47 protein-coding genes (1 of these 47 running past the window's edge) are annotated in these 56,194 nt (G+C 72.9%); 15 read left to right on the top strand and 32 right to left on the bottom strand.

Annotated elements, in window-relative coordinates; all coding sequences use genetic code 11:
- Positions 1 to 88: 88 nt before the first annotated feature.
- The 3 genes from ACLIBK_RS03160 (at position 89) to ACLIBK_RS03150 (ending at position 4,628) form a co-directional block, all read left to right on the top strand.
- Positions 89 to 865 carry a HugZ family protein gene (locus tag ACLIBK_RS03160; RefSeq protein WP_415385767.1) on the top strand — a complete coding sequence of 259 codons (777 nt, stop codon included), beginning with the start codon at positions 89 to 91 and terminating at the stop codon, positions 863 to 865.
- A 135-nt stretch (positions 866 to 1,000) separates the two neighbouring features.
- Entirely contained in the window at positions 1,001 to 2,611 is a 1,611-nt protein-coding gene (gene pckA, locus ACLIBK_RS03155) for a phosphoenolpyruvate carboxykinase (ATP) (protein WP_415385766.1), read from the top strand.
- Positions 2,612 to 2,843: 232 nt separating this feature from the next.
- Positions 2,844 to 4,628, top strand: a complete 1,785-nt coding sequence (locus tag ACLIBK_RS03150) for a S9 family peptidase (protein ID WP_415385765.1) — start codon at positions 2,844 to 2,846, stop codon at positions 4,626 to 4,628.
- A 111-nt stretch (positions 4,629 to 4,739) separates the two neighbouring features.
- On the opposite strand, the gene ACLIBK_RS03145 is transcribed toward ACLIBK_RS03150, so the two are convergent.
- The 6 genes from ACLIBK_RS03145 to ACLIBK_RS03120 all read right to left on the bottom strand — a co-directional run bounded on the left by ACLIBK_RS03145 (position 4,740) and on the right by ACLIBK_RS03120 (position 11,381).
- On the bottom strand, positions 4,740 to 5,603 hold the full coding sequence (locus ACLIBK_RS03145; protein ID WP_415385764.1) for a shikimate dehydrogenase: 864 nt from the start codon (positions 5,601 to 5,603) through the stop codon (positions 4,740 to 4,742).
- A gap of 393 nt (positions 5,604 to 5,996) precedes the next feature.
- Entirely contained in the window at positions 5,997 to 6,986 is a 990-nt protein-coding gene (lpxK, locus tag ACLIBK_RS03140; protein ID WP_415385763.1) for a tetraacyldisaccharide 4'-kinase, read from the bottom strand.
- A gap of 55 nt (positions 6,987 to 7,041) precedes the next feature.
- Positions 7,042 to 8,340, bottom strand: a complete 1,299-nt coding sequence (locus tag ACLIBK_RS03135; protein WP_415385762.1) for a 3-deoxy-D-manno-octulosonic acid transferase — start codon at positions 8,338 to 8,340, stop codon at positions 7,042 to 7,044.
- Positions 8,337 to 9,053 carry a lysophospholipid acyltransferase family protein gene (locus tag ACLIBK_RS03130; protein WP_415385761.1) on the bottom strand — a complete coding sequence of 239 codons (717 nt, stop codon included), beginning with the start codon at positions 9,051 to 9,053 and terminating at the stop codon, positions 8,337 to 8,339. The genes ACLIBK_RS03135 and ACLIBK_RS03130 overlap by 4 nt, the downstream gene beginning before the upstream one ends.
- A gap of 173 nt (positions 9,054 to 9,226) precedes the next feature.
- Positions 9,227 to 10,225 (bottom strand): Tim44 domain-containing protein, encoded by a 999-nt coding sequence (locus tag ACLIBK_RS03125; RefSeq protein ID WP_415385760.1) that lies wholly within the window; start codon positions 10,223 to 10,225, stop codon positions 9,227 to 9,229.
- 241 nt (positions 10,226 to 10,466) lie between these two features.
- Positions 10,467 to 11,381 (bottom strand): bestrophin family protein, encoded by a 915-nt coding sequence (locus ACLIBK_RS03120; RefSeq protein ID WP_415385759.1) that lies wholly within the window; start codon positions 11,379 to 11,381, stop codon positions 10,467 to 10,469.
- Positions 11,382 to 11,596: 215 nt separating this feature from the next.
- On the opposite strand from ACLIBK_RS03120, the gene ACLIBK_RS03115 reads away from it, so the two are divergent.
- From ACLIBK_RS03115 to ACLIBK_RS03105, 3 genes are all read left to right on the top strand, one after another.
- On the top strand, positions 11,597 to 12,787 hold the full coding sequence (locus ACLIBK_RS03115; RefSeq protein WP_415385758.1) for an L-lactate dehydrogenase: 1,191 nt from the start codon (positions 11,597 to 11,599) through the stop codon (positions 12,785 to 12,787).
- A 208-nt stretch (positions 12,788 to 12,995) separates the two neighbouring features.
- Entirely contained in the window at positions 12,996 to 13,817 is an 822-nt protein-coding gene (locus ACLIBK_RS03110) for an MBL fold metallo-hydrolase (protein WP_415385757.1), read from the top strand.
- A complete protein-coding gene (locus tag ACLIBK_RS03105; protein WP_415385756.1) occupies positions 13,817 to 14,734 on the top strand; it encodes a pirin family protein in 918 nt (305 codons plus the stop codon). Before ACLIBK_RS03110 ends, ACLIBK_RS03105 begins: the two co-directional genes overlap by 1 nt.
- Positions 14,735 to 14,746: 12 nt before the next feature.
- On the opposite strand, the gene ACLIBK_RS03100 is transcribed toward ACLIBK_RS03105, so the two are convergent.
- From ACLIBK_RS03100 to ACLIBK_RS03090, 3 genes are all read right to left on the bottom strand, one after another.
- Positions 14,747 to 16,084, bottom strand: coding sequence for a TldD/PmbA family protein (locus tag ACLIBK_RS03100; protein WP_415385755.1), 1,338 nt, complete (start codon positions 16,082 to 16,084; stop codon positions 14,747 to 14,749).
- On the bottom strand, positions 16,081 to 17,346 hold the full coding sequence (locus ACLIBK_RS03095) for a M16 family metallopeptidase (protein WP_415385754.1): 1,266 nt from the start codon (positions 17,344 to 17,346) through the stop codon (positions 16,081 to 16,083). The genes ACLIBK_RS03100 and ACLIBK_RS03095 overlap by 4 nt, the downstream gene beginning before the upstream one ends.
- A gap of 660 nt (positions 17,347 to 18,006) precedes the next feature.
- Entirely contained in the window at positions 18,007 to 19,146 is a 1,140-nt protein-coding gene (locus ACLIBK_RS03090; protein ID WP_415385753.1) for an OmpA family protein, read from the bottom strand.
- Between the two features lie 339 nt (positions 19,147 to 19,485).
- Between ACLIBK_RS03090 and ACLIBK_RS03085 the strand changes: the two genes are divergently transcribed.
- The 4 genes from ACLIBK_RS03085 (at position 19,486) to ACLIBK_RS03070 (ending at position 23,479) form a co-directional block, all read left to right on the top strand.
- Positions 19,486 to 19,734 carry a DUF3297 family protein gene (locus tag ACLIBK_RS03085; RefSeq protein WP_415385752.1) on the top strand — a complete coding sequence of 83 codons (249 nt, stop codon included), beginning with the start codon at positions 19,486 to 19,488 and terminating at the stop codon, positions 19,732 to 19,734.
- 153 nt (positions 19,735 to 19,887) lie between these two features.
- On the top strand, positions 19,888 to 20,493 hold the full coding sequence (locus ACLIBK_RS03080; RefSeq protein ID WP_415385751.1) for a nuclear transport factor 2 family protein: 606 nt from the start codon (positions 19,888 to 19,890) through the stop codon (positions 20,491 to 20,493).
- 146 nt (positions 20,494 to 20,639) lie between these two features.
- Entirely contained in the window at positions 20,640 to 22,448 is a 1,809-nt protein-coding gene (gene ade / locus ACLIBK_RS03075) for an adenine deaminase (RefSeq protein WP_415385750.1), read from the top strand.
- A 95-nt stretch (positions 22,449 to 22,543) separates the two neighbouring features.
- On the top strand, positions 22,544 to 23,479 hold the full coding sequence (locus tag ACLIBK_RS03070) for an alpha/beta hydrolase (RefSeq protein WP_415385749.1): 936 nt from the start codon (positions 22,544 to 22,546) through the stop codon (positions 23,477 to 23,479).
- A 43-nt stretch (positions 23,480 to 23,522) separates the two neighbouring features.
- Here the strand turns inward: ACLIBK_RS03070 and ACLIBK_RS03065 are convergent, their stop codons facing one another.
- Positions 23,523 to 24,854, bottom strand: a complete 1,332-nt coding sequence (locus ACLIBK_RS03065) for an LLM class flavin-dependent oxidoreductase (RefSeq protein ID WP_415385748.1) — start codon at positions 24,852 to 24,854, stop codon at positions 23,523 to 23,525.
- Between the two features lie 174 nt (positions 24,855 to 25,028).
- A complete protein-coding gene (gene bdcA / locus ACLIBK_RS03060) occupies positions 25,029 to 25,742 on the bottom strand; it encodes an SDR family oxidoreductase (RefSeq protein ID WP_415385747.1) in 714 nt (237 codons plus the stop codon).
- Positions 25,743 to 25,817: 75 nt separating this feature from the next.
- Between bdcA and ACLIBK_RS03055 the strand changes: the two genes are divergently transcribed.
- On the top strand, positions 25,818 to 26,408 hold the full coding sequence (locus ACLIBK_RS03055) for a TetR/AcrR family transcriptional regulator (protein WP_415385746.1): 591 nt from the start codon (positions 25,818 to 25,820) through the stop codon (positions 26,406 to 26,408).
- Positions 26,409 to 26,451: 43 nt separating this feature from the next.
- Here ACLIBK_RS03055 and ACLIBK_RS03050 read toward each other — a convergent pair whose 3' ends face one another.
- Positions 26,452 to 27,843 (bottom strand): MFS transporter, encoded by a 1,392-nt coding sequence (locus ACLIBK_RS03050; RefSeq protein ID WP_415385745.1) that lies wholly within the window; start codon positions 27,841 to 27,843, stop codon positions 26,452 to 26,454.
- 151 nt (positions 27,844 to 27,994) lie between these two features.
- Positions 27,995 to 28,489, bottom strand: coding sequence for a YbaK/EbsC family protein (locus ACLIBK_RS03045; protein ID WP_415385744.1), 495 nt, complete (start codon positions 28,487 to 28,489; stop codon positions 27,995 to 27,997).
- Between the two features lie 146 nt (positions 28,490 to 28,635).
- Between ACLIBK_RS03045 and hemW the strand changes: the two genes are divergently transcribed.
- Positions 28,636 to 29,793, top strand: coding sequence for a radical SAM family heme chaperone HemW (gene hemW, locus ACLIBK_RS03040; RefSeq protein WP_415385743.1), 1,158 nt, complete (start codon positions 28,636 to 28,638; stop codon positions 29,791 to 29,793).
- Positions 29,794 to 29,866: 73 nt separating this feature from the next.
- Here the strand turns inward: hemW and ACLIBK_RS03035 are convergent, their stop codons facing one another.
- The 7 genes from ACLIBK_RS03035 to ACLIBK_RS03005 form a co-directional block, all read right to left on the bottom strand.
- The gene (locus ACLIBK_RS03035) at positions 29,867 to 30,496 is read right to left on the bottom strand and encodes a hypothetical protein (RefSeq protein ID WP_415385742.1); all 630 of its coding nucleotides are present in this window, start codon (positions 30,494 to 30,496) and stop codon (positions 29,867 to 29,869) included.
- Positions 30,493 to 33,636 carry a type VI secretion system Vgr family protein gene (locus tag ACLIBK_RS03030; protein ID WP_415385741.1) on the bottom strand — a complete coding sequence of 1,048 codons (3,144 nt, stop codon included), beginning with the start codon at positions 33,634 to 33,636 and terminating at the stop codon, positions 30,493 to 30,495. Before ACLIBK_RS03030 ends, ACLIBK_RS03035 begins: the two co-directional genes overlap by 4 nt.
- Positions 33,637 to 33,775: 139 nt before the next feature.
- Complete coding sequence (locus ACLIBK_RS03025; protein ID WP_415385740.1) at positions 33,776 to 34,165, bottom strand: DUF4280 domain-containing protein; 390 nt, start codon at positions 34,163 to 34,165, stop codon at positions 33,776 to 33,778.
- Between the two features lie 239 nt (positions 34,166 to 34,404).
- A complete protein-coding gene (locus ACLIBK_RS03020; protein WP_415385739.1) occupies positions 34,405 to 35,346 on the bottom strand; it encodes an MYG1 family protein in 942 nt (313 codons plus the stop codon).
- Between the two features lie 120 nt (positions 35,347 to 35,466).
- Positions 35,467 to 36,693, bottom strand: a complete 1,227-nt coding sequence (locus ACLIBK_RS03015; RefSeq protein WP_415385738.1) for an oxalate decarboxylase family bicupin — start codon at positions 36,691 to 36,693, stop codon at positions 35,467 to 35,469.
- 387 nt (positions 36,694 to 37,080) lie between these two features.
- Positions 37,081 to 38,289 (bottom strand): LLM class flavin-dependent oxidoreductase, encoded by a 1,209-nt coding sequence (locus ACLIBK_RS03010; RefSeq protein ID WP_415385737.1) that lies wholly within the window; start codon positions 38,287 to 38,289, stop codon positions 37,081 to 37,083.
- A gap of 121 nt (positions 38,290 to 38,410) precedes the next feature.
- Positions 38,411 to 39,409 (bottom strand): Bug family tripartite tricarboxylate transporter substrate binding protein, encoded by a 999-nt coding sequence (locus ACLIBK_RS03005; RefSeq protein WP_415385736.1) that lies wholly within the window; start codon positions 39,407 to 39,409, stop codon positions 38,411 to 38,413.
- Positions 39,410 to 39,907: 498 nt separating this feature from the next.
- Here ACLIBK_RS03005 and ACLIBK_RS03000 point away from each other — a divergent pair, with 498 nt between their 5' ends.
- On the top strand, positions 39,908 to 40,861 hold the full coding sequence (locus ACLIBK_RS03000) for an acetamidase/formamidase family protein (protein WP_415385735.1): 954 nt from the start codon (positions 39,908 to 39,910) through the stop codon (positions 40,859 to 40,861).
- Positions 40,862 to 40,911: 50 nt separating this feature from the next.
- Positions 40,912 to 42,453, top strand: coding sequence for an ABC transporter substrate-binding protein (locus tag ACLIBK_RS02995; RefSeq protein WP_415385734.1), 1,542 nt, complete (start codon positions 40,912 to 40,914; stop codon positions 42,451 to 42,453).
- A gap of 198 nt (positions 42,454 to 42,651) precedes the next feature.
- Here ACLIBK_RS02995 and ACLIBK_RS02990 read toward each other — a convergent pair whose 3' ends face one another.
- The 10 genes from ACLIBK_RS02990 to ACLIBK_RS02945 all read right to left on the bottom strand — a co-directional run bounded on the left by ACLIBK_RS02990 (position 42,652) and on the right by ACLIBK_RS02945 (position 53,190).
- Positions 42,652 to 43,656, bottom strand: coding sequence for a Bug family tripartite tricarboxylate transporter substrate binding protein (locus ACLIBK_RS02990; RefSeq protein WP_415385733.1), 1,005 nt, complete (start codon positions 43,654 to 43,656; stop codon positions 42,652 to 42,654).
- A gap of 110 nt (positions 43,657 to 43,766) precedes the next feature.
- Positions 43,767 to 44,639: an alpha/beta hydrolase gene (locus tag ACLIBK_RS02985; RefSeq protein ID WP_415385732.1), complete on the bottom strand. Its 873-nt coding sequence runs from the start codon at positions 44,637 to 44,639 to the stop codon at positions 43,767 to 43,769.
- Between the two features lie 46 nt (positions 44,640 to 44,685).
- Positions 44,686 to 45,258: an alpha/beta fold hydrolase gene (locus tag ACLIBK_RS02980; protein ID WP_415385731.1), complete on the bottom strand. Its 573-nt coding sequence runs from the start codon at positions 45,256 to 45,258 to the stop codon at positions 44,686 to 44,688.
- Entirely contained in the window at positions 45,258 to 46,394 is a 1,137-nt protein-coding gene (locus ACLIBK_RS02975; RefSeq protein WP_415385730.1) for an LLM class flavin-dependent oxidoreductase, read from the bottom strand. Before ACLIBK_RS02975 ends, ACLIBK_RS02980 begins: the two co-directional genes overlap by 1 nt.
- A gap of 255 nt (positions 46,395 to 46,649) precedes the next feature.
- Positions 46,650 to 47,639, bottom strand: a complete 990-nt coding sequence (locus tag ACLIBK_RS02970; protein WP_415385729.1) for an ABC transporter substrate-binding protein — start codon at positions 47,637 to 47,639, stop codon at positions 46,650 to 46,652.
- Complete coding sequence (locus ACLIBK_RS02965) at positions 47,636 to 49,753, bottom strand: molybdopterin cofactor-binding domain-containing protein (protein ID WP_415385728.1); 2,118 nt, start codon at positions 49,751 to 49,753, stop codon at positions 47,636 to 47,638. Before ACLIBK_RS02965 ends, ACLIBK_RS02970 begins: the two co-directional genes overlap by 4 nt.
- Positions 49,750 to 50,211, bottom strand: a complete 462-nt coding sequence (locus ACLIBK_RS02960) for a (2Fe-2S)-binding protein (RefSeq protein WP_415385727.1) — start codon at positions 50,209 to 50,211, stop codon at positions 49,750 to 49,752. The genes ACLIBK_RS02965 and ACLIBK_RS02960 overlap by 4 nt, the downstream gene beginning before the upstream one ends.
- Before the next feature lie 11 nt (positions 50,212 to 50,222).
- The gene (locus tag ACLIBK_RS02955; RefSeq protein WP_415385726.1) at positions 50,223 to 51,203 is read right to left on the bottom strand and encodes a tripartite tricarboxylate transporter substrate binding protein; all 981 of its coding nucleotides are present in this window, start codon (positions 51,201 to 51,203) and stop codon (positions 50,223 to 50,225) included.
- A gap of 83 nt (positions 51,204 to 51,286) precedes the next feature.
- On the bottom strand, positions 51,287 to 52,270 hold the full coding sequence (locus ACLIBK_RS02950) for a tripartite tricarboxylate transporter substrate binding protein (RefSeq protein ID WP_415385725.1): 984 nt from the start codon (positions 52,268 to 52,270) through the stop codon (positions 51,287 to 51,289).
- Positions 52,271 to 52,287: 17 nt separating this feature from the next.
- Complete coding sequence (locus ACLIBK_RS02945) at positions 52,288 to 53,190, bottom strand: fumarylacetoacetate hydrolase family protein (RefSeq protein ID WP_415385724.1); 903 nt, start codon at positions 53,188 to 53,190, stop codon at positions 52,288 to 52,290.
- A gap of 113 nt (positions 53,191 to 53,303) precedes the next feature.
- On the opposite strand from ACLIBK_RS02945, the gene ACLIBK_RS02940 reads away from it, so the two are divergent.
- On the top strand, positions 53,304 to 53,996 hold the full coding sequence (locus tag ACLIBK_RS02940) for a FadR/GntR family transcriptional regulator (RefSeq protein WP_415385723.1): 693 nt from the start codon (positions 53,304 to 53,306) through the stop codon (positions 53,994 to 53,996).
- Positions 53,997 to 54,006: 10 nt separating this feature from the next.
- On the opposite strand, the gene asnB is transcribed toward ACLIBK_RS02940, so the two are convergent.
- Complete coding sequence (asnB, locus tag ACLIBK_RS02935) at positions 54,007 to 55,902, bottom strand: asparagine synthase (glutamine-hydrolyzing) (RefSeq protein ID WP_415385722.1); 1,896 nt, start codon at positions 55,900 to 55,902, stop codon at positions 54,007 to 54,009.
- A 10-nt stretch (positions 55,903 to 55,912) separates the two neighbouring features.
- A protein-coding gene (locus ACLIBK_RS02930) for a sensor domain-containing protein (protein ID WP_415385721.1) crosses the window boundary here: on the bottom strand, positions 55,913 to 56,194 show its final stretch. Its footprint extends 882 nt past the window's final position; the window shows 282 of its 1,164 coding nt (coding positions 883-1,164); its start codon lies beyond the right edge, outside the window; it ends in the stop codon at positions 55,913 to 55,915.

Here is a 56,194-nt window from a genome sequence, read left to right as displayed (position 1 = left end):
TTTTGAGGCACTACAAGTCGTAGCGCCCGATTGTGGCACAAGCGGGGTCGTCCGAATTGCCGCGGCCGCTTTGCCAGGAGCCGAACCCATGCCCCCTGAGCCCGCTCCCGAACCACCGCCCGCCCTTCAGGCCCGCCACCTGATGCGGGCGGCCCCCTGGGCCACCCTGGCCACGGCGGCCGCGGGGCAGCCCTTCGCCAGCCTGGTCACCCCTGCCCTGGCGCCGGACGGTTCGGTGCTGCTGTGGCTTTCCGTCCTGTCCGAGCACACCCGCCAACTCGCCGCCGAGCCGCGCTGCTCGCTGCTGTTTGCCGGCCTGACGGAGCAGGCCAACCCCCAGACCATCCCTCGCGTCACCGTGACAGGCTTGGCAGAGCCGGTGGGGGAGGGGGAGGCCGCGCCCCTCAAGGCTCGCTGGCTGGCCCGCCACCCCTATGCCGCGCTCTACGCCGCCTTCGGCGACTTCGCCCTGTGGCGGGTGCGGCCCGGCGGTGCGCTGATCGTGGGCGGCTTCGCCCGGGCCCAGCGCCTGCGCCAGGCCGAGCTGCTGCCCGACCCCGCCGCCGTGACGGCCCTCGCGGCCGCCGAGCCGGACATCCTGGCCCATGTCAACGCCGAGCACGCCGACGCCCTGGCCGCCATCGCCCGCGGCCTGCTGGGGGCGGACCCGGGCGAGGGGCCCTGGACCCTGACGGGGGTGGACCCGGACGGCTGCGACCTCGCCGCCCGCGAAGACCCCGCGGGCGAGGCGCCGGGCCGCTACCTGCGCCTTGAATTTGCCGCACCGGTCGCCGACGCAAGGGGGGTGCGGACCGCTCTGGTTGCCGCCGCGCGGGATGGGCGTTCGCGACTTACGCCGACTTAACCACGCGGAGACGTTGACCGCCGGGCGCACCTGCCCGAAGGAGCGCTATACAGGCGGTTCCGCCGCCGTACGTCATCAGCCCGCAGGGGGAAAGCTCCCCTCCGGCGTTCTTCCTCGGGAGGTTCACGAGCACCCATGTCCGCCACCGCTAACACCACCGCCCAGGCGCTGAGCGGCACCGGCGTCTCCGCCAGCACGGTGCACGCCAACCTCACCGCCTCCGGCCTCGTCGCCCACGCCATGCGCCGCGGCGAAGGCACGCTGTCCGCCGACGGTGCCTTCATCGGCATCACCGGCCAGCACACCGGCCGTTCCGTGCAGGACAAGTTCGTCGCCGACGACCCGGAGGTCACGAACGAGATCTGGTGGGGCAAGGTCAACCAGAAGCTCGAGCCCGCGAAGTTCGACCGCTTCACCGACCGCGTCCGCAGCTATCTCGGCAGCCAGCCCGAGCTGTTCACCGAGGACCTCTACGCCGGCGCCGATCCGACCCACCGCATCAAGGTGCGGCTGGTCACCACCAATGCCTGGCATGCGCTCTTCGCTCGCAACATGTTCATCCGTCCGCCGGCGGAGGAGCTGGCGGGCTTCCAGCCCGACTACGTGATCCTCCATGCCCCGGAGATGGAGGCCGATCCCGCCACCGATGGCGGCCGCCCGAACTCCACCACGCTGATCGCGCTGAGCTTCGCCAAGAAGGTGATCTGCATCGCCGGCACCTCCTACGCCGGTGAGATCAAGAAGAGCATCTTCACGGTGATGAACTGGATCCTGCCGGCCAAGGGCGTGCTGCCGATGCACTGCTCGGCCAATGTGGGCAAGGCGGGCGACACGGCGCTGTTCTTCGGCCTGTCCGGCACCGGCAAGACCACCCTGTCCTCCGACCCCGAGCGCGCGCTGATCGGCGATGACGAGCACGGCTGGTCCGACAAGGGCGTCTTCAACTTCGAGGGCGGCTGCTACGCCAAGGTCATCAAGCTGAGCCGCGAGGCCGAGCCGCAGATCTGGGACGCCTCCCACCGCTTCGGCACGGTGCTGGAGAACGTGGTCTCCGACGCGCGCGGCCAGCTCGACCTGGAAGACAACCGCTACACCGAGAACACGCGGTCCTGCTATCCGATCGAGTTCATCCCCAACACCGTGCCCTCCGGCATGGCGGATGTGCCGAAGAACGTGGTGATGCTGACGGCGGACGCCTTCGGCGTGCTGCCGCCGATCGCCCGCCTTTCGGCGGCGCAGGCGATGTACCACTTCCTCAGCGGCTACACCGCGCGGGTCGCCGGCACGGAAAAGGGCCTGGGCAAGGAGCCGCAGGCGACCTTCTCCACCTGCTTCGGCGCCCCCTTCCTGCCGCGCCACCCCGAGGTCTACGGCAAGATGCTGGCCGAGCTGATCGACCGGCACGGCGCCCAGGTCTGGCTGGTGAACACCGGCTGGACCGGTGGTGCCTACGGCACCGGCCACCGCATGAGCATCAAGCACACCCGTGCCCTGCTCCGCGCGGCGCTGGACGGCACGCTGGCCGGGGGCGAGTTCGAGACGGAGCCCTTCTTCGGGCTGCAGATCCCCAAGAGCGTCCCGGGCGTGCCCAGCGAGGTGCTGAACCCCCGCAACGCCTGGGCGGACGGCGCCGCCTATGACCGCACGGCGCGCGACCTGCAGGGCCGCTTCGAGAAGAACTTCGAGACCTTCGCGGGCGCGGTGGACGAGAGCGTCAAGGCGGCGGCGATCAAGGCCGCGGCCTGACCAAGGCGGGAAGGGGTTTCGCACCCCTTCCCATCCTGTTCTTCGGCCGGGTTCCGGGGGGGGGGCTCCCTCGGGGCCCGGCCGAAGTGCTTCCGGTCCCATCAACTCCGGGTGAGAAGGGCAGCTGTTCCGGGGCGGCTTGCCCGGTTCCGAACCATCATCCCGCCCCAGGCGCCGGGCCAGGTGAGCCCCGCGGCTTGATCTTCCCGCCCGTCGGGCGTGGCATGCCGGCATGCCCGATATCGCTTCCCTGCTCGACCGGTTCCTGGCCTTCCCGGCCGCCACCGCCCCGTCCTTCGCGGCGGATGGCCGCCTCCTGTTCCTCAACGACGTCGCCGGCTCGGCGCAGGTCTGGGAACTGCCCGCCGATGGTGGCCCAGCCCGGGCGCGCAGCAGCCACCGCGACACGGTCGCCTTTGTTGCGGGCAACCCCGCCGATGGCAGCGCGGTGTTCGGCCGCGACCAGGCCGGCGACGAGCGCGTGCAGCTCTACCTGCTCCCACCGGAGGGCGAGGCCCGCGCCCTGACTGCACAGCCCCGCACCATCCATGGCTGGGGCGCCATCTCGCCGGATGGCCAGCGACTCGCCTGCACGGCCAATACCCGCGACCCCGCCCATACCGATCCCTGCACGATCGACCTCGGCACCGGCGAAATCCGCCGCGTCAGCGAGGTGGAAGGGCCGCACGAACTGCCGGCTTGGCATCCCGATGGCCGTTCCGTGGTGCTGGCGACGGCGCCCCGGACCTTCGAGAGCGACCTGCTGCGCCTGGAACTGGACAGCGGCCGCACCACCGCCCTGACCCCGCATGCGGGCGACTGGCGGCACATGAACCCGCGCTGGCGCCGGGACGGGGGCGGCTTCTGGCTGCTCACCGATCGGGGCCGGGACTACCTGGGCGTGGCTTTCGCGGAGCCCGGCGGCGAGCCGCGCTTCCTCCACGCCCCCGAGGCCGATGTGGAGAAGCTGGAAGTTTCGCCCGATGGCCGCATCCTGGCAGCCGTGGTGAACGAGGGCGGCTGGTCGCGCCTGCGCCTCCTCGACGGCGAGAGCGGCGCGATGCTGGAGGAGCCCCCCCACCCCCAGGGCGTGATCACCAAGATCACCTGGCGGCCGGACGGAGCGGCGGTGGCTTTCGACCTCGCGCGCCCGACCCGTCCCTCAACCCTGTGGCTGTTCGAGCGCGGTGCTGCGGCCGCGGTTCCCCTTTTCGCCGCGGGGGATGCGCCCGCCGGAACCCGCGATTGGGACACGGTCAGCTTTCCCAGCCATGACGGCCGCCAGCTGCCCGCCTTTCTGGCCCTGCCGGAAGGGGCCCCGCCGGCGACCGGCTGGCCGGTGCTGGTCTGGGTGCATGGCGGCCCGGCGGCGCAGGCCCTGCCGAACTGGCGGCCGGACCTGCAGATGGTGCTGGCGCTCGGCATCGCCGTGCTGGTGCCCAATGTGCGAGGTTCCACCGGCTACGGCCGCGCCTATGCCGCTCTGGATGACCGCGAGAAGCGGCCGGACAGCGTGCGCGACCTCGCCTCCGCCCATGCCTGGCTGGCCGGGCAGGACCGCTTCGACGCGTCGCGCATCGCGGTGATGGGACAGAGCTATGGCGGCTGGATGGTTCTCGCCGCGGTGACGCGCTTCCCCGAGCTCTGGGCGGCTGGCGTCGATTTCTACGGCATCGCCCGCTGGAAGACATTCTTCGAGCGCACCGGTCCCTGGCGCATCGCCCACCGCGCCGCCGAGTACGGCGACCCCCTGGCCGACGCTGCCCTGCTGGAGGAGCTGTCACCGCTGAACGAGGTGGAGCGCATCCGCTGCCCGATGTTCGTGGCCCAGGGCATGACCGACCCGCGCGTCCCGCCCTTCGAGAGCGAGCAGATGGCCGAAGCCATCCGCCGCCGCGGCGTGCCGGTGGAATACCTGAGCTTCCCCGACGAGGGGCACGGCTTCCTGAAGCGCGACAACCGGCGCAGCGCCTATCGCGCCGTGGGCGCCTTCCTGCAAAGGCACCTGCTGGGCTGAGTGTCCGGGCCGGCCCGCGGCGACTTCCAGGAACCATTGAAGCCGCCGAGCGCGGTTCCACTCGGCCGGGTTCCCTGGCCGGAACTCCCGGCCGTCAGGACTTCCGGTGCTTCAACCGGCGCCCATGGAGGCGAAGTGGCGCCGCATCCGCTCGGCATCAGGCGTGATGCCGGTGAACAGGCGGAACGCTTCCACGGCCTGGAACACCGCCATGCCGCCGCCATCCAGCGTGCGGCAGCCGAGTGCCCGGGCCTGCCGCAGCAGCTCGGTTTCCAGCGGAAAGTAAACGATCTCCGACACCCAGAGCCGGGAGTGCAGCAGCGCCGCCGGCAAGGGCAGGCCGGGCAGCTTGGCCATGCCGGTGGGGGTGCAGTGGATCAGCCCGTCTGCCGCCGCCATCGCGGCGGGCAGGTCGCTGCCGGCCACCGCACGATTCTCGCCGAACTGCGTCGAGAGCTGCGCGGCCAGCGCCGCGGCCCGCGCCGGGTCCATGTCGAACAGGGTCAGCTGCCCGATCCCCAGCGTCAGCGCCGCATGCGCCACCGCCGCACCCGCGCCGCCCGCACCGAGCTGCACCGCTCGCCCGAGCGCGGCATCCGGCAGGCCGCGGCGGAACCCCTCGGCCCAGCCCCACCAGTCCGTGTTGTGGCCCACGGCGCGGCCGTCCCGCAGCACCACGGTGTTCACCGCGCCCAGGGCTGCCGCGTCAGGCGACAGCTCGTCCAGCAGGGGGATGATGGCCTGCTTGCAGGGATAGGTGATGTTCAGCCCCGCGAAGCCCATCCGCCGCGCTGCCAGCAACAGCTCGGGCAAGGCGTCCGGACCCAGCCCGAGCCGGTCCAGGTCGATCTTCTGGTACAGGACGCGGAGGCCCTGCTCATCACCTTCCCGCTCATGCATGGCGGGGGTGCGGGAGCCCTGGATGCCGGCCCCAATTAGCCCGGCCAGAACGGACTGTCCCTCGCGCGCGGTCACGGCGTGGCTGCCCGAAGGCTCGTGGCCGGCCGATGCGCGGCGGGTGCGCCGGCGAGGAGCGATGTCGTCCTGCCTTGCGGCGGCTGTGACGCTGAACGCAACGTGCTGTTCCTCCCTGGCAGGCTCGGAGCCCCGCTTATGAACCAAATGGTACATTAAGGGCAAGCGGATCGTGACCTGCAGCGGAGTCAGTCCGATGCATGCCGGGCGCGGCTGGTGCACGCGCAGTGGCTCCCACGATCCGGAAGCACGCCCCTTCGGGACAGCACGGCCGAGACAGCATGACCTCTGCGGCTCGAACGGCGCTGTACATGTCCGCCTGGGCCGGAGCCGCTGACCTGTGCGGCGGAACGGGCATTCGTCAAACCGGCCGAGCCGCTCCGGGGAACTGCGTCAGGCCGGGACGGAAACCCGGAGTGCCAGCGGGTCCAGCAGGCTCTCGATCTCCGCAGGCTCGTCCCAGGCCAGTCCCACCGAGAGCACGGTGACCCGCGCGCGAAAGGCCTGCGGCAGGCGAACGAAATCCTTGCGGGTGGTGACGGGAAGCGCCCGCAGCGCTTCCGCCTGGGCCAGCAGATCCCGCAGATCTCCGGCATCGTAGGGGTAGTGGTCGGCAAAGGCCGATCGGCCGGCGATCACCGCGCCGGCTTCCTGCAGGCTGCTGAAGAACTTGCGCGGGTTGCCGATGCCACAGAATGCGAAAACCGGCTGCCCTGCCAGCAGCGCCGCTTCCGGCCCCGGCACCAGCCGCGCCCGCAGCACGGGCAGGCCCGGCGGCAACCGCGCCAGGGCGCCGGTGGCGTCTTCGCCGATCAGCACGGCCGCTCGCGCACGGCGGGCCGCGTTCTCCACCGGCTCGCGCAGCGGACCGGAAGGGATGACCCAGCCATTGCCGAAGCCGTAGGACCCGTCGATCGCCAGCAGCGCGAGGTCCTTCTGCAAGGTGGGGTTCTGCAGCCCGTCATCCAGCACGATGGCCTGCGCCCCGGCCTCGATGGCGGCGCGCGCCCCGGCGGCGCGGTCGGCGGAAATCCAGGCCGGGCGCTCCGCCGCCAGCAGCAGCGCCTCGTCGCCCACCGCGCGGCTGTCGTGCTGCGCCGGGTCCACCCGCAGGGGCCCCTTCAGCTTGCCGCCATAGCCGCGCGACAGGAAATGCACCTCCACGCCGCGGCTGGCCAAGCGACGCCCGAGATCCAGCGCCAGGGTGGTCTTGCCCGCCCCGCCGGCAGTGACGTTGCCGCAGCAGATCACGGGAACCGGGGACTGCCAGCCCGGCCGGGCAACCCGCCGGGCGGTGGCGGAGGCGTAGAGGGCCGCGACGGGGGACAGGAGAAAGGGCAGCAGGCCCCCGCCGTCCCCGCTCCAGAAGTCGGGGGCACGCATGACGCTTCGTCCTCACTCCCCAGATGGGCACCGGCGAAGTTTCCGGCGAAACGCCTCAGCGGTCCGGCAGCAATGCCATGACCGCCTCCGCGACCGCCTCCGCCACGCCGGACGCCGCGGCCGCCACCTGGCCCGCCGCCCGGCGCAGCCCGGCCGCGCGTTCCGGCTCCGTTAGCACGGCGCCCACGGCATCCGCCAGCGCGGCCGCCCCGGGCCCCACCCGCAGCGCGCCGCCCGCGCTCAGCAGGCGCTCGGTGATCTCGGCGAAGTTGCCGGTATGGGGGCCCAACAGCACCGGGCAGCCCAGCCGCGCCGGCTCCAGGGGGTTCTGCCCGCCGCCCGGCGGCAGCAGCGACCGACCCACCAGCGCCGCCCCGGCCAGCCGGTAGAACAGCCCCAGCTCCCCCAGCGTGTCGGCGAGGAACAGGCCCGCCGCATCGCCCGGCAGTTCCCCCGCGCTGCGGCGGGTGGTGCCGGGCAGGTCCCGCGCCAGCGCCGCGCCGCGTTCCGGATGGCGCGGCGCGATCACCGTCAGCAGCCCCGGCAACCTGGTCGCCAGGCGCGCATGCGCTTCGGCCACCACGGCTTCCTCGCCCGGATGGGTGCTGGCGGCGAGCCAAACGGGCCGCGTGCCGAGGCGGGCGCGCCACCGCGCCAGCTCGGCCTCCTCCACCGGCAGGGGCGGGGAAGCGTATTTCAGGTTGCCCGCCGCCCGCGCCGTCGGGGCGCCGAGGGCACGCAGCCGCTCCGCATCCGCCTCGGTCTGCGCCAGCACGACCCGGAAGCCCGACAGCATCGTCCGCGCCATTCCGGGACACCAGCGCCAGGCCCGGGCGGAGTGCGCCGACAGCCGGGCATTGACCAGGGCCAGGGGCACCCCCTGCGTCCGCGCGGCGGCGAGCAGGTTCGGCCACAGCTCGCTTTCCACGAACACCGCCGCGTCCGGCCGCCAGCCGTCCAGGAAGCGCCCCGCCCAGCCCGGCACGTCCAGCGGCACGAAACGGTGCTGCACCCGTCCGGCCAGCGCGGGCGGCAGCCGGTGTCCCAGCAGCTCGGCCGAGGTGACCGTACCGGTGGTGACCAGGAAGCGCAGCGCCGGCCGCCGCTCGGCGAGGATCTCCAGCAGCGGCAGGATCGACAGGCTTTCCCCCACGCTGGCCGCATGCAGCCAGAGCAGGGTGCCCACCGGCCGGTCCGCGCCTTCGCCCCGCCGCTCGCCGAGGCGGCCGGCCACCTCCTTGCCCCGCCGCACCCGCCCGCGCAGGTGCAGCCGCCAGAGCGGCGCGCTCAGCCGTGCCGCCACCGACCAAGCCAAGCTGGCGGGCGTCGCCGACCGCGGCTGCGGCGCCGTCATCCCGGCCAGCGGTCCAGCTCCGGCACGGGCTGCCCGGCGACCCAGGCATCGGCGATGGCGCAGGCCTCGTTCATGCCCGCGGCGATGGCCTGCAGGGCGGTGCCGGCTTCGTCGCGCGACACGGATACGGTGGGGCGCACCACCACCACGCCGCGGCTGAACGGCAGGGGCAGCACCATCCGGTCCCAGGAGCGCAGCACGATCCGCCGCGAGGTGGCCGCGGCGCAGGGCACCACCGGCACGCCCGCCAGGGCGGCGATCTGCGCCACCCCCGCTGCCGCCACCCGGCGCGGGCCGCGCGGCCCGTCCGGGGTGATGGCCACCATGTCGCCGCCTTCCAGCAGCCGCAACAGCGCGATCACCCCAGCCGTCCCGCCCCGCGAGGTGGAGCCGTGCACCGTTTCCAGCCGGAAGCGCGACACGACGTCACCGATGGCCCGGCCATCCCGGTGCCGGGACACCAGCACATGCGCCCGGTGCGCCGCCAAGCTGGGGAACTTTCGCCGGGCCAGGCGCCATAGCATCGGCATCATCGGCAGGCGTTCGTGCCAGAAGCTGGCGACCAGCGGCAGGCCCGGTTCGGCCACCCAGGCCACGTCGCGCGCGCCCAGCAATGTCCAGCGCGTGGTGGCGTAGGTGAAGGCGAGATAGAGGCCGATCAGGCGCGCCGCCAACGCGAGCGTCGCGGGATGGCGCAGCAGGCGCTTGAGCATGGCGTGCCGGGCTAGCACGCCGCGCCGGAGCGGTCACGCTACTCTGGATTGGGTGGAACGCCGCGGTTTCGCGTCGCTTGGCGGCGGCAGGCACCCTCGCCCGACCGGGGGCGGACATGGAAAGGGCCGGGTTCCTCGCGGAACCCGGCCCCCGATGCTGCAACGCGCTGGGTTCAGCGCGCCTGCTGGATGGCGGACACCTGCCAGCCCTGGGCGCCGCCCGGCCGGCGGGTGAAGGTCCACAGTTCCGTCACCGTCTGCCGCGCTTCGGGATCGCCCTCGACCACCCGGCCGGCGGTGTCGCGGGTCACGTCCACCAGGCTGAAGCGCATCGCGACGGTGGCGTAGTCCTGGCCCTGCTCGCGCCAGGCCTCGGACAGGTCGCCGGCTTCCAGCCGTACGTCGCGCGTCTCGTTGCGCCAGCCGCGGGCGGACAGGTCGCGCAGGTCGCCGGCGAAGTAGCGGGCCATCTCCGGCGTTGCCAGCCGCTCCAGCGTCGCCGTGTCGCCGCGCGACCAGGCGGCGTTCACCTCCACCAGCGCGCGCTCGAAGCTCTCGAAGTCGGCGGGGGTGACCTGCAGCGGCGTGGAGGCCGGCGCGCCGCCGGGCATCGCGCCCGCCATGCCGCCGGCCGCGCTCGGCTGCATGTCGCGGGCGTAGCCGCGCGGCGCCGCCCCGGCCACGGCCGGCATCAGGCCGCTCTGCGCCGCGGCGCGGCGGCGGAAGAAGCGCATCACCAGCATCGCCGCGCCGACGATCAGGGCGATCTGCAGCAGGAAGCCCAGGAAGCCTGCGCCGCCCGACATGCCGCCGAAGGCACCGTGGCCGAACAGCATGCCGGCGATGCCGGCGCCCAGCAGCCCGCCCGCGAGCCCCGAGAAGAAACCGCCGCCGAAGCCGCTGCGCACGGGGGCGGGGGTGTAGTTCGGGCGGCTCGCCTGACCGTAGCCGGGCGTCGTGGCACCGCCGCGCGGGGCTTCCGTGCGGTTGAAGGTGCTGCCGCCATTCGGCGCGGTGCTGGTGGAAGGCGGCGCGCTGTAGGAGCGGCTGCCGCGGCTGCCCGAGGAGAAGCCGCCGCCCGGGCGCGCATCTGCGGTCATGGGGGCCACCGTCATGGCGACCACGGCGAGCGCGGCCAGCAGGCGGGAACCGCGGCGAACGGAAAGGGTCATGGGCCGATGCTCCCGAGGGGAATCTGACATGGCTGTAATATAGTATGTTCCGAGCCGGTTGCACCCTCCTCTTCGCGCCGCGGCCACGATCCCCGCCCTGCGGGCTTCCGCGGGGTCCGGCACTGGCGGCGAAGGAGGGGGCGCTGGGGGAGCAGGGCGGCGATGGGCGGCTCTGGTTCTCCAACCGACAGCCGTGGGCAGAGCCGCTGCCGCGGGGCCGGTCTGGCCCGCCGCGCTGCCTTCAGCGCAGCACGCCGTTCTCGGGGTGCAGCGCTGCAGGCAGCTCGGCCTCGCCCAGGCATTCCAGGAGGTCGATCTCCACCATCCGGGTCATGGCGCTCAGGGGCAGGTCGTTCTGCGCCAGGCCGAAGGGCTCCTCCAGCTCGTCGCTCAGGGCTTCCAGGCCGAACAGCGTATAGGCCAGGATCGCCGTCACCAGGGGCGTGAAGAAGCCCAGCGTCCCCACGAAGCCGAAGGGCAGCAGCAGGCAGAACAGCCAGGCCGACCGGTGCAGCAGCAGCGAATAGGCGAAGGGCATGGGGGTGGTGAGGATGCGCTCCGCCCCCGACTGCACCGCCGCCATCCCGTCCAGCCGCTTCGCCAGGGAGGCATAAAGGATATCGCTGAGCTGCCCGCGCCGGAGGCAGGCGACCAGCTCCGCCGTTTGCGCCTGCAGGATGGCGTTGCCGGGGTTGCGCTTGCCTCCGAGTGCCGCGGCCTCGGCCGGCGGCAGCCAGGGGGCGGCCGCGACGGGGCCGTCGCCATGGCGCAGCCGGACCTCCAGCCAGTGCACGAAGCCCACCACGCGCCGCACCAGCCGGCCGCGCAGCGCCGCCTCGGTGGCGGGCAGGAGCTCGGCGGCGTCGCGCCCGAAGCCGCGGGCTTCCACGATCAGCCGGCCCCAAAGGGTCCGGGCCTCCCACCAGCGGGCGTAGCAGGTGCTGGCGCGGAAGCCGAAGAAGATGGAAAGAGTCAGCCCCAGCACGGAAAAGGGCGCCGCCGTGATCTCGGGGAAGCGCTCGATCACCCGGTCCAGCCAGGCCAGCAGGGTCGCCAGCAGTGTCAGGGCGCCGACCCGCAGCGCGATCCGCGGCAGGATGGAGCCGTGCAGGGCGAAAAGAAGGTCGGAACTCGTCGGCCGGGGGCGGATGATCATGGCCCGTCGCTCATAGCCTCCGCCTGCCGCGCTGACCCGTGCAAGGAGAACGGCGCAGCCCTCGGCCAGCGGGAGGGCCGCGACGGGCAGGGGCGCGCGGCGGGGCGGTGCAAAGCTTCGACGGTGGTGGCAAACTCCCCTAACCAGGGCCGGCGAGCCTGCCGGCCCTTCGGCGCGGCGGCCCGCCCGGTCCCGACCCCGCCCAGAATGAGGACATGCCGATGCCGCCGGTCACCAATGTCGAGGACCTGCGCCTGCTGGCCAAGCGGCGCATCCCGCGCGCCATCTTCGAATACGCCGACCGCGGCTCCTATGACGAGAACACCTTTCGGGCGAACCGCGAGGATCTGCATGCGCTGAAGCTGCGGCAGCGTGTGATGATCGACGTGTCCGACCGCCAGCTCGGCTCCACCATGCTGGGCGAGCCGGTGAGCATGCCCGTGGCCATCGCCCCTACCGGGCTGACCGGTCTGTTCCACGCTGATGGCGAGATCCTGGGCGCCCGGGCGGCGCAGCGCTTCGGCATCCCCTTCTGCCTGTCCACCATGTCCATCTGCTCCATCGAGGACGTGGCGGCGGCGGTGAGCAAGCCCTTCTGGTTCCAGCTCTACGTGATGCGCGACCGCGGCTTCGCGAAGTCGCTGGTGGAGCGGGCCATCGCCGCGAAATGCTCCGCCCTGGTGCTGACGCTGGACCTGCAGATCCAGGGGCAGCGGCATCGCGACATCAAGAATGGGCTGGCGGTGCCGCCCAAGCTGACGCTGGCCAACGCGCTGGACATCGCCACCAAGCCGGCCTGGGCGCTGAAGGTGCTGCGCGGCAAGCGCAAGAGCTTCGGCAACCTGGCGGAGTTCGTGCAGGGCGGGCGCAACATCACCACGCTGAGCCAGTGGATCGCCGGGCAGTTCGACCCCTCGCTGAGCTGGAAGGACGTGGCCTGGATCCGCTCGCTCTGGCCGGGCAAGCTGATCCTCAAAGGCATCCTGGACATCGAGGATGCCCGCATCGCTGCCGATTGCGGCGCCGACGCGATGGTGGTGTCCAACCACGGCGGCCGGCAGCTGGACGGCGCGCCCTCCTCCATCTCCGTGCTGCCCTCCATCGTGGAGGCGGTGGGCGACCGGACGGAGATCCTGTTCGACGGCGGCATCCGCTCCGGCCAGGACGTGCTCAAGGCGCTGGCCATGGGGGCGCACGGCACGATGATCGGCAAGGCCTGGCTCTACGGCCTCGCCGCGGGTGGTGAGGCGGGCGTGACCCGCGCGCTGGAGATCATCCGCAAGGAGCTGGACGTCAGCATGGCGCTGACCGGCACCAGGGACCTGTGCGAGGTCACGCCGGCCGTGCTGCATAAGCCCAAGTCGGACGACGTGGTGCGGCCCGGCGGGCCGCGGCTGGCGGCCTAGCTCCGCCGGACGGCGGCTGCGCGTCCCGCCGGGCGCACGGCCGTGCGGGGGCCCCCTTGGCTCGCGTCGCAGGCCGTGCCGGGCTTCCACGTCGCCCGGGACTGTCCCGGCTGTTCCGCCGCCATTCGTGGACACCCGGGCTGCGCAACTGCCGCCTTTGCGGCCACGTTTGGCGGGAATGCGTATCCACGTCATCGAATGCGGCTGCATGCGTCCCCTGGGCGGCAAGCTCTGGGACGGGAACACGCCCGGCCTCGGCCCGGCGCACCTGGCCTGCCGCTGCCTGCTGGCGGAAACCGAGGCCGGGCTGGTGCTGGTGGATACCGGCTTCGGCATGGGCGACGTCAACCGGCCGGTGCCGCGCATCAGCCGGCCCTTCCTTTACGCCGACCGCCCGTCGCTGGAAGCCGACCAGACCGCGCTGTCGCGCATCCGCCAGCTCGGGCTCGACCCGCGCGACGTGCGCCACATCGTGATGACGCATCTGGACTTCGACCATGCCGGTGGCATCTCCGACTTCCCGCGCGCCGCCGTGCACGTCCATGCCGCCGAGGCCGCCGCCGCCCGGGAGCGCCGCGGCACCATCGGCCAGCTGCGCTGGCGGCCGCAGCAGCTGACCTCGCCCATGCGGGAATACGCCACGGGGACGGAAAGCTGGTTCGGCCTGCCGGCGATCGGCGGGCTGCATGGCTTGCCGCCCTCCTTCCGGCTGGTGCCGCTGCCCGGCCATACGCCCGGCCATTGCGGCGTGGCGATCGACACCGGGCAGGGCTGGGTGCTGCATGCCGGCGACGCCGTGTTCATGCATTCCGAGCTGGACGAGGACCCGCGCTGCCCGCCGCTGTCGCGCGCCTACCAGGACGTGATGGAGAGCGACCGCGCCGCGCGGCTGACCACCCAGGCCCAGTTGCGACGGCTGAAGCGTGAGCACGGAGACGAGGTGACGATCCTTTGCACCCACGACCCCGTCACCCCGCCGGCCGCGCTGCGCTTCGCCCGGGCGCCCGCTGCCCTGCCGGGCGTCGCCTGATGTCCGCTGAGAGCCCCGGGGCCGCCGCCACCGCGGGAGCTTCCGCCGGGGTGCGCAGCGTCCGCCGGCTGCACCCGGCCATCCGGCACGACATCGGCGACCTCGTGACCCGGCGCCCGCTGCCCGGGCCGGGGATCGAGATGCTCGACCCCTTCCTGTTCCTCAACCACCACGGGCCGCAGTTCTATCCGCCCAACAACCGCGGCCTGCCCTTCGGCCCGCACCCGCATCGCGGCTTCGAGACGGTGACCTTCATCCTCCAGGGCGAGCTGGCGCATCACGACAGCGGCGGGCACGAGAGCATCATCGCCGCCGGCGGCGTGCAGTGGATGACCGCCGGGCGCGGGCTGGTGCATGCGGAACTCTCGCCCGAGCGCTTCGAGCGGGAGGGCGGGCCGCTGGAGATCCTGCAGCTCTGGCTCAACCTGCCGGCGCGGCTGAAGCGGGTGCCGCCGCGCTACCGCGGCCTGCAGGCGGCGGAGATCCCGGTGCTGTCCGCCGATGGCGGGCGCGCCGCGGTGAAGCTGATCGCCGGGTCCTGGGACGGGCGCTCCGGCCCCGTGCAGCCGATCTTCGACGTGTCCATGGCCGTGCTGGAACTGGCGCCGGGCGGGCAGCTGCGCCTGCCGGTGGCGGCGGCACGCAGCGTGTTCCTTTACCTCGTGCGCGGCACGGTGGTGGTGGCCGGCACGGAGGTCCCGCCCTGCCACCTCATGGAGCTGAATGGGGACGGCGACGCCGTGGAGATCGAGGGCCGCTCCGACGCCGTGCTGCTCTTCGGCCACGCCGAGCCCTTCGGCGAGCCTGTGGTGGCGCAGGGCCCCTTCGTGATGAACACGCGCGAGGAGATCATCCAGGCCGCCCGCGACTACCGGGACGGCCTGTTCGGCGCCGATCCGCCCGGGGCCGCGCGCTAGGCCGCGGCCCGTTCAGCCGCCCGCGATGGTCAGCCCCTCGACCCGCACGGTGGGGCTGTCAGTCCCGCGGCGGAAGCGCAGGTCGCTGGCCGGGGTCATCGCGCGGAACATGTCGCGCAGGTTGCCGGCGATGGTCAGCTCGCTCACCGGTTCGGCCAGGGCGCCGTTGCGAATCATGAAGCCGGCGGCGCCGCGGCTGTAGTCGCCGGTCAGGCCGTTGACGCCCATGCCGATCAGCTCAGTGACGTAGATGCCCTCCGTGATGTCGGCCATCAGCTCGGCCGGGCTCAGCGTCCCCGGTTCCAGCCACAGGTTGGTGGTGCCGGGGGAGGGCGGTCCGGACACGCCGCGGCTGGCATGGCCGGTCGAGGCGAGGCCGAGCTGCCGGGCGGAGCGCCAGTCCAGGATCCATGTGGTCAGCACCCCGTTCTCCACCACCGCGCGGGGCTGGCCCGGCAACCCCTCGCCGTCGAAGGGGCGGGAGCGCAGGCCGCGCGGGCGGGTCGGGTCGTCGCGCACACACAGCCCGCGCGCCAGCACGGGCTGCCCGAGCGCGTCGCGCAGGAAGGAGGTGCCGCGCGCCACCGCGGCGCCGTTGATGGCCGCCGAAAGGTGCCCGAGCAGCGAGGCGGCCACGCGCGGGTCGTAGACCACCGGCAGCCGCGCCGTGGCGGGGCGGCGCGGGTTGAGCCGGCGCACCGCCCGCTCCCCGGCATTGCGGCCGAGGGTGGCGGGGTCCTCGAGGTCGCCGAGATGCACGGCGGAGGAAGCGTCGTAGTCCCGCTCCATTCCCGTGCCGGACCCGGCCAGGGCGGACACCGAGAGGCTGTGGCCGGTGCGGGCATAGGCCCCGGCGAAGCCGGCCGAGGACACCAGCGCCACCGCGGTGCGGGACCAGCCGGCCTCGGCGCCTTCGGAGTTGGACACGCCCGGCACGGCGCGGGCGGCGTCCTCGGCCATCGCGGCGCGCTCGGTCAGGGCGGCGACGTCGGGCTCGGCGGGGTCTTCCAGGTCCAGGGCGGGCGGCGTGAAGCGGGGCGTATCCGGCGGCAGGCCGGCGAAGCGGTCTTCCGGCACGGCGCGGGCCATGGCCACGGCGCGCTCCGCCAGGGCCGCGAAGCCGCGCGGGTCGGGGTCGGTGGAGGAAACGATGGCCTGCCGCTGCCCCACGAAGACGCGCAGGCCGAGGTCCAGCTCCTCCGCCCGCTCCACCTTCTCCACGGCGCCCAGGCGCCGCGCCACGGAGAGCGAGGCGCCGCGGGCCAGGATGGCATCCGCCGCGTCCGCCCCCGCCGCGCGCGCGGCGGCCACCAGCGCTTGCAGGCGGTCGAGGCTCTCGCCCTCCGTCACGCCGCCAGCTTCTCGACGATGGCGGGCAGGCCGGGAACCTTGCCGGCCGGGCCGAGCGCGGCCAGCGTCGGGCGGCCGCGGAAGGCTGCGGCCGCGGCGGCCTGGACCTGCTCCACCGTGACGGCGGCGATCTTGGCCTTGGTTTCCTCCACGGGGACGATGCGGCCGTGCACCTGCAGCTGGCGGGCGATCTGCTCGCAGCGGCTGCCGGTGGATTCCAGGCTCATCAGCAGGGAGGCGCGCAGCTGCGCCTTGGCGCGGTTCAGCTCCTCCTCCGTCACCGTGCTCTGCACGAGGCGCAGCTGTTCCAGCGTCACCGGCACCAGCTCGGCGGCTTGGTCCTCGCCGGTGCCGGCGTAGATCGCCAGCATGCCGCTGTCCCGGAACGGCGAGTGGAAGGAGTAGATCGAGTAGACCAGCCCGCGCTTCTCGCGGATCTCCTGGAACAGGCGTGAGGACATGCCGCCGCCCAGCAGGCCGGAGAGCAGCATGGTCGGGTAGTAGAGCGGCTCCCGGTAGGCGGGGGCGGGGAAGCCCAGCACCACGTGCACCTGGTCGAGGTCGCGCTCCTCGCGGAACTCGCCGCCGGTGTAGCGGGCGGGCTCGGCGTCGTGCGCGTCGGCGGTGGGCAGGTCGGCGAAGTGGCGGCGGGTGAGCTCCACCAGCGTCTCGTGCTCCAGCGCGCCGGCGGCGGCCACCACCATGCGCGAGGGGCCGTAGTGACGGCGCATATAGCCGCGCAGCGCCTCGCCCGGCATGGATTCGATGATCTCGGCCGGGCCCAGGGTGGGGCGGCCCATCGGCTGGTCGCCGTAGGCGGTGGCCTGGAAGTGGTCGAACACGATGTCGTCGGGCGTGTCGTTGGCCTGCCCGATCTCCTGCAGGATCACGCCGCGCTCGCGCTCCACTTCCTCGGGCACGAAGGTGGAATGGGTGAGGATGTCGCCGAGGATGTCGGCCGCCAGCGGCAGGTCGTCCTTGAGCACCTTGGCGTAGTAGGCGGTGTTCTCGCGCGCCGTGTAGGCGTTGAGCTGGCCGCCGACATCCTCGATCTCGCGCGCGATGGCGGCGGCGTCACGCTTCTCGGTGCCCTTGAAGGCCATGTGCTCGAGGAAGTGGGACACGCCGTTCTCGGGGGCGGCTTCGTCGCGCGTGCCGGCGTGGACGTAGGCGCCGATGGACACGGTTTCCACCCGCGGCATGGTGTCGGACACAACGGTGAGGCCGTTGGGGAGCTGCGTCAGGCGCACGGCGTCGGTCATGCAGGTCGGGTCTTTCGAGCGGGCCGGGGCGCGGGGGTGGCGGGGGCGCGCACCGGCAGGGATGGGCTGCCCATAGATGTAGTGCGGGACCGCGCCGGGCGCGACGGGTGGCGCCGCGATGGAAAGGCGCCGGGTGGCCGAGGCGGCCCTCGCCTTACTTCCTTACTCTCTTACTTCCTTACCGGGCAGCGCCCCTTTCGGGCTGCTTCCGGCTGATATGTTCAACAATATCAGATACTTCAGAGAAAGGCAAGGAAAGCGGCATGGCAGATTCCGCCGAAAGTGGCACGAAGAGCGGAATCTGGCACAGCGCGGCCGGAAAAAGCGGCCGGAAAACCGGCCGGCGCCGGGGGAAAGGGGCCCCGCCCGGCCCAGGGCGCGGGCGGGACGGGCGAGGCACCAAGCCGCCACGCGGTGGTGGGCCAGGCCCGTGGTCGCAGGTGCCGCGGCGGGCGGGTTGCCGGCGCCGGCCAGGGCCTTCTGCGCCCGGCCGATCACCTGCTGCGCCGCGGGTTGGAGGACGCGCCCTGGTCTCGCCGCGACCGGTTCTGAGCCGGTCGCGCCGCCAGGGGGGTGGTTTTCCCCTGGCGGCGGTGGGTCCGGGGGGCAGGGCGCCGGTGGCCGGCCCCCCGCCTCGCGCTGCCGGGCTGCGGCCGCGCTTCAGCGCAGGAGGATTTCCACCCGGCGGTTCTGCGGCTCGCGCACGCCGTCGGCGGTCTGCACCAGCGGGCGGCTCTCGCCGAAGGCCTGGATCACCATGCTGGAGCGGGCGACGCCCTGGCGCGCCAGCTCGGCGGCCACGACCTCGGCCCGGCGCTGGCTCAGGCGCTGGTTGTACTGCGGCGTGCCGGAACGGTCGGTGTGGCCGGCCACCTCGATGCGGGTGGTGCCGTTGCCGCTGGCGGACTGGGCGGCCTCGGCCAGGATCTGCCGGGCGCGGTCGGTCAGGTCGGAACGGTCCCAGTCGAAGAACACCAGGTAGGTGCGGGCGGTGGGGGCCAGCGCCGGCACGGGGGCCACGGCGACGGGGGCCGGGCGCGGCTGGTTGAAGGCGTAGCGCAGGCCGACCAGCAGGGAGTGGTTGTTCAGGGTGCCGCCGTCGAAGTTGCCCTGCGACACCGTGCGGCCGGCCGTGTCCGAGAAGCGGCCGCTCTGCCGCTGGTTGGGCGAGCCGAAGTAGCGGTATTCCGCCGTCACCGCGAGGCCGGGCACCGCCTGGATCGGGTAGGCCGCGCCGAGGATCGCCTGGTAGGCGATGTGGCCATCCACGTCCTGGAAGGTCACGGTGTCGCCGCCGGGGGCGGCGCGGGTGCCGCGGATGTTGTTGTACTCGCTCCAGGCATAGCCGACGCCGGCGCCGACATAGGGCTGCAGCGGGAAGTTCGGGATCGCGAAGTCGTACAGCACGTTGAACATGGCGCCGTACTGGCGGACCTTGCCGTCCACGCGGTTGAAGCGGTTGGTCAGGTTGCCGCCGCCGTAGCCGCGGATGCTGTCGGCCTCGTTCTGGCGGTAGTTGCCTTCCAGTTCCAGGCGCAGGCCGTTGCCGAAGCCGTAGCCCACGGAGCCCAGGCCGACCCAGCCGACATCGTGGCCGACGCGGCCGTCGCGCGAGGCGCCGAAGCTTTGCACGAAGTCGCGGTTGGCGCGGATCGCGTCCATGTCGCGGTCCTGCAGGAAGTTCACACCCGCGCCGCCAGCAATATAGACGCCGCTCACGGGCTGGGCGGGCGCCTGGGCCAGGGCGGCGGCGGGCGCGAGCAGCACGGTGGCAGCGAGCAGCAGGCGTTGCAATGACATCAAGGACTTCTTTCCCGGTGGTGAAGCGCCTGCGGGCGGAGGGCCGCCGGAACAGGTGCGATGACCGGCTGCGTCGGGACGGTGGGTCCCACGCTCGCGGTGGGCGCGGACCTACCCGGGATCATCTCTTTAAGAAAGCGACGTTGCAAAAATTAGCTGTAACGTCCCTGTCAACTTCCTGTGGCCGGCGGGAGGTGCAACCGGAAGGCGAGCCGTGCCCCCGGAAGGCCGGGGTGCCGGGGCGGGGATGGCGCGGGCGGCGGTTGGAAGCGCCGCCGCCGCCCGCTATCACCCCCTTCCGGCGCCCGGCGCCAACCCGGAACACGCAAGGCCAGAGTGATGACCGACGACACCCCGCCCGACCGCCTCGCCACCAATCCGCGCAGCCCCTTCTACAACGCGGCGCTGCTGGAGCGCGGCGTCGGCATCCGCTTCAAGGGCGTCGAGAAGACCAATGTGGACGAGTACTGCGTCAGCGAGGGCTGGGTGCGCCTGGCCATCGGCAAGAGTGTGGACCGGCACGGCAACGCCATGACCATCAAGCTGCAGGGCACGGTGGAGCCGTATTTCCGCGACACCAAGGGCTGAGCGCTGCCGGCGGGGCGGCCGCCTTGGCTGCCGGGGGCGCCCGCCGCCGGGCCGCGGCGTGACGGCGGCGCGCGACCTGCTACACCGGGCGCCGATGCGGGCCGGGGCGGCGGTTGCCGGCGGCCCGCGGCACCGAAGGGGAGGCGCAGCGCCATGGATGCCGACACGCTGGACCGCATCGCGATCCGCCAACTGATCGAGAACTGGGTCGTGTGGCGCGACGCCGGCGACTGGGAGCGCTTCCGCACCGTTTGGCACGCCGACGGCCGCATGGAGGCGACCTGGTGCCAGGCGGATGCCGCGGGCTTCATCCGCGCCAGCCAGGAGGGTTGGGCCAAGGGCGTGTCCATCCTGCACTTCCTGGGCGGGCACAGCGCCGACATTTCCGGCCTGCGGGCCATCAGCCAGACCAAGATGACCATCAGCCAGCGCGCCGCGGTGGATGGGGTGCCGGTGGACGTGGTCTGCACCGGCCGCTTCTACGACTTCCTGGAAAAGCGCGACGGCACGTGGGGCGTGGTGCTGCGTCAGCCGATCTACGAGAAGGACCGCATGGACCCGATCGACCCGGCGGCCCGGCTGGAGCTGGATCGCGGGCTGCTGGAGCGTTTCCCGGAAGGCTACCGGCACCTCGCCTACCTGCAGACCCGCATCGGCTACGAGGTGAAGACCACCATGCCCGGGCTGAAGGGGCCGGAGGTGGAGGCGCTGTACCGGTCCGGCGCCGCCTGGCTGAAGGGCGAGCCGCTGGACCGCTAGGGGTGCGGGCGATGCTGGCGAGACGCCCTTGCCGGCGCGTTCCGCCGCGGCGCCGTTTCCCCGGGCGCGGTGATCTGGCAGGCTCGGGCCAACAGCCGGGCCGTGCCCGCCAGTGGGTCGCGGCTCCGCGAAAGGAGCGCGCGCGCATGACGGCAAGCGGTGGCATCGCCAGCTGGGCGGACAGCGCGGCGCGGCTGGTGGCCGTGGCGGCGGGCCGGATGCCGGCCGATCTGGTGGTGCGCGGCGGCCGCTGGGTGAACGTGTATTCTGGCGAGATCATCCCCGGCACCGACGTGGCGGTCGCCGCGGGGCGCTTCGCCTTTGTCGGGCCTTCCGCCACGCACGCGATCGGGCCGGACACGCAGGTGATCGAGGCGGAAGGGCGCTTCCTGGTGCCCGGGCTGTGCGACGCGCACATGCATGTCGAGAGCGGCATGGTGACCGCCACCGAATTCGCCCGCGCCGTGATCCCGCACGGCACCACCACGATGTTCGTGGACCCGCACGAGATCGCCAACGTGCTGGGCCTGCCCGGCGTGCGGCTGCTGCACGACGAGGCGATGACGCTGCCGGTCAACATGTTCGTGCAGATGCCGGGCTGCGTGCCCTCCGCGCCGGGGCTGGAGCAGGCCGGCGCCGCGATCGGCCCGGCCGAGGTGGCGGAGGCGATGGGCTGGCCCAACATCATCGGGCTGGGCGAGATGATGAACTTCCCCGGCGTCGTAGCGGGCGACCCGGCCATGCTGGGCGAGATCGCGGCGACGCAGCGCGCGGGCAAGGTGGTGGGCGGGCACTACGCCTCACCCGATCTGGGGCTGCCCTTCCACGCCTACGCCGCGGGCGGCCCGGCCGACGACCACGAGGGTACGCGGCCCGAGGACGCGGTGGCGCGGGTGCGGCAGGGGATGCGGGCGATGCTGCGGCTGGGCTCCGCCTGGTACGACGTGGCGGCGCAGGTCCGCGCGGTGACGGAAGGCGGGCTGGACCCGCGCAACGTCGTGCTGTGCACCGACGACAGCCATTCCGGCACGCTGGTCGAGGACGGCCACATGGACCGCGTGGTGCGGCACGCGATCGCGCAGGGGCTGCGGCCGGTCACCGCGATCCAGATGGCGACGCTGAACACGGCGCAGCATTTCGGGTTGGAGCGGGAGCTGGGCTCCATCGCGCCGGGGCGGCGGGCGGACCTGTTCCTCAGCTCCGACCTCGCGAGGCTGCCGGTGGAGGTGGTGATCGGGCGCGGGGTGGTGCTGGCGCGCGACGGGGCGCTGGCGGTGGAGGTGCCGCCCTACGCCTATCCGGCCTCCGCGCGGGACACGGTGCGGCTCGGGCGCGCGGTGCGGGCCGTGGATTTCAGCGTGCCGGCGCCGGCGGGGGTGGAGAGCGTCGCGTGCAACGTGATCGGCGTGGTGGAGAACCAGGCGCCGACGCGCGCGCTGGTGCGCCGCCTGCCGTGCCGGAACGGGCGGGTGGAGGCCGACGCGGCGCAGGATGTGTGCCACGTCGCGGTGGTGGAACGGCACCGCGGCACGGGAACGGTGAGCAACGGCTTCGTGTCAGGCTTCGGCTACACCGGGTCCTGCGCGGTGGCGAGCACGGTGGCGCATGACAGCCACCACGTGCTGGTGGTGGGCACCTCGCGCGAGGCGATGGCGGCGGCGGTGAACCGGCTGGCCGAGGTCGGCGGCGGCATCTGCGTGATGCGCGACGGGCGCGAGCTGGCGCTGGTGGAGCTGCCGATCGCCGGGCTGATGTCGGATGAGCGGGCGGAGGTGGTGGCGCGCAAGGCCGGGCGGCTGGTGGCGGCGATGGCGGAATGCGGCTGCGGGCTGAACAACGCGGTGATGCAGCACTCGCTGCTGGCGCTGGTGGTGATCCCGGAACTGCGGATCTCCGATATCGGGCTGGTGGATGTGCGGCGCTTCCAGCCGGTGCCGGTAGTGCTGGGGGCGTAAGCCGGCGCGCGGCCCGGTGAGGCGGGCCGGACGGAGGTGGCGGTTGCCGGCCCCGCCCGGTGCGGTATGAGGGTGGCAACGCAGGAGGAAGCACCATGGCCCCGACCGACGATCCCGAGGCGCGGCGTCCCGGCACCGACCACTGGACAAACAAGAACGGCGTGCGGCTGTTCCTGTTCGAGAAGACGGCGAAGGGCGAGGGGCCGAAGCGCGGCACGATCCTGTTCGTGCACGGCTCCTCCATGGCATCGCAGCCGACCTTCGACCTGCACGTGCCGGGGCGGCCGTATTCCTCGGTGATGGACTGGTTCAACGACCAGGGCTTCGACACCTGGTGCGTCGACATGGAGGGGTACGGGCGGTCGGATAAGTCGCGCCCGATCAACTTCGACATCAGCAACGGCGCCGACGACCTGGAAGCGGCCTCGCGCTACATTGAGGAGCAGCGCGGCAGCGGGCCGCTGCTGGTCTACGGCATCTCCTCCGGGGCGCTGCGCGCCGCGATGTTCGCCGAGCGGCATCCGGAGCGGGTGAAGCGGCTGGCGCTGGACGCCTTCGTCTGGACCGGCGAGGGCAGCCCGACCCTGGCGGAGCGGAAGAAGAAGCTGCCGGACTACCTGGCGCGCAACAGCCGGCCGATCGACCGCGCCTTCGTGCACAGCATCTTCACCCGCGATCATCCCGGCACCGCCGAGGAGAAGGTGGTGGACGCCTTCGCCGACGCGATCCTGGCGCTGGACAGTTCCATGCCCACGGGGACCTACGTGGACATGTGCTCCAAGCTGCCGGTGGTGAACCCGCAAGGGCTGACGATGCCCACCATGATCATGCGCGGGGAATACGACGGCATCGCGAGCTTCGAGGACCTGGCGAAGTTCTTCCACCGCCTGCCCAACGCGCACAAGCAGTTCTGCGTCATGCCGGGGATCGCGCATGCCTCCTTCCAGCAGAAGAACTACCTGATGGTGTACCACCTGCTGCACGGCTTCTTCGCGCAGCCCGAGCCGGTGTATCGCGGCCCCGCGGACTGACGGGACCGCCCGGCGCCCGCGGGGGCCGGGCGGCGTTGCGCGGTCAGCCCGGGAAGAAGCGGTTGGGCGGGCGCGGCAGGCCGAGATTCTCGCGCAGGGTGGCGCCCTCGTATTCGCGGCGGAACAGGCCGCGGCGCTGCAGTTCGGGGATCACCTGGTCCACGAAGTCGTCGAGCCCGCCGGGCAGGTGGGAGAACATGATGTTGAAGCCGTCGCTGCCCTCGGCTTCCAGCCATTCCTCCATCTCGTCGGCGATGGTGCTGGGCGTGCCCACCATCGCCAGGCCAGAATAGCCGCCCAGGCGCTGCGCCAGCTGCCGCACCGTCAGTTCTTCGCGTTCCGCCATCTCCACCACGCGGGCGCGGCTGCTCTGGCTGGCGTTGCTTTCCGGGATGGGCGGCAGCGGGCGGTCGGGGTCGAAGCCGGAAGCGTCGTGGCCCAGCGCGACCGAGAGCGAGGCGATGGCGCTGTCGTAGTGCACCAGGCTGTCCAGCGTGGCGCGCTTCGCCCGGGCTTCGGCTACCGTGTCGCCCACCATCACGAAGGCGGCGGGCAGGATCTTCAGGTGCTCGGGCGAGCGGCCGAGGGCGGGGAGGCGGCCCTTGACGTCGGCGAAGAAGCGCTGCCCGGCGGCGAGGTTGCTCTGCGCGGTGAAGATGACCTCCGCGGTTTCCGCCGCCAGCTGCTTGCCGGCCTCCGAGGAGCCGGCCTGCACGATCACCGGCCAGCCCTGCACGGGGCGAGCGACGTGCAGCGGGCCGCGCACGGAGAAGTAGGGGCCCTTGTGGTTGAGTACGTGCAGCTTGTCGGGGTCGAAGAACTGGCCGCTGTTCACGTCGCGAGTGAAGGCGTCGTCAGCCCAGCTGTCCCACAGGCCCGTGACCACGTCGAAGAACTCCCGCGCGCGGCGGTAGCGCTCGTCGTGCTCCAGGTGCTCTTCCAGCCCGAAGTTCAGCGCGGCGTCGGGGTTGGAGGTGGTGACGATGTTCCACCCCGCGCGGCCGTCGCTGAGGTGGTCCAGCGAGGCGAAGCGGCGCGCGACGTGGAAGGGCGCGTCGAAGGTGGTGGAGCCGGTGGCGATCAGCCCGAGATGCTCCGTGACCGCGGCGAGCGCCGGCAGCAGGATCATCGGGTCGAAGGAGGTGACGGTGTGGGAACGCTTCAGCGCCTCCACCGGCATGTTCAGCACGGCCAGGTGGTCGGCCATGAAGAAGGCGTCGAAGCGGCCGCGCTCCAGCGTTTGGGCGAAGCGCTTGAGGTGGCGGAAGTTGAAGTTGGCGTCCGGCCAAGCACCGGGAAAGCGCCAGGCGCCGGTGTGGATGCTGGTGGGGCGCATAAAGGCGCCCAGGCGCAGCTGCCGTCGTGAACCCGCCATGGGCGGTGTCTCCTCGCGGTGTGCCCGGCTTGCCCGGGCGCGTCGCCGAAACAGGTAGGGCGGGGTGGGCGCGGGCGCAGGGGCGGAGTTGCGCGTCGGCCACAACCCGGCCCCGGCGCGGGGCGCCAGGCTGGGCGGGGCTGTCGCGTCCCGCCCGATCCCCGCCGCGCCGCGTCAGGCGTTGAAGCCGCCGTCGATCGTGTGCATGCCCCCGGTCGCGAAGCCCGCCTCCGGCCCCGCCAGCCAGGCCACCAGCCCGGCGATCTCCTCCGGCCGCCCGTGCCGCTGGAGCACCATCTTCCCGTAGAGGAGGTCCTTCAGCGGCCCGTCCGCCGGATTCATGTCCGTGTCCACCGGCCCGGGCTGCACCGCGTTCACCGTGATGCCGCGCGGCCCGAAATCCCGCGCCAGCCCGCGCACCATGCCCTGCACCGCCGACTTGGTCAGCGAGTAGGCCGCGATACCGGGAAAGCCCACGTGGTCGCCGACATTGGAGCCGATCACCACGATCCGCCCGCCTTCCGGCATTCGGCGGGCCGCTTCCACCGCCGCGTGGTAGGGCGCCTGGACGTTGATGCGGATCATCCGGTCCACCGCGTCGGCATCCATCTCCAGCGGGTCGCCCACCATTGCCACGCCGGCATTCACCACCAGCACGTCCAGCGGCCCGCTGTTTCGCACCCGCGCGATCACCGCGTCCCGGTCCGCGCTGTCCGTCAGCACCGCGGTCGTGCCGGTTTCGCCCGCCAGTTGTTCCGCCGCGTCCTTGGAGCCGGCATAGGTGAAGGTCACCGTGGCCCCATCCGCCGCGAAGCGCCGCACGATGGCCGCCCCGATGCCCCGGCTGCCGCCGAGCACGAGAACGGACTTACCTTGAAGACTGGCCATGAAGCTCTCCTTGCGGTTTAACTTAGTCGCCGCTACATAAATTCTCCTGTTGCCCCGTCAAGGCTTTTTGTAGGAATGACTACAAATACTCCACGCCCGCGCGGCCGCCCCCGCCGCTTCGACCCGGACCAGGCAGTGGCCACCGCCCAGCGCCTGTTCCAGGCCCGCGGCTACGACGCGGTCAGCGTGGCCGACCTCACGGAGGCGCTCGGCATCAATCCGCCCAGCTTCTATGCCGCCTTCGGCAGCAAGGCCGGCCTTTATGCCCGCATCCTCGGCCGCTACACCGCCGGGGAGGGCGTTCCCCTGGCCGAGATCCTCCGTCCCGGCCGGCCAGTGGCCGAGGCCCTCGCCGAGGTCCTGGAGGAGGCCGCCCGCCGCTTCGGCGCCGACCCTTCCGGTGCCGGATGCCTGGCCATCGAGGGAACCCGCTGCAACGACCCCGAAGCGCGGCAGGCCGCCCGCGCCCTGACCGCCGGGGCCGAGGACGCCCTTCGCGGCTTCGTCGCTGCCACCTATCCGGAGGCGGCTGGACGGCTCGCGGACTACGTCGTCACCATCATGGCCGGGCTTTCCGCCATGGCGCGTGAGGGGCACGGCCCGGACCGGCTCCTCGCCACCGCACGCCTCGCGGGCCTGGGCCTCGCGCAGGTTCTGCCCGGCTGAGGGCTGCGCCGGCGGCGCGCCGCGTCCCGCCGCTCCGCGGGTTCTAGCCCGCCCCGTTCCGCCCGCCCGGCAGCAGGCGCAGGCTGCTGATCCCGGCGGCCACCAGCGCCACCGCCGCGCCGACCCAGAGGGCGATCACCGGCCCCTCCTGCGGCGCGCGGGCCAGGATCAGCGCCACCAGCGCGGTGCCGAGCGTCTGGCCCAGGGTACGGGCGGTGGAGAGCATGCCGCCGGCGCCGCCGCTGCGCTCGCGCGGGGCGGCGCTGATCAGGGTGCGGTTGTTGGGCGACTGGAACAGGCCGAAGCCCGCGCCGCAGACCGCCATCGGCCAGGCGATGGCGACGACGCTGGGCTGGGCCGGCAGCAGCGCCAGGGCGGAAAGGCCCGCGGCCAGCACCAGGAGGCCCAGCCCGCCCAGCAGCCCCGCGGAATGCCGGTCGGCCAGGCGGCCGGCGATGGGGGCCACCACGGCGGTGGCCAGCGGCCAGGGCGTCATGATCAGGCCGGTATCCACCGCGTCGAAGCCGAAGCCGGACTGCAGGTGAAACGGCAGGGAGGAATAGGCCAGCATCATCGCCAGGAAGGAGCACACGGAGGTGCCCACCGAGAGCGCGAAGATGGGGATGCGCAGGAGGTCCAGCGGCAGCAGCGGCGCCCGCATGCCGAGCTGGCGGCGCACCAGCACCGTGCCGATCAGCACGGTGGCGAGGAACTGCGCGGCCAGCCAGCCCCAGCTCGCGCCGTGGCCCAGCGCGTCGATGCCCGTGACCAGCAGCCCGAAGAACAGGGCGCAGAGCACGGCGCTGATCACGTCGAAGGGGCGGCGGGCGCGGTGGCTTTCGGGCAGGGAGCGCCAGCCCAGGGCCAGCGCCGCGAGGCCCAGAGGCACGTTCACCGCGAAGAGCCAGGGCCAGGAGGCGACGGCCAGGATGCCGCCCGCCACCGTGGGACCCAGGGCGGACGAGGTGGCGACGATCACCGCGTTGATGCCGATGCCCCGCCCCAGCAGGGCCCGAGGATAGATGTAGCGGATCAGCGCCGTGTTGATGGCCATCAGCCCCGCCGCGCCCAGCGCCTGCACCACGCGCCCGGCCACCAGCGTCGGCAGCGAGTTCGACAGGGTGCAGGCGACGGAGCCCAGCAGGAACACCACCAGCCCGCCGAGATAGATGCGGCGATAGCCCACGATCTCGCCCAGCGCCGCCATGGGCAGCAGCAGCACCGCGATGGTCAGCTGGTAGGAATTGGCGACCCAGATGGATTCCGCGGGGCTGACGCCTAGGTCGCGCGCCAGGGTGGGCAGGGCGACGTTGGCGATGGCGCCGTCCATGACTGCCATCACGATGGCGAAGGCCACCGCTACGGTGGCCCAGTTGCGGCGCGGTTGCGGCAGCCCGTCGGGAATGGCGGGATCGGTCTCGGGGGTCGGTGGCATGGGGTGGCGCCTAGGCTGGCGGCGAATGCGGTTCGCGTCCAGCGCGCGGGTGCGTGAGGCGCGGCGCGGGGGTGAGCGGCTTGCCGGGGGCGGGGGCGGGGGCCGGGGCGCCGCCGGCATCGACGGTGCGGGGGCTGGCCGGCCGCGGCGCTCAGCCCGCCGCGTCGTCCCGCACGGTGGCGCGGGTGCCGCCGGTGAGGCGCAGCAGCTCGGCCGGGGTGGTGGAGAAGACGTGCGCGGGGCTGCCCGCCGCGGCCCAGACCACCGGCAGGGCGAAGAGGTCCTCGTCCAGCAGCACCACCGGCGGTGTCCGGTGCGCCAGGGGCGACACGCCGCCGATGGCGAAGCCCGTGGTGTCGCGCACCCAGCCGGCCTCGGCACGCTTCACGGCGAGACCGGTGGCGGCCGCCACTTTTCCGAGGTCCACCCGGTTGCTGCCGGAGGCGATCACCAGCACCGGGCGCTCGCCGGCGCGGAACACGATGGATTTGGCGATGGCCGCGACGTCGCAGCCTACCGCCGCCGCAGCCTCGGCCGCGCTGCGGGTGCCGGCGGGAAAGGCCGCCACGGTGTCGGGGTGGCCGGCCCGAGCCAGGGCCGCGCGGACGCGGGACACGGAATCCCCCGCGACGGATGCCTCGTTCATCGCCATATCTCCCCCGACCCTTCGCCGCGCAGCGCCGGTGCCACCGTTTCCGCCCGCCTCGGCCGCGGGGCGGCGGGTGCCCGCGCGGCGGCAACACCCGCCTCGCCCGGCCCTGGTGCCGGGCGCAACCGGAAAACAGCGCCCCAGTGACCCCGGAACCGCTCGCCCTCTACATCCACTGGCCGTTCTGCGCCGCCAAGTGCCCGTATTGCGACTTCAACAGCCATGTGCGGGAGCGGGTGGACGCCGCCCGCTTCGGCGCCGCCCTGCGGCGGGAGCTGGCGGGGGAAGCGGCGCGGCTGGGGCGGCGGCGGCTGGTGTCGGTGTTCTTCGGCGGCGGCACGCCCTCGCTGATGCCGCCGGAGGTGGTGGCGGGGCTGCTGGCCGATGCCCGGACGCTGTTCGACGCGCCGGAGGGGCTGGAGATCACGCTGGAGGCCAACCCGACCTCGGTGGAAGCGGCCAAGCTGCGGGCCTTCCGGGAGGCGGGGGTGAACCGGCTGAGCCTGGGGGTGCAGTCGCTGGACGAGGCGGCGCTGCGCTTCCTGGGCCGGCGGCATTCCGCGGCGGAAGCGATCGCGGCGCTGGAACATGCCCGCGCCACCTTTCCGCGGCTGAGCTTCGACCTGATCTACGCCCGCCCCGGCCAGGCGGAGGCCGCCTGGCGGGCGGAGCTGCGGCAGGCCCTGGCGCTGGCCGCCGACCACCTGTCGCTCTACCAGCTGACGGTGGAGCCGGGCACGCGCTTCGCCACCGAACACGCCCGCGGCGCCTTCGCGATGCCGGAGGATGAGGAGGCCGCGGCGCTGTACGCTGCCACGGCGGAGGAGGCGGCACGCTTCGGGCTGCGGTCCTACGAGGTGTCCAACTACGCCGTGCCGGGCGCGGAAAGCGCGCACAACCTGACCTATTGGCGCTACGGCGATTACATCGGGATCGGGCCGGGGGCGCATCAGCGGCTGTCGCTGGGCGGCGAACTGCTGGCGGCCCGCCGGCACCGCGGGCCGGAAGCCTGGCTGGAACTGGTGGAAACCCAGGGGCACGGGCGGGTGGAGGAGCTGCCGCTGAGCGCCGAGGAGCGCGGCCGCGAGGCGCTGCTGATGGGGCTGCGGCTGAGCGAGGGCGTGGACCCCGCCCGGATCAGCGCCCGCTCCGGCCGGCCCTTCGCGGATACGGTGGAGCCGGCGGTGCTGCAGGCCTGCCTGGACGAGGACTACCTGCTCTGGAGCCCCGAGGGGCGGCTGGTGGCCACGGACGAGGGCCGGCTGCGGCTGGACGCCCTGCTGCCCGCCCTGCTGCGCTGATCCGGCGTACTGCCCCGACAGGTCCCGCTCGGCCCCGGCCGGATCTTTCCGGCAACCCGCTCCGGCTGCGCCCTCAGACCACGCGATGGCTGGTGAGGATGCGCGGGAAGCTGTCCAGGCGGCGCAGGATTTCCAGCCCGTTGGTGGGAAAGCGGCGGGTGGCCAGCGGCACCTTGCCGTGGCCGGCGGGCGGGGACACCAGGTGGAAGTCCGGGGCCGACGACAGGGGTGCGGCGTGCAGGCCGGGCAGGTCCTCCGGCCACCAGCCGATCGCCAGCACCACGGCCGCCACGGCGGCGGGGGCGTATTGCCGCAAGGTCAGGTCGGGCAGGTAGGGGTTGCCTTCGGCGAAGGGCAGGGGCAGGCGCAGCTCGCGCTCCATGCCCTCGCCGGGGGAAAGCAGGATGCAGAGCGGCGGTGCCACGGCGATCACGGCGCGGTCGGTGGGCAGCGGCGGCAGCACCTTGCCCACCAGGGCGGAGCCGTCCTCGGCAAAGAGCACGGTGGCGACCTGGTCGTTGGGCGGGCCGGGCTGCTTCTGGCCGGGGCGGGCGCGCGGCGTCATGGCGTCCATCACCAGGGCGCCGGCGACCCCGCGGTTTTCCACGCGATAGGTGAAAACGAGGTGCCCGGCGGCTTTGCCGGGGCGGCAGTCCAGCACCAGCTGCGCGCCGGGCTGGAAGCGCGCGGCGGTGCCGCTCACGGGCGGCCACCGGGCTTGGGCGGCGGGGGCGGCGGCAGCGGGGACGGCCCGGGCGGTGCCACCGGCGGGGCGGGCGAGGGCTGGATCGGCGGCGGCGGCGGGGGCGGCAGCGGCGAGGGGGAGGGAGGGTATTCGGGCTCTCCGCCCGGCCCGCCCTCGGGTGCATCGCCGCCGCCGCTGCCTTCCGGCAGGGGCGGGTTGCCGGCGTTGTCGTCGGCCTTGCGCAACCCTTCGCCCAGCACCTGCGGCCCGGTGAGCTGGCCGGGCTCGCCGCCCTGCCAGTCGGCGGGGTCGTACTCGATGGAGGAGGGCGAGCCCTCGCCGGTGCCGAGTTCCGGCGTGCCGTCGGGGTTCTTCTCGCCGGTGGGCTGGCCCTTGGGGGTGGCGTCGGCCTTGTTCTCAGGCGTCACCGTGGCGACGGGGGCGTCGCTGTAGGGGGCCTGCTGGATCACCACGGGCTTGTCGCCCTTGTTCAGGCGCTCCACCCGGTTCTTGGTGTCCGGGTCCTTCATGGCATCGGTCAGGTCGTTGATCGCGCCGTTGGTGAAGTCGTCGTTGCCGGGCTGCACGATCACCGAGCCGTCGACGCCGTCGAGGTGCAGGTTGCCGTCGTCGTCGGCCACGAAGACCAGCCCTTCCTTGGGCTTGATCGTGTGCTTCCGGCGGCCGCCACCGCCGCCCTTGGGCTGCTTGGCCAGCCAGTCCGGCGGATCGCCCGGGTCGGCCTTGGCGGCGTCGAAGGGTTCCTCCACGTCGATCTCGCCGAAGTTGTTGGGCGAGCCGCCGCTGTTGATCTTCACCATCGGCCCGTCGATCCAGACCCCGGCCGGGGTCAGCACCACGGAACTGCCGCCGACCTTGAGGGTGATCTTCTTGCTGCCCTCCAGGATCAGTTCCTCGGCGTTGAGGCCGATGTTGCTGCCGGCGGAAAGGCCGATGGCGTTCTCCGCCACGGTGATCTGGTAGTCGCCCACCAGCACGGTGTGCTTGCCCTCGTTCATCTCGAAGCGGTCGGTCTTGACCTTGAGGTCCCATTCCCCGCCGGCGGTGGTGAAGATGGAGCCACCCGGGGGCGGCTTGCCTTCCTCCGAGGTGCCGCCGACCAGGACGTGGAGGTTGCCGCGCGTGGTGTCGTGGCGGGTGCCGATCGTGGTGAAGTCGGTGCGGCGTTCGGAGCGGAGCAGGAACTGCTCGGCGCCCAGCTTGTCGTCCAGGCGGATGGCGTGGAAGCCGGCCTTGCTCTTCTCGGGCACCGGGGTGGAGCGGGTGCGGATGCCGCTGCGCGGGGCTTCGGTGGTTTGCGTGCCCTTGAGGTCGGCCACCCGGCCGAGCGACTTGCCCGCGGCGCCGGCGGGCGGATAGGGCAGGCCGGTGGCGCCGGTGGCGGCGTTGTAGGTGCGGCCCACCACCAGCGGGCGCTCCGGGTCGCCGTCCACGAAGGCGACGATCACCTCCTGCCCGATGCGCGGGATGAACTGGCTGCCCAGCCGGTCGCCGGCCCAGCCTTCGGACACGCGCACCCAGCAGGTGTTACCGGCATGCTCCAGCGAGTCGTCGCGGTCCGGGTTGGTGCCGGGGTCCCAGGGGAAGCGGATGCGGATGCGGCCCAGCGCGTCGGTCCAGTGGTCGCCCTTGGCGGTGGACACGCCGTCGGGCCCCACCACCAGGGCGAGGTGCGGGCCGTAGGCCATGGGCCGCGAGGCCGCGGGCGTAGGCCACAGGTTGGCTTGGTAGGGGGCGTGCATCGGGATGGCGTCGAAGGCCACGGAAAAATCCGCGTGGCGGGCGAGCTTGTTCTGGATGGCGTCGATCGCCGACAGCCCGGCGCTGATGGCCGGCACGATGGCGGCCACGGCGTTGAGCGGCCGGCCAATGGCGTCCTGGATGTATTTGGGCAGGGTGGAGGGGTTCTTGGCCCCGGGCTCGTTCACCAGCCAGGACATGATGGACTTGCCGCGGTTCAGCTGGTCCTTGACCGCGTCCAGCGCCATCTGCGCGGCCGCGCCCGACACATCCTCCTCGTCCTTGCCGCCCAGGCCGGCGAGGCTGAGCACGGCGTCCCAGATCTTGCCCACGGTGGAGCGGCCCTCGTCGAAGTCGAAGGCGTGGATGGCGACGGCGCGCAGCAGGTAGGGCTTGTGCTCCTCGCCGCTGTGCAGCTTGTCCTCTGCGATGGTGAAGGACAGGCCGGCGCGGAAGCTGGCATCCTTGGTCAGGCCGGTGACGGTGACGATGCCGACCTCGTTCTGCCGCATCCGGGCGCGGGCGAAGTCGCGGGCGGGGAACTCCTCCCCCACCGGGGCGGGAAAGCCCTCGGCCTCGTGCGCGGGGAACTCGCCCATCATGTCGTAGGGCGGCAGCATCTCGTCCTCCGAGCGGAAGGGGCTGCGCGGGTCCATCTCGTTGAAGTTGCCGACCTGCACGCCGCGCGGGGCGGCGTGGAAGAACCTGCGCCAGTTGGTCACGGTGCGGTCGGCGGGCTTGCCGTGGTCCAGCGCCAGGGGGGCGGCGGTGGTGGCGGAGCGGGCGCTGTTGCGGTGCAGGCCCATCACCTCGCCGTCGCGCTCGCGCTCGTGGTCGAAGGTGTAGGACACGCCGAAGCGGTCCAGCAGGCGGTGGACGAAGTTCAGCGTGCTCTCGCCGAACTGCACGCAGAAGGGGATGCGCTCCGGCAGTTCGGTGCGGATGATGTCGGTCAGCACCCGGATCTGCTCGTAGGGCCGCAGCACGGTTTCCACGATCTCGGCGAGGGTGCGCTCCTCGAAGACGCGGTAGCGGACCTCGTGCCGGGTCAAGGCGAAGGCGGGCACCAGGCGGGCGAGGTAGGTGGTGTGGCCCTTCTGGGTGCCGACCTCGCTGAAGGTTTCGAAGATGCCGTGGCGGTAGCGGTACTCGTGCTCCTCGCCCGTCGGGTTGATGCGGCGCTTGAAGCCCAGGCGCCCGCGCGAGCCGATCAGCTTCTTGGGATCGATGCGGGTGCTGCCGCCCACCAAGGTAAGGTCGAAGCCGTAGGGCATGGAGATGCCCTCCGTGCCGCTGACCTGCAGCACCACCAGCGGGTCGTTGAGGTCCTCCCCTTCCGGGTTGGGATAGGCCGCCGCGTCCAGGGTGACGCGGCGGTCGCGCTGCTTCAGCGCCATGGTCGGGTGCGCCCGGGTCGGGCGTGTGCCGCAGGGGCATGTCCCGGGCGGGGGCTGTCCGGCCAGGCGTGGTTGCGCCGCCGGTGGAGGCGTCCGGGGCCGGTGCGTTCCGGCCGGCGCGCGTCGCGGCGGCGCGGGGTCACGGCACTTCCTCCGTGTGTTCGCCGGCATCGGCCACGGTGATCACGCCGCCCCAGGTGCAGAGGCACTTGGCGGTGTCGTTCAGGATCTGCGGCGCCACCAGCGTCACGTTGACCGAGCCGATGAACCAAGGGGTGGGCGTGACGGGGATGCAGGGCTGCGGCGTCAGCACCCCCAGGGCAGCGGCGGTGGCGGCCGCGACCTGCGGGTTGGCGGGGCAGGAACAGGCGCCGAAGGGCTGGATGTTCACCATCGGCTTGTGGTCGAGGATGTTGGCCGCCGGGGCGTTCTCGATCCACATGCGGTTGACGGGCAGCACGGTCAGCCGCGACGGGGCGGCCCCGAAGGAACATTTCAGCGTCGCGCCGTCCACGACGTGCAGGACCATCCTGCGGTTCCCGCCCTGCGCTGCTACCGGGGCGGCGGCGCGGGGATGGCCGGGGGGCCTGGCATCGGGCGGGCCGGGCTGCGCATCGCGGGTTCTCCGGTCGGGTGGTGCGAGGCGCCGTGCCCCGGCGGCGGGGCGGGCGTCCACATTCCTTTAGCGGAACAATCGTGCGGTGCAACAGTTTACCGCGGGGCCGGGATGGGCGGCCGGCTGGCCACCCCGGCCGCGAGGCGCTGGGTTCAGTTCGCGGCCGCGATAGTCCGCTGCGCCATGGCGACCGCCCCGGCGCGCGAGCGGGCCGCGCCCACGAAGCGGCGCAGGTGTACGAACACCGCGTCCGGCACGCCCGAGGCCTGCGCCAGCGCCGCATCCTGCAGCCCGGCCCAGCTTTCCGGCAGGGGCAGGCGCTGCCCGAAGGAGCCGGGCTCGGGCGGCATGGCGTCCACCATCCAGTTGCCGTTGGACACCGGGTACACCGCGAAGAGCACGGGCAGGTCGTGGGAAAAGACGGCACCCTTCCAGGGCATGTTGCGGTCCAGCTCCAGGATGCGCGGATCGGCGGAAGCGGCCTGGGCCGCCACCACCAGCGCATCGGCCGCGAAGCGGGCGCGCAGCGATTCCACCCGGCGGCGCAGCACGCCGTCCAGCATGTCGGCCGCCACCAGGAAGGCGGCGTCCTCCGCCTCCTGGCCGGTGCCGCGCGGGCTGTCCCAGGCGGGATTGCAGTCGGCCACCAGCGCCGCGAGGTCCAGCGGGTCGCGGGTGCTGGCGACGCCGTTGTCCGTTTCGTCGATGCGGCGCACCAGGGCGCGGTCCAGCTCGGCCGTGATGGCGGGGGCCAGGTGGTCCGCGCCGGCCGGGCGCAGCAGGGCGCGCATGGCGGCTTCGCCGTAGCGCTGCCAGACCAGGCCGGCGGAGCTGAAGGGCGTGCCGTCGGGGCGCTGCGGGGCGCCGCGCTGGTGGTGGTCGAAGCGGTTGGCGGCCTCGTCGAACACCAGCCCGACATCCCACACGATGTCGCCCGTGGCGATCAGGGCGGCGTCGCGGGTGCGCAGCAGCCGGTGGTCGGTACCGGGGGTGCCCAGCCCCAGCGCATGCCGCAGCACCACGTAGGCGAAGGATTCGTCGCAGTGGAAGGAGCCGCTGTGCGTCACCAGCAGCGGTCGTGTCGGGTCGGGCATAGCCGTGTTCTAGTCGGCGGGCCGCGCGGGGGACAAGGGGAAGCGGCCGGGCTGGCCGCGCCCCCCCGGGGCGCGGCAGTTCGCGCCCCGAGGGCGTCAGGAACTGCCGCGCCGCGGGTCTCAGCGCTTGATCACCGGCGACTTCGGCTTCGGCAGGCGCTGCAGCGCGCCCTCTGGTAGGTTCAGGTGCGCCTGCACCAGCGTCGGCGGGGTGGTGGCGATCCATTGCGCCAGGGAGATGTCGGCGTAGCGGTCGCTCTTGAAGATTTCCAGGAAGCGCAGCGTGTCGGTGCCGGTGTTCTCGATGTAGTGGCCCATGGCGAAGGGCACGTAGCCGACATCGCCGGCGCGGAAGTCGAAGGTGCGCGCGTGCTCTTCCGGGCCCACCACGCCCATGCGGCCCTGGCCGGTGATGTAATACTGCCATTCGTCGCCGTTGGGGTGCCAGTGCAGTTCGCGGATCGCGCCGGGCTCCAACTCCACCAGGGCCGCGGCGATGGTCTTCGACGCCGGGAAGTTCGAGGAGTCGGTGATCCGCACGCTGCCGCCGCTGCCGCGCACGTCCGGCGCCTGCGCCAGCATGCGGTGGCTCAGGCCCGTGGCCATGCGGGCCACGCCCTGCGGCAGTTCCTGCTGCATCGGGAGCGGCGGCGGCGCCGGGAAGATATACAGGTGTTCCTTGGGCAACTGATCGAAGGCGCTTTCCGGCAAGCCGAAATTCTTGGCCAGCACGGATTTCGGCACGTGCTTCACCCAGTCGGTCAGCATGAAGGTGCTGTCTTCGGAGAAGCCGCCATTGTCGAACACCAGCAGGAATTCGCAGCCGTCGTCGCCGGTGCCCTGGATGGAATGCGGGATGCCGGAGGGGAAGTACCAGAGGTCGCCTTCCGCCACGTCGTCGATGAAGAAGCTGCCGTCGCTGCCCACCGCGGTGATGCGGGCGTTGCCCTTCAGCATGCAGGCCCACTCGGCTTCCTTGTGCCAGTGCATCTCGCGCACGCCGCCGGCCATGAGGCGCATGTTCACCCCGGCCATGGATTGCGAGATCGGCAGTTCGCGCGTGGTGATCTCCCGCGTCCAGCCGCCGGCCTCGATGCGGCGATGCGCGTCCGCGTAGCTGAAGCGCAGGTTGGGCAGCGTGCCGTGGTCGGTGGAGGGCGGGTTCAGCATGTCGGGGTTCTGGGCTTCCCGCTCCGGGTTGCGGGCGCCGGGGATGGTGGTGCGGGTGTTGGCGGGGGCGGCGGGGCTGTCTGGCGCGGGGGCTGCGGTCTGCGCCAGGCCGGTGGCCGAGGCGGCCAGGGTGCCGGCGGTGGCGGCGAGTGCGGTACGTCGGGAACAGGGAGACATTGGGGGGTTCCACCTTTGACGGCCTGGGCGCCACGGGGACGCCTCGGGCGTGACGTTGCCTTGCGGGGGACCCGTGGCGGCTCGTGAGCCGTCCTGGCGCGGAAGCCTTCCGGTCGCTGCCTCCCATGCGTTTTCTCAGGGTGAACGCGGTAGACCCTGCCGCCCTGAACGGAAATCCTCGAAATTGTTCATGTTTGGCCGGCCGCCCAGGGGCGGGTCGCTGCGGCCGGTGCCGGTCGCGCGAGCTCCATCCGGTTTCTGGGCAGGACGGCCCGGCCCGGCGGCCCGCCCGGGCGCTGCGGTGCCCTGGGATATGCTTGTTCGGTGGTGGTCGTTGGGCAGAAGGCATACTCCCGGGGGAGCCCCCCGGGGGCACGCCCGGGCCGGTCAGGCCGGCACGGTTTCCAGGGCGCGCGAGGGCTGGACCTCGTGCGCCTGCAGGGCCGGCAGCACCTCCTTCGCGAAACGGCGGATCTGGTTCATGAACATGGCGTGCGGCATCACGCCGCGGTTCAGGCTGACCAGCAGCGTGTTGGCGCCGAGGTGGTCCGCGCGCTCGATCAGCTTGGTCGTCACCTCGTCGGCGTTGCCCCAGGGCATGCGCTGCGCCTGCTGTTCCACCATCTCCGGCGTCAGGTCGCGAAAATCGGCGCGCGAGCGGGCGGCTGCCTGCATGTTCTCCGGCCGCACGTAGTCGTTGGAGTTCTGGCTGACATAGCCGCCGGCGCGCTGGCGGTCGGTGTCGGTGAAGGAGCCGTGCGAGAACAGCGTGCGGTTGAAGTACAGGTAGTGCGGCCCGGTTTCGCGCACCGCCTGTTCCTTGCTGTCGGCAAGGTAGACGTTGCTGGCGACGGACAGGTGGTCGGGCGTCAGCCGGTGGCCCGCGGCGGCGAGGCACTGCGCGTAGTAGCGCACCGCGTCTTCCTGCAAGCCGAGCGGCGTGGCGGCGACACCGGGGGTGATGGGGATGTTGTGCCGGCCGGCGAATTCCAGCGATTCCTTGGAGCCGGTCACGGGCATCCAGATCGGCGGGCGCGGCTGCTGAAACGGGCGCGGCCAGATCGAGACGTCCTTGTACTGCCAGAACTTGCCTTGGTAGGAGAAGATCTCCTCGCCCCAGGCGCGCAGCAGGATCTCGAAGGCTTCCTCGAAACGCGGGCGGCTATCGGGCATGGGCACGTTGTGCACCTGGTATTCGCGCGGGATGCCGCGCGCGAAGCCGGAGATGATGCGGCCGCGCGACATGCAGTCCAGCATCGCCAGCTCCTCCGCCAGGCGAAGCGGCTCGTGCAACGGCAGCAGGTTGCCGTAGATCAGCAGCTTGATGCGCTTGGTGCGCTGGATGGCGGCGGCGGCCAGCAGGTTGGGCGAGTTCATCAGCCCGTAGGGCGAGCAGTGGTGCTCGTTGAAGGCGACGCCGTCGAAGCCGAGACGGTCGAGTTCCTCCCAGGCTTCCAGGTGTTCCTCGTAGGTGGTGGCGGCGACCGCGGGGTCGAAGTGCTTGCCCGACAGCGGATAGGGCAGCTCCTTGCCGCCCTCCTTCAGGTGGTCCAGCTCGGCGGCATAGGGCACCAGGTCGAAGATGATCACTTTCATGGCGTTGGCTTTCCCCGTCCGTTGCTCCGGCTGCCGCGGCACCCGGTTCTGCCCGCCCTGAATGAGGGCTGTGCCTCCTATTGGTAGCGCCGCGCGGCGTTCCGGCGCAATCGCCGCGGCGTCAGTGGATGCGGATGCCGGTTTCGTCCACGATCGCCTTCCAGCGCGCCTGCTGGTCGCGCAGGAAGGCGGCGAATTCCGCGGGCGTGTTGCCCACCGTTTCGGAGCCGTTGCCGCGCAGCACCGCCGCGACCTCCGGCCGGCGCAGGGCGGCCGCCGCGGCGCGGCTCCAGAAGTTCAGCACCGGCTCGGGCGTGCCGGCGGGGGCGAAGATGCCCTGCCAGATGATCGGCTCCAGCCCGGTGATGCCCTGCTCGGCAAAGGTCGGGACCTCCGGCAGCAGGAAGCTCCGGCCGGTGCCGCTGACGGCCAGCGGGCGCAGCAGCTTGTCGCGCAGCATCTCGCGCGCCGAGCCGAGGTCGGACACGCCGCAGCAGATATGGCCGGCCAGCATGTCGCGGATCAGCGGCGGGCTGCTCTGGAAGGGCACGGGCTGCCACTGCACGCCGGCGCGGCGCGCCAGCATCTCGCCCTGCAGGTGCGAGGAGGAGCCGTAGCCGAAATTGCCCATGTCGAAGCGGCCGGGCGCGGCACGGACGAGGTCGAGGAATTCCCGCAGGGTGGTCGCGGGGGTGTTGTTGTTCACCAGCAGCACGGCGGTGGAGCGGTTGATCTGCGACACCGGCGCGAGGTCGCGGAACACGTCGTAGGGCAGGGTGCGGTCGATCAGCGGGCCCAGCAGCACGCCGGACACGGCGGCCAGCAGGGTGAGGCCGTCCGGCCTGCTGTGCGCCGCGGCCAGGATGCCCACGGCACCGCCGCCGCCGGACTGGTTCTCCACCACGATCGTCGCGCGGGTGATTTCCGCCATGCCCTGGGCCACGGCGCGGGCGGCGGTGTCGGCGCCGCTGCCGGGGGCGCCGTTGGCGATCAGCCGCACCGGGCGGTCCGGCGTCCACGCGCTGCCCGCCGCGGGGGTTTGCGCGAGGGCCGGTGCCGCACCCGCCGCCAGGGCAAGAAGGGTGGCCAGGAGCATCCGGCGACGGGGCTGGCGGGTCATCGGGCGGGCTGTCCGGTCGCGGCCTGCCGCCCGGCACGCTCATCCGGGGGCGCGGGCCGGCGGGCGGCTCGGAGCAGGTCTGGGGGGCCTGAATGGGCGGGGAGAGTTGCGCCGCGGTGGCGGCTGCGGCCGGGCGAGGGTGCCGCCACGCCCGTGCGAGCGGGGAACATGGTTTCCTCCGTTTGCTGCCCACCTGCCGGGGCCTGGGCCGAAGCCTAGGAGTGAGGCCGGCCTTCCGACAAGCGCGGGGCGCCGGCGTGCAGGTCTGCGGCCCGCAGTCGCCGGGGCTTTCCCCTAACTTCGCGTGAGAACCCGGGTCTGCCGTGCCAGCGGCACGGGGCTTGCTGCACCTCGTGGCGGTGGCGCCGTGGCTGCCGTCCTCCTGTCGGGCACAGGGGTGGCGATCCGGCGCAGCCTGCCGCCGCCGCGCGGCAAGAACGCCGCATGGGATGCCCGGAATGGCGCGTCCCTGAGCAGAGTTGAGGAAGACGCCGCCGCATGGCCCTGCACCGCATCGACGCCACGCCCGAAACCGTCCGCATCGGCACTTTCGACGCCGAATACCCCGCCGTGGCCACCGTGAATTCCGGCGACACCGTGTTGCTGGAGTGCGTGTCCGGCCGCGCCGCCGTGCTGCCGCCGCCGGGCAGCGGCATGACCGTGCCGGAGGCGCTGCGCCGCGTGCTGGACGCCGACCTGCCGGGGGTGGGGCATATCCTGACCGGCCCTGTGGCGGTGGCCGGCGCCGCGCCGGGCGACATGCTGGAAGTCCGCATCGAGGCGGTCGAGCCCGGTGCCGACTGGGGCTACAACGGCTTCCGGCCGCTGGCCGGCACGCTGCCGCACGACTTCGAGGAAGCGGCGATGATCCGCATCGCCGTGGACCGCGAGCGGGGCGTGGCGACCCTGCCCTGGGGCACGGAGCTGCCGATGTCGCCCTTCTTCGGGGTGATGGGCGTGGCGCCGCCGCCGAGCTGGGGCCGCATCTCCACCAAGGAGCCGCGGGCGCATGGCGGCAACCTCGACAACAAGGAGCTGACCGCCGGTTCCACCCTGTTCCTGCCGGTGCATGTGGAGGGCGCGATGTTCTCCGCCGGTGACGGGCACGGCATGCAGGGCGATGGCGAGGTCTGCGTCACCGCGCTGGAGATGTGCCTGAACGGCACCTTCACCCTGGTGCTGCACAAGGGCGGTGGGGCGCGCGACCCGGTGCTGCGCATGCCGCGGGCGGAAACGCCGACGCACTTCATCTCCATGGGCCTGGACGAGGATCTCGACCAGGCGATGCGCCAAGCGGTGCGGGAGATGATCGGCTTCATCTGCGCGCGCACCAACCTGTCGCGCGCGGAAGCCTACCAGTTCTGCTCCCTGGCCGTGGACTTCCACGTCACCCAGACGGTGAACGGCGAGAAGGGCGTGCACGGCCTGCTGCGCAAGGGGCTGCTGTTCTGAGCGCCCGGCGTCCCTCCGCCTTCCCTGACCTCTGCGAAAGGATCACCGCCTTGCCGCACCGTACCACCCTGCCGGCCCGGCCCGCGCGCCGCCGGCCCTTTGCCGCGCTGGCGCTGCTAGCCGGCCTGTTCGCCGCCGGCAGCGCCGGTGCGCAGACGCTGCGGATCGGCATGCGCGACGATCCGGATGTGCTCGATCCCACCCTGTCGCGCACCTATGTCGGCACGGTCGTGATGACGGCGCTGTGCGACAAGCTGTTCGATTTCGACGCGCAGCTGAACATCGTCCCCGTGCTGGCCACCGGCTACGAGTGGGAGGACGGCACGCACCTGCTGATCCGCCTGCGTTCCGGCGTGCAGTTCCACAATGGCGAGCCCTTCGACGCCGCGGCGGTGAAGTACACGCTGGAGCGGCACCAGAACCTGCAGGGCTCCTATCGCCGGTCCGAGATCGGCGCGATGGAGCGGGTGGAGGTGGTGGACCCGCTGGCCGTGCGCGTGGTGCTGAAGCAGCCCTTCTCGCCCTTCGTGGCGGTGCTGACGGACCGCGCCGGCATGATGGTGGCGCCGCGCGCGGCCGAGGCGGCGGGCAAGGATTTCGGCCTGCGCCCGGTTTGCACCGGTCCCTTCCGCTTCACCGAGCGCGTGGCGCAGGACCACGTCACGCTGGAACGTTTCGCCGACTACTGGGACAAGGGGCGCATCCACTACGACCGCGTGCTGTACAGCATCATTCCCAATAGCACGGTGCGGCTGGCCAACCTGCAATCCGGCACGCTGGACATGACGGAGATCGCGCCGCTGGATGCGGAGGCGGTGCAGCGTGACAACCGGCTGGCGCTGGTGGCGACGCCGAGCCTCGGCTACGGCTCGCTGGCGATCAACGTGGGCAACAATCCGCGGGCGGACACGCCGCTGGGCCGCGACCCGCGCGTGCGCCGGGCGCTGGAGCTGAGCATCGACCGGCAGGCGCTGAGCCAGGTGGTCTTCGCCGGGCTCTACGAGCCGACCTCCCAGGCCATCCCCGCCGACAGCCCTTTCCGCGCGCCGGGCGCCGCGGTGCCGGCCCGCGACGTGGCGCGCGCCCGGGCGCTGCTGCGCGAGGCCGGGGTCACGCCGCCGTTGCGGGTGCCGCTGACCGTGTACAACACGCCGCAGGGCGTGCAGGCCGGCGAGGTGATGCAGGCCATGGCGGCGGAGGCCGGCTTCGCGCTGGAGGTGCAGGCGGCGGAGTTCGGCACGGCGCTGGCCGCCGTGACGCGCGGCGACTTCGCGGTGACGCTGAACGGCTGGTCCGGGCTGCTGGACCCCGACAGCAACATCTGGACGATCCTGCACACCGGCGGCGCGCTGAACGTGGCGCAGTATTCCAACGCCGCGGTGGACGACCTGCTGGACCGCGCCCGCCTCACGCCCGACGTGGCGGCACGGCGGGCGCTCTACGCGCAGATGTGGCAGCAGGTGAACGCGGATGCGCCGCTGATCTACCTTTGGACGCCGCGCAACATCGTGGGAACCACGCGCAAGGTGGCGGGCTTCACCCTGCGCGCGGACGGGCTGCTGCGGTTGCAGGACGTGCGGCCGGCGCCTTGAGGTGCGCCCGCGGCCCCGGGCCTTCGTTGTGGTCCGGGGGAGAAGAGGAAGCCGGGGGGAAGTAGCCCCCCGGACCCCCCTCTATTTTCGGGAGTTTGCGTGTGCCCAGGAGGCACCCGCAGACTCCCGAAAGAAGGAGGGGGCTCGGGGGAGTTCACTCCCCCGACCTTGCCTGCCATCCGCCGACGGAGGGCGGCATCATTTGATGCGGACGCCGGTCTCCTCGATGATCCGGCGCCAGATCGGCGCGTCATGCGCGATCATCGCGGTGAACTCCGCCGGCGAGCTGCCGACGGATTCGTAGTCCAGCTCTCGGATCACGCGCGACGCTTCGGGACGGGTGATCGCCTCGGCCATGGCGCGGCCCACCGCGGTCACGATCTCGTCCGGCGTGCCGGAGGGCAGGAACATGCCCTGCCAGATCTGCGGCTCGAAATTGGCGATGTTCAGTTCGGTGAAGGTGGGAATCTCGGGCAGATTGGGCGCGCGGCGCGGGCCGGTGACGGCCAGGGGGCGGAGCTGGCCGTTGCGGATGAACTCGCGCGCCGAGCCGGCGTCGATGAAGGCGCAGCACAGCCGGCCGCTGGTGAGGTCCAGGATCAGCTGCGTGGTGCCGCTATAGGGCACGGGGTCCATGGCCAGGCCGGCGCTGCGCGCCAGCAGCAGTCCTTGCAGGTGCGAGGAGGAACCGTAGCCGTAATTGCCGAAGTTCTGCGGCTCGCCGCTCGCCTTGGCCTGCGCCAGGTATTCGGCCAGCGTGCGGGCGGGCAGCGAGGCGCGCACCACGAACACCGCCATCGCCGCGGTGACCTGCGACACGGGGATGAGGTCGCGGCCGATCTCGTAGGGCAGTGAGCGGTCCAGCATCGGGCCGATCAGCGAGCCGGACACGGCCGACAGGATGGTGGTGCCGTCCCGCCGCGACTGCATGACGCGAGAGGCCGCGACCACGCCGCCGCCGCCGGGGGCGTTCTCCATCACCACGGGCTGGCCCAGCACGCCGGCCAGGGACTCCGCCATGGCGCGGGCCACCGCGTCGGCGGCGGAGCCGGGGGCGCTGCCCAGCAGGATGCGCACGGTGCCGCCGCCGGGGCGCAGGCCGGATTGCTGCGCCCGCGCGCCAGGGGGCGTGCCCAGGGCGAGCAGGGGCAGCGCCAGCAGGGCGGCCAGGGTGACCCGGATGACGCCTCGCCTCGATCGCATCGCTTCCTCCATGGTGGTGCCGTCCTTGGTGGACGGTGCGGGTTCTCGTTGGGACGTGCCGCGCGGAGCGCCGGGGTGGTCAAGGGGCGGCTGCGGCCTCCCGCGCCGTGTCAGCCGAAGCGGCCGAGGAAGCCGCGGATGGTGGCGCCCACATCGTCCTGCGGCGTGCCCAGGCTCATCACCGTGGACACGTGGTTGTGCCCGGCGAACCAGGCGAAGCGCGGGCTGCGGCCGTCGCGCAGGGTGAACGCTGCGGCGAGCTCGAAGCTCGGCGCGGCCAGCGGGGCAGGGTCGAACTCCGCAACGCTGAGCAGCAGCGGGACGGTGCTGTTGGAGGCATGGGTGAGGGGGGAGCGGGCGAGGTAGGTGCTCTCGTCGGTGCCGTAATAGGCCTTGGCACCGGGGGAGGAGCTGGCGCCGACGCGGTAGGGGCCGCTCATCAGCACGGCGGCGGTGACGCCGGCGCCGCCGGGCGGGTGGAAGCGGCTGTCGAACAGGAAGCCGGCGCAGTGGGCGGCGCCGGCGGATTGCCCGAACAGGAAGGTGCGGTTTGCGCTGGCGCCCTGCGCGGCGGCGTTGCCCTGGAGCCAGGCGAGGGCGGCGGCCACGTCCTCCGAACCGGCGGGCCAGCCATGCGCCGGGGCGAGGCGGTAGTTCATCGCCGCGGTCAGGAAGCCATGCGCGGCGAAATAGCGGCCGAGATTGCCGTAGAAGGTGCCGTCGGCGTCCTTGTCACCGCCCACGAAGCCGCCGCCGGGCACGAAGAGCAGCGAGGCGCCGTTGGGTGAGGCCGGGAGGTAGAGGTCCAGCTTCTGCCGGGTGTCCTCGCCGTAGGGGATGTCCGCCTGCACCCGGATCTCCGGCGCGGGCGGCGGCAGCAGCGGCGCGTAAAGGGCGCGCGTCGCTTCCAGGATAGCGGGGTCGAAGCGGTGCCCCAGCGCGGGCACCGCCGCGAGGGGAAAGCCGGGTTGCTGCTCGGACATGCTCACGCTCCGCGTCCTGTTCGGGCCGGTTGGTTGGCCGTGCCCGTCACGGGTGCAGCCGCGCGGGCTGGCCGCTGACGATGAACTGGTCGCGGCGGCGCAGGAAATCGCCCGCCACGCTGGCCACGGCTTCCGGCCGCTCGGCCGCCATGGCGGCGGTGGCGTCGAACACCAGCACGACGTGGCAGACCGGCACAGCCTGGCGCCAAGCGCGCAGCGGCGGGCCGTTCTCCTCGCGCGTGCCGAAGAGGCACAGCACGGGGGCCGCGAGGGTGTTGAGCTGTTCGCCCAGGCCGGTGTCGCCGGGCAGGCCGGGCGAGAGCAGCACGAGGCTCTCCACCGCCTCGCCGAGTTGCAGGGCCAGGCGCAGGGCAGTCACGGCCTCGCGTCCGGCGGCGACGATGCCCAGGCGCTCGGCGCCCGCTTCGGCCAGGGCCGCGGCGATGTCGGCAGGGGCGGGTTCGGCGGCGTCGGTTTGCAGCACGCGGAAGCGGGGTTCCAGCGCGGCGGCCAAGGGGGCGACCGACGCGGGAGCGCCGAGCAGCAGCACCGGCGGGCCCTCGCCCGTGCCGCGCAGCTGGACCGCGCCTTCGGCCGTGGCGGCGGCTTGCAGCGGCATCACAGCGCGCGGATCCGCGGCAGGACGCGCTCGCCCAGCAACTCGATGGCGCGGTGCGTCTTCTCGCCCATCTGGTGGGCGATGGTCATGTCCAGCAGGCCCGGGCCGAGCTGGCGGTGGATGGCCTCGATCTGGCGGACCACGGTGTCGGGACTGCCCAGCAGCAACTGGCCCAGGTCGATCTTCTCCTGCAAGGAATGCGGCATCAGGCGCTCGCGCTGCGCGGCCATGTCGCTGCCGTAGTAGCCGGTGCCGGCCACGGCGCTTTCCAGCGAGCGGTTGGCGGTGCTCAGGCGCATGCCCGGGGCGGCCTTGGAGGCGGCGGTGAAGTCCTCCAGCGCCTGGTCGTCCGTGTCGGCGACGTGCACGCCGATGCGGTAGATCACGTCCTCCGGCTCCGGCTCCCAGCCGTGGCGGCGGGCGTGCTCGCGGTAGTGGTTCGCGGCCTTGGTGGCCAGCGGCACGTTGGTGACGGCGAAGCCGAGGCCGACGCGGTTGCGGGCGGCGAACTCGCCGGATTCCGGGGAAGAGCCGGACATGTAGATGCGCGGGTGCGGCTGCTGCACCGGGCGGGGCCAGAGCGAGATGGAGCGGTACTCGTAGTAGCGGCCCTGCCAGCCGAAGGGCTCGGTCTGCGTCCAGGCGGTGCGGATCAGCTGCAGCGCTTCCTCGAACCGCGCGCGGGACTCGGCGGGGTTGATGTTGTAGGTGACGTACTCGTTCGGGGTGCCGCGCAAGAGGCCGGCCACCACGCGGCCGCCCGACATGGTGTCCAGCATGGCGAATTCCTCCGCCACGCGGACGGGGTTGAGGATCGGAACGGTGGCGCCGAGCAGCGCGATCTTGGCGCGCTTGACCACCTGGGTCAGGGCGCCGGCCATCACCATCGGGTTGGGGGTCAGGGAGAAGGGGGCGAAGTGGTGCTCGGCCACCGTGACCCAGTCGAAGCCCAGCTCATCGGCCATGCGGAACTGGTCGAGGCTGCTCTGCATGGAGCTTTCCGCCGCGTCCGACGAGTAGACGGTGCCCGGCACCGGCCAGGACTGGCCTTCCGAGGGGCCGTGGTACTTCACCGTGGAAAAGAGTGCCGCCTTCATGCCGTGCCGCTCCCTGGGCGAGGCCTGCCGATCGGCCATCGCGTTCCGTGGCTGAAACCCCTTCGGCCGACCTGTTCGGCGGTGCCGGCGGGGCTGCCCGGTTGCGGCACAAGATGCACCAGGCGGGCCGCGGGTCAATGGTGGGTATGCCACCTATTCGCTTGGGCGACCGTTTGGTCGGGGTGGCCCCCCGTGCCCAAGGCAGCGCCGCGGGGTGCTTACGGCGGCAGGGCTGGGGGGTGGGGGGCGGGTCGGGCCACCCCCGGAGCGTTGCGGGTTCCGGCGCGGCGCGCCTCAGCGGGCGTCCAGGGTGCTGGGGTGGAACAGGGCTTCGGGCTCGATCGGCGCGGCGGCCAGTCCGTCGGTGACGGCGTAGCGGATCATGGCGGCGATCTCGGCACGGTTGCGCCCGAAGCCGTAGGGCCAGGGGTCGCCGCCCATGATGCGGCTCTGCGCCTCGAACTCGCTGGCGATCCAGGGAAGGGAGGCGCGCAGGACGTTGCTCAGCGCCAGTTCCTCCAGCGCGATGACTTTGGCGCGCGAGAAGGCGCGGAACAGTTCCAGCGGCAGCCAGGGATGCGCCGCCGCCACGTCCTTGCGCACCGCCAGGCAGTGCATGATCGGAAAGAAGCCGGTGGCGCGGTGGAAGGCTTCCTCCTCGCGCCGGTAGTCCGGGTAAAGGCGGTCCACCGGGGCGCTGCGCGCCAGGAAGCAGGAGGGCGGGCGCGGGCCGATGATGGCGTCGATCTCGCCGGCGGCGAGCAGGTTGTTCAGCGTGGCGTCGGGCGCGATCGGCTGGACGTTGAGTTCCGGCGGGAGCTGGAGGGCCACGCGTTCGGAGCCGCCGGGGATTTCCAGCCCGCCGGTGCGCCAGGAAATGCCGGCGGTGTCCACGCCGTACTGGTCGCGCAGGATGCCGCGCACCCAGAGCGCCGCGGTCTGCTGATATTCCGGCAGGCCGATGCGCCGGCCCGCCAGGTCGGCGGCGGTGCGGATGTTGCGGTCGGTGCGGACGAAGATGGCGGAATGGCGGAAGGCGCGGGACGGGAACACGGGGACGCCGACATAGGGCGCGTCGCCGCGGGCGGTGGTGACGATGTGGCTGCCCATGGAGAGTTCCGTCACCTCGAAGGCGCGGTCGCGCAGGGCGCGGCGAAAGATGTCCTCCGGCTCGCCGGGCAGGGGGATGAAGCGGACGCCGGGCACCGGCACGCGCCCGTCCAGGATCGGCCGCGTGCGGTCGGAGGCGTGACAGGCCAGGGACAAGGTGATGGTCTCGGTCACGGGGCGGCTTCCATGGCGGCAGCGAGGTTGTCGGGCGTGAAGGGCATGGCGCGGGGGCGGATGCCCAGCGCGGCGTGGATGGCGCCGGCGAGGGCGGCGATGGTGGGCCCCATGGAGGCTTCGCCGGCGCCGCGCGGGGCTTCTTCGGGGCGTGAGATAAGGCGGACCTCCACTGCCGGCACTTCGGAGAAGCGCAGGATGGGGTAGCTGTCCCAGCTGTCGCTGGTGACGGTGCGGCGGTCGAAGCGGAGGGCTTCCTTGAGCGCGATGGAGGTGGCCTGCACGGCGCCGCCTTCCATCTGGTTCGCGACGCCGTCGGGGTTGATGACCTGCCCGACATCGGCGGCGATCCAGAGGCGGCGGGCTCGGATGGTTTCCGCGGCCTCGATCTCGGCGGCCACGGCGCACCAGGCACCGGTGTCCTTGTAGCGGGCCACGGCGATGCCGGTGCCGGAGCCCTCGGCGGTGGATGGGCGTGGCCAGCTGCACATGGAAGCGGCGGCGCGCAGCACCGCGGCGGCGCGCGGGTCGTCGAGGTGGCGCAGGCGGAACTCCACCGGGTCGGCGCCGCAGCGTTCCGCGAGCTCGTCCATCACGGCCTCGATGGCCCAGACGTTCACCAGCGCGCCGAGGCCGCGCAGGGCGGAGGAGCGGATCGGCATCTGCAGCAGCCGGTGCACCTCCACGTCCAGCGCGGGGATGCGGTAGATCGGCCGGGCGTTGCGCTGGGCGCCGCCGCCCGTGGCGGTGGAGGGGTTCATCGCCGGCGGGATGGTGAAGGGCTTGGCGAGGTGGGCGGCGGCCAGCAGCGTCGGCACCGAGCCGCGGCCGGGGCGCGAGGAATGGCCGTTGGAGCGGATGCTCATGCGCCAATGGCGCAGCGTGCCGGAGGCGTCGAGGCTGGCCTCCACCGCCACCGCGGCGGCGGGGGAATGCGGCGACCAGGCCAGTTCCTCCGCGCGGGTCCAGCACAGCTTCACGGGGCGGCCGGGATGGGCGCGGGCGGCCAGGGCGGCGTCCAGCGCCGCGTCGTCGGCGCCGTTGTGGCCGTAGCAGCCGGCGCCCTCGGCGTGGTGCAGGGTGATGCGCTCGGGCGGCAGGTCCAGCACCAGCGCGAGGTCGGCGCGCAGGTTGTAGAGGCCCTGGCTGTGGGTCCAGATCTCCACGGCGTCGCCGTCCCAGCGCGCCACGGCGCAGGACGGGGCGATGCTGGCGTGCGCCAGGAAGGGACGGAAGAAGCGGGCGCGCACGGTGTGGGCGGCGTCCGGCAGCGGGGCGTCGTGGCGGGCGACTTCGGCGTGCTCGGCGGGGGTTTCGTCGAGCCAGGCGGGCAGGGCGTTCTCGTCCGGCAGGCTGTCGCGGATGTCCCAGACTGCGCGGGCGGCGAGGCGGGCAGCGGCGGCCTCGGCGCCGGCTTCGTCCTCGGCGACCACGGCCAGGAAGTTGCCGTCGCGCACGGGCGTGGCGCCGCCGGGCAGCGGGGCGTCGGGCAGGTCGCGCAGGGTGGCGTCGCGGGCGGGCGGGCGCACGGTGCGGGCGTGCAGCATTCCGGGCAGGCGCAGGTCGTGCAGGAAGCGGGGCGCCCCGAAGACCTTGTCCGGCAGGTCCAGCCGCGGGGCGGAATGGCCGACGAGGCGGTGCGCGGCGGGCGGCTTGGGCGGTACCGTGCCGGTCGCGTCCACCGCCAGCAGCAGGTCGTCCGCCTGCTCCCAGTAGGAGCCGAAGGCGCCGCGCGGGCCGAGGAAAAGGCCGTCCTCCACCCGGATCGCCTCGGGCGGGATGCCGGAGCGCTGGGCGGCCACCTGGAGGTGGATGGCGCGGGCTTCGGCGCAGGCGTGGCGCAGGGCGGTGCCGCAATCCTGGATGCTCAGGCTGCCGGAGGTGACGCCCTCGTCCGGGCTGCTGGGGGTGGAGGCGGGGCGGAGGCGGATGCGCGCGGGGGACACGTCCAGCTCCTCCGCGGCGATCTGGGCGAGGGCGGTCAGGATGCCCTGGCCGATCTCCACCTTGCCGGGGGTGAGGGTGACTTCGCCGTCGCGGGAAAAGCGCAGCCAGCGGTCCAGCCGCGGGTTGGCGTGCAGGCTGCCCGGCAGGCGCGGGGGCGTCGCGCTCACGCAGCCGGCTCGCGGGCGGCGCGCAGCACGGCGCGCAGGATGCGGTTCTGGGCGCCGCAGCGGCAGAGATGCGGTTCCAGCGCCGCGCGCACGGCGGCCTCGTCGGGGGCGGGGGTGGTTTCCAGCAGGGCGGCGGCGCTGACCAGGATGCCGGACAGGCAGTAGCCGCATTGCCCGGCCTGTTCGGCCAGAAAGGCGGTCTGCAGCGGGTGCGGGTGTTCGGGCGTGCCCAGGCCTTCCACCGTGCGCACCGCCTTGCCGGCGACGGCCTCCAGCGGCAGGGCGCAGGACGGGCGGGATTCACCGTCGATCAGCACGTGGCAGGCGCCGCAGCTTTCCGCGCCGCAGCCGAAGCGCGGGCCGCTGAGGCCGAGCGGGCCGCGCAGGGCCTGGAGCAGCGTCAGCTCCGCGGCGTCGTCCAGCGCGACGCCGCGGCCGTTGAGGGTGAAGTGCGGCATGCGCGCGGTGCTCAGTTCACCTCGATGCGGGCCATGCGGATGTAGTCGCGCTGGGTGGCCACGTCGCGGCGCAGAAAGGCGTCGAACTCCCCCACGCCCATGGGCATCGGCGCGGCGCCCTGCTGCGCCATGGTGGCGCGGGTGGCGGGCTGCCCCAGCCAGGTGTTCACCGCGCCGTGCAGCCGCTCCACGATCGGGCGCGGCGTGCCGGCGGGCACCATCAGGCCGAGCCAGATGGAGGCCTCGTAGCCCGGCAGCGCGGCCTCGGCCACGGTGGGCAGGTCGGGCAGCAGGGCGTCGCGCTGCGGGCCGGTGGTGGCCAGCGCCCGGACGCGGCCGGCGGCGATGTGCGGCTGCATGGTGGGGATGGCGTCGAACATCATCGGGACGGTGTTGGAGATGACGGCGGTGCGTGCCTCGCCGGAGGAGCGGAAGGGGACGTGCTGGATCTCGATGCCCGCCATGGCGCGGAACACCTCGCCGGCGATGTGGTAGGGTGTGCCGGGGCCGGAGGAGGCATAGTCCATGGCGCCGGGCCGCGACTTCACCAGGGCGATGTATTCCGCCACCGTGGTGGCCGGCACGGAGGGGTGCACGGCCATGACGTGGTGCGCGACGTTGATCGCCGCCGCCGCCGAAAGGTCGCGCATCAGCTCGTAGGGGCGGTTGCGGATCAGCGTCTCGTTGGCGGTGTGGGTGTTGGACATCATCAGCAGCGTGTAGCCGTCCGGCGGTGCCTTGGCCGCGGCGTCCGTGCCGATCACCGCGCCGCCGCCGGGGCGGTTCTCGACCACGAAGGGCTGGCCGAGCGACTGGCCCAGCGCCTCGCCCACCACGCGGGCGGCGAGGTCGGCGGAGCCGCCGGCACCGAAGGGCACGATGATGCGCACGGGGCGCGTCGGCCAGGGGACGGCCTGGGCGCGGGCCAGGGCCGGGATGGCCAGGGCGCCGGCGGTGGCGAGCAGGGCGCTGCGTCGGGTGGTGTGGGTCACGCGGGTTTCCTCCGGGCCGGCGAGAAGACCGGCCCGCGGCGCGCGGCCGGGAACCGGCGTGCTCGTTCTTTTTTCGCCGCGGTTCAGTCCACCTTGCCGATGCGCTGCACGGCGCGCACCAAGCGGGCGCTGTCGTCGCGCAGGAAGCGCTCCAGCGCCTCGCCGTCCTGAAAGGCGACGGGGCTGCCGGCGGCCGTCAGGGCGCGCTGCAGGTCGGGGTCGTCGCAGGCCTGCCGGGTGGCGGCGCGCAGCTTTTCCCTGATGGCGGCGGGGGTGGCGGCGGGCACCAGCAGGGCGGTCCAGATGTAGAACTCGACCTCGGCGAAGCCCAGTTCCAGGAAGGTGGGGACCTCCTCGAAGCCGGGGGTGCGCTCGCGGCCCCAGGAGGCCAGGGCGCGCAGCCTTCCGTCGCGCACCTGCGACAGCGCCGGGCCGGGGCCGGAGGCCAGCGTGTCCAGCGTGCCCGACAGCATCGCCGTCAGCGCCGGGCCGCCACCCTGGAAGGGGACGTGCAGCAGGTCGATGCCCGCCGCGCCCGTGAACATCGCCATGGCGACGTGCAGGGTGGAGTAGTTGCCGGCGGAGCCGAAGGTGATGGCGCCCGGGCGCGCCTTGGCGTCCGCCACCAACTCCGCGACGCTGCGCCAGGGCGAGGCGGCCGGCACCACCAGCACGGTGGGGTCGGCGGTGATGCGCGCCACCGGGGCGAGCTGGTCCACCGTGTAGGCGGGGGTGCGGCCCTGGAGGCGCTCGCTCTCCGGCAGCATGGCCAGGGAGGAGAGCGCCATCAGCGCCGTGTAGCCGTCGGCGGGCGCGCGGGCGACGCGGGCGGTGCCGATGATCCCGCCGGCGCCGGCTTGGTTCACCACCGGCACGGGCTGGCGCAGGATGCGCTCCAGCGCCGCGGCCACGGGGCGGGCGGTGACGTCGGCCTGGCCGCCGGGCGGAAAGGCTACCACCATCTGGATGGCGTGGGAGGGCCAGTCCCCGGCGCCCTGCGCCAGGGCGGGCAGCGCCGGGGCGGCGGCCAGCGCCGCGGTTCCGGCGAGGAGGTCGCGGCGTCGCATCGCGGCGGCTCCCGCGCTCAGCCGAGCGCGACGCGGCGGAGGGTGTTGCGGATGCTGCCGATGCCGGAGATCGCGCATTCCACCACGTCGCCCTCGCGCAGGAAGCGCGGCGGCTTGAAGCCGATGCCCACGCCTTCCGGCGTGCCGGTGGCGATCACGTCGCCCGGGCGCAGCGTCATGCTCAGCGAGATGGTGCTGATCAGCGTGGGGATGTCGAAGATCAGGTCGGCGGTGCTGGCGTCCTGCCGCTTCTCGCCGTTGACGTGGCAGGTGACGCGCATGGCGCGCGCGTCCAGTTCATCCGCCGTGACAATCCAGGGACCCATCGGGCAGAAACCGTCGATGCCCTTGCCCAGGAACCACTGCTTGTGCTTGCCCTGCAGGTCGCGGGCGGTGACGTCGTTGACCACGGTGTAGCCGAAGACGTGCTCCATGGCCCGTTCCGGCGCGATGCCGCGGCCGGGCTTGCCGATGATCACCGCCAGTTCCGCCTCGTAGTCCACCTCCGCGTCCAGGCCGGGCACCAGGGGGATGTCGTCGGCCGGGCCGGAAATGGCGGAGGAGGGCTTGGTGAAGATGATCGGCGCCTGCGGGATCGCGTCCGCGGCGGAGGTGGAGGAGCTGTCGTAGCCGCTGCCGGCAAATTCCCGTGCATGGGCGAAGTAGTTCTTGCCGACGCAGAGGATGTTGTGCGGCGGCGCGGGCAAGGGCGCCAGCAGCGAGGCGTGGTTCAGCGGGGTGCCGGCGCCGCGGGGTTCCGCGGCTTCGGTGCCGGAGGACAGGAGCGTGATGGCGGCGGTCATGTCGGCCTGTTCGGGCAGGCCGCGCAGCAGGTCGGACAAGGGCCAGTAGGCGGTGCCGTCGGGCGTGACCCGGACCACCCGGGGCGTGCCGTCCACCTGGATCGTCGCCAGCTTCATGCGAGCCGTCTCCCCCGTGCCCGAATGAACCAATCGGGCTTAACGCTGAACCAATTCAGTGCCAATCTCCGCGTATTGGTCGGGGCGGTCAAGCGTTTCGGGGCATCGGGGGCATGGGCGGCGGGGTGGTGGAGGTTGAGGCGGCGCGGCCTGGGGCGGAAGCGCTGCGGGCGGCGCTGGAACGCGCCCTGCGCTCCGGCCGCTGGGCACCCGGCGAGCGGTTGCCCACCGAGCGGGCGCTGAGCGAGAACTACGGCGTGGCGCGCAACACGCTGCGGCGCGCGCTGGACGCGCTGGAAGCGCAAGGGCTGATCCGCCGCCATGTCGGCCGCGGCACCTTCCGGGCCGAGCAGGACCCTGCCGAACCCGCGCCGACGGAGGCCGGGGCGCTCAGCCCGGCGGAGGTGATGGAGTGCCGGCTGATCTTCGAGCCGGAACTGCTGCCGATGGTGGTGGCGCGGGCCAACCAGGCGGACCTGCAACGGCTGGAGGAGTGCCTGCGCGGCGCCGAAGCGGCAGGGGACCTCGCGGCATTCGAGCACTGGGACGCGGCGCTGCATGACGCGGTGGCGCTGGCCACGCACAACCAGGCGGCGATCACGTTGTCGCGTTCGCTGGCGCGGGTGCGGTTGCAGACGGATTGGGGGCAGCTCAAGGCGCGCGGGGCGACGCCGGCGCGGCGGGCGGCCTTGCAGGCGCAGCACCGGGCGCTGGTGGCGGCGATCCGCGACCGCGACCGGGTGGAAGCGCGGCGGCTGATGCGCGAGCACATCCTGTTCGTGCAGGGCTACATGTTCGGGGAATGAAGGGTATGGCTCAGCCGCGCCCCTGCTGCTCCCACCAATGGCCGAACACCGCCAGCGTGTAGAGCAGGCGGCCGTGGTCGCGCCCGCCGGAGGCGTGTTCGCGCAGCAGCGTGTCCGCCGCGTCGGGGCGCAGGAAGCCGGCGCGGGCGGCGCCGCTGTCGTGCCAGATGGCGCGGGCATGCGCGCCGAAGTCGCCCGCGAACCAGGCGGCCAGGGGCAGCTTGAAGCCCTGCTTCCGTCGCTTCGCCGTGGCGGGCGGCAGCCAGGGCGCCACCGCGCGGCGGAGGATGCGCTTGCCCTCGCCGCCGCGCAGCTTCAGGGCGGTGGGCACGGTGCCGGCCCAGTCCACCAGCCGGTGCGACAGGAAGGGCACGCGCACTTCCAGCGAGTGCGCCATGCTGGCGCGGTCCACCTTGGTCAGCATCTGGCCGGGCAGCTGCAACGTCAGGTCCACGTGCAGGAACTGGTCCAGGTCGTTCAGCCGGTCGAGCGAGGGCAGCAGTTCGGCCCATTGCTGCTGCAGCGCGCCCGGCCCGTCCTGGCGGCCGTGGAAGCCGGGTTCGTAGAAGCGGGCGCGCAGCGCGGCCGAGGTGATCTGGGTGCGCGACAGGAAGCGGGTGGAGCCATCGGGCAACAGGGCCGCGTCGCGCAGCCGCCCGAGTTGCGCGCGCAACCGCTCGGCGCGGCGGGAGGGCAGGGCGGGCAGCGCGTCCATCGCGCGGCCGAGCGGGCGGATGGCCGGTCCCAGGCCGGCGAAGCGGCCGAGGCGCTGTTCCGTGCGGTGGCGGCGGTAGCCGGCAAAGATCTCGTCGCCACCGTCGCCGCCCAGCACCGCCTTCACCTCGCCCGCCGCCATGGCGGACAGGTGCCACATCGGCACCGCGGCCGGGTCGGCGAAGGGCTCGTCGAAGCAGCGTACGAGTTCGGGGAGGAGGTCGGCGGCGTCGCGCAGTTCCAGCGGGCGGACTTCGTGCTGCAGGCCCAGATGCTGCGCCACGCGGCGGGCGTGTTCCGTTTCGTCCACGGGCGTGCCGGGAAAGCCGATGGTGAAGGCGCGCACCGGCCGGCCCGAAAGCTTCGCCATGGCGGCGGCCACGGCGGAAGAATCCACCCCGCCCGACAGGAAGACGCCCAGCGGCACGTCGGCCAGCAGGTGCCGGCGCACGGTGTCGAGCCAGAGCTCGCGGAACTCCTCCACCCAGTCCGCGGCGCGGCGGGCGGGAACGCGGCGGCGGCGGGAATGCCAGAAGGCGGTTTCGCGCGCCTCGCGTTCGGGGCCGAGCACGAGGGAATGGCCCGGCGGCAGCACGCGGATCTCGGAAAGGATGGTGCGGGGCGGGCGGACATGGCCGACGCTGAGCGCGTCGTGCACCGCGCGCTCGTCCACGGTGAAGCGGTGGTCCGGCAGGGCGCGCAGGGCCTTGATCTCGGAGGCGAAGGCCAGGCCGCCGCGCTGCTCGGTGATGAACAGCGGCTTGATGCCCAGCGGGTCGCGCGCCAGGGTCAGCTGGCGCTCGCGCCGGTCCCAGACCGCAGCGGCGAACATGCCTTCCAGCCGCGCCCAGGCGTCCCCGCCCCAGTGGCAGAAGGCGGCCAGCACGGTTTCCGTGTCGCAATGGGTGCGGAAGCGGAAGCCCGCGGCTTCCAGGGCCGGGCGCAGCTCCAGGTGGTTGTAGACTTCGCCGTTGAACACGATGGCGAAGCGGCCGTCGGCGGACAGCATCGGCTGGTGGCCGCCGGCGAGGTCGAGCAGGCTGAGGCGGCGCATGCCGAAGCCGAAATCGCCCTCGGCCAGGGTGCCGCTGTCGTCGGGGCCGCGATGGCGGATGGCGTCGCAGGCCGCCACCAGGGCGGCTTCCGAAACCGGTGTTCCGCCCCGGCGATACCAGCCCGCGATGCCGCACATGCGGCGTCGGCTACAGCGTTCCGGGGCCGGGGTCGAGGGGGACCTCGGGTCTGGGGGAGATCCATCCCTGGGCCAGGAACTCCGCAATGGCGTGGGCGGCGCGTTCGGGGGCGGGCGGGAGGCCCGGCGTGTCCAGTTCTTCGAAGGTTTCGGCCAGGGCGCGGCGCTGGGCAGGTTCGAATTCCGGCTGCCAGCGGGGCGCTGTGTCCAGCCGCTCGGCCATGGCGGCGATCGTGTCCACCACGGGGCCGAGCTGCCAGGACGTGAAATCCGGGTCGTCGCGCCAGGGCAG

This window comes from Roseomonas sp. BN140053, assembly GCF_047690175.1.
Taxonomy (GTDB): Bacteria; Pseudomonadota; Alphaproteobacteria; order Acetobacterales; family Acetobacteraceae; genus Roseomonas.
Note: the sequence above shows the minus strand (reverse complement) of the source record. Positions and strands in the feature narration are given on the sequence as shown.

Coding starts and splice junctions, on each gene's coding strand:
- ACLIBK_RS03160 (WP_415385767.1), top strand. CDS start 89: ATGCCCCCTGAGCCCGCTCCCGAACCACCGCCCGCCCTTCAGGCCCGC.
- pckA (WP_415385766.1), top strand. CDS start 1,001: ATGTCCGCCACCGCTAACACCACCGCCCAGGCGCTGAGCGGCACCGGC.
- ACLIBK_RS03150 (WP_415385765.1), top strand. CDS start 2,844: ATGCCCGATATCGCTTCCCTGCTCGACCGGTTCCTGGCCTTCCCGGCC.
- lpxK (WP_415385763.1), bottom strand. CDS start 6,986: ATGCGTGCCCCCGACTTCTGGAGCGGGGACGGCGGGGGCCTGCTGCCC.
- ACLIBK_RS03135 (WP_415385762.1), bottom strand. CDS start 8,340: ATGACGGCGCCGCAGCCGCGGTCGGCGACGCCCGCCAGCTTGGCTTGG.
- ACLIBK_RS03130 (WP_415385761.1), bottom strand. CDS start 9,053: ATGCTCAAGCGCCTGCTGCGCCATCCCGCGACGCTCGCGTTGGCGGCG.
- ACLIBK_RS03125 (WP_415385760.1), bottom strand. CDS start 10,225: ATGACCCTTTCCGTTCGCCGCGGTTCCCGCCTGCTGGCCGCGCTCGCC.
- ACLIBK_RS03120 (WP_415385759.1), bottom strand. CDS start 11,381: ATGATCATCCGCCCCCGGCCGACGAGTTCCGACCTTCTTTTCGCCCTG.
- ACLIBK_RS03115 (WP_415385758.1), top strand. CDS start 11,597: ATGCCGATGCCGCCGGTCACCAATGTCGAGGACCTGCGCCTGCTGGCC.
- ACLIBK_RS03110 (WP_415385757.1), top strand. CDS start 12,996: ATGCGTCCCCTGGGCGGCAAGCTCTGGGACGGGAACACGCCCGGCCTC.
- ACLIBK_RS03105 (WP_415385756.1), top strand. CDS start 13,817: ATGTCCGCTGAGAGCCCCGGGGCCGCCGCCACCGCGGGAGCTTCCGCC.
- ACLIBK_RS03095 (WP_415385754.1), bottom strand. CDS start 17,346: ATGACCGACGCCGTGCGCCTGACGCAGCTCCCCAACGGCCTCACCGTT.
- ACLIBK_RS03090 (WP_415385753.1), bottom strand. CDS start 19,146: ATGTCATTGCAACGCCTGCTGCTCGCTGCCACCGTGCTGCTCGCGCCC.
- ACLIBK_RS03085 (WP_415385752.1), top strand. CDS start 19,486: ATGACCGACGACACCCCGCCCGACCGCCTCGCCACCAATCCGCGCAGC.
- ACLIBK_RS03080 (WP_415385751.1), top strand. CDS start 19,888: ATGGATGCCGACACGCTGGACCGCATCGCGATCCGCCAACTGATCGAG.
- ade (WP_415385750.1), top strand. CDS start 20,640: ATGACGGCAAGCGGTGGCATCGCCAGCTGGGCGGACAGCGCGGCGCGG.
- ACLIBK_RS03070 (WP_415385749.1), top strand. CDS start 22,544: ATGGCCCCGACCGACGATCCCGAGGCGCGGCGTCCCGGCACCGACCAC.
- ACLIBK_RS03065 (WP_415385748.1), bottom strand. CDS start 24,854: ATGGCGGGTTCACGACGGCAGCTGCGCCTGGGCGCCTTTATGCGCCCC.
- bdcA (WP_415385747.1), bottom strand. CDS start 25,742: ATGGCCAGTCTTCAAGGTAAGTCCGTTCTCGTGCTCGGCGGCAGCCGG.
- ACLIBK_RS03055 (WP_415385746.1), top strand. CDS start 25,818: ATGACTACAAATACTCCACGCCCGCGCGGCCGCCCCCGCCGCTTCGAC.
- ACLIBK_RS03050 (WP_415385745.1), bottom strand. CDS start 27,843: ATGCCACCGACCCCCGAGACCGATCCCGCCATTCCCGACGGGCTGCCG.
- ACLIBK_RS03045 (WP_415385744.1), bottom strand. CDS start 28,489: ATGAACGAGGCATCCGTCGCGGGGGATTCCGTGTCCCGCGTCCGCGCG.
- ACLIBK_RS03030 (WP_415385741.1), bottom strand. CDS start 33,636: ATGGCGCTGAAGCAGCGCGACCGCCGCGTCACCCTGGACGCGGCGGCC.
- ACLIBK_RS03025 (WP_415385740.1), bottom strand. CDS start 34,165: ATGGTCCTGCACGTCGTGGACGGCGCGACGCTGAAATGTTCCTTCGGG.
- ACLIBK_RS03020 (WP_415385739.1), bottom strand. CDS start 35,346: ATGCCCGACCCGACACGACCGCTGCTGGTGACGCACAGCGGCTCCTTC.
- ACLIBK_RS03015 (WP_415385738.1), bottom strand. CDS start 36,693: ATGTCTCCCTGTTCCCGACGTACCGCACTCGCCGCCACCGCCGGCACC.
- ACLIBK_RS03010 (WP_415385737.1), bottom strand. CDS start 38,289: ATGAAAGTGATCATCTTCGACCTGGTGCCCTATGCCGCCGAGCTGGAC.
- ACLIBK_RS03005 (WP_415385736.1), bottom strand. CDS start 39,409: ATGACCCGCCAGCCCCGTCGCCGGATGCTCCTGGCCACCCTTCTTGCC.
- ACLIBK_RS03000 (WP_415385735.1), top strand. CDS start 39,908: ATGGCCCTGCACCGCATCGACGCCACGCCCGAAACCGTCCGCATCGGC.
- ACLIBK_RS02990 (WP_415385733.1), bottom strand. CDS start 43,656: ATGCGATCGAGGCGAGGCGTCATCCGGGTCACCCTGGCCGCCCTGCTG.
- ACLIBK_RS02985 (WP_415385732.1), bottom strand. CDS start 44,639: ATGTCCGAGCAGCAACCCGGCTTTCCCCTCGCGGCGGTGCCCGCGCTG.
- ACLIBK_RS02980 (WP_415385731.1), bottom strand. CDS start 45,258: ATGCCGCTGCAAGCCGCCGCCACGGCCGAAGGCGCGGTCCAGCTGCGC.
- ACLIBK_RS02975 (WP_415385730.1), bottom strand. CDS start 46,394: ATGGCCGATCGGCAGGCCTCGCCCAGGGAGCGGCACGGCATGAAGGCG.
- ACLIBK_RS02960 (WP_415385727.1), bottom strand. CDS start 50,211: ATGCCGCACTTCACCCTCAACGGCCGCGGCGTCGCGCTGGACGACGCC.
- ACLIBK_RS02950 (WP_415385725.1), bottom strand. CDS start 52,270: ATGCGACGCCGCGACCTCCTCGCCGGAACCGCGGCGCTGGCCGCCGCC.
- ACLIBK_RS02945 (WP_415385724.1), bottom strand. CDS start 53,190: ATGAAGCTGGCGACGATCCAGGTGGACGGCACGCCCCGGGTGGTCCGG.
- ACLIBK_RS02940 (WP_415385723.1), top strand. CDS start 53,304: ATGGGCGGCGGGGTGGTGGAGGTTGAGGCGGCGCGGCCTGGGGCGGAA.
- asnB (WP_415385722.1), bottom strand. CDS start 55,902: ATGTGCGGCATCGCGGGCTGGTATCGCCGGGGCGGAACACCGGTTTCG.